Genomic DNA, 57,671 nt, shown 5'->3' on the forward strand with positions numbered 1-57,671 from the left:
TTACATAGCTATTTCAAATAAGTATTTTCCAAATTTTCTTTTCTGTATTCGATTATGCAATTTATCAATATCATATGCTAACGCCAATAGATAATATTAAGTTCTTACATTTATAGTCTTGTTTTGTAACACTGAAAGTTCTTTCTACTTGAATAGAGTGATTCATTCTAAGCAAAATTCCTACTTTATTTTTAATATTATCTTGACTACGCTTCCTAAGTTTAGTTAAAACTTTAGAACATTCAATCTTTTTATTATTCTTACCTTTAAAGCATTTTCCACGTAAAAAGCAATTATTATAGCTTTCACATTTATACACTTGTACTTCATATGTATCCATTTTTATTTGTTTTCTTTTTAGATATGTAACTTTAATAAATCTCTTATTAGCACAAGTATATACATCTGATTCAGAATCATATTTCATATTTATTTTCTATATTTTTCAAAATAGATGGAAAATAGAGTAGTTTCAAACTGCTCTACTTTTTTATCTAAAATAAAAAGTGTATATATAATTTATTATATAAGTTATTTTATTTATTCAATAAATGGAAAATTTTTTCAATATAAGATATGTTATAATAAATATTCAGTGTATGATATTTAAGAAAATAATGATTTTATATTAGGGTTTTATATTAACTAAGTGATATGTAAATAAATTATTAGCATATGCTTGTTGTAAAGCCTATCCAAGTTTTATATTAACTAAGTGGTATGTAAATTCACCAGGTAAGATAAATTCATTAAATTTACCTGGAAGGTTTTATGTTAACTAAGTAGTATGTAAATGAAGGTCTTTCTATTGTTTTATTTAAAGAGTATTCTTTTTATATTAACTAAGTAGTATGTGAGTAGTTTCTTCCCTCCATTACTTTTTCTTCTTTGTACTCTAGTCTTATAGTGAATACGTACAAAACAAAATAGTTTCAAATTTCTCTGTTTCTTTATCTAAAACTAAATAAAAAATGTATATATAAATTTAAATAATTTTAGTTCTTTATATTTAGTTTATTTAATAAATCTAGATTTTTGCTAGATAAAATACGATATAATGAATATATAATATGCAGTGTGCAATATTTTGAAAACAAACGCTGTAAGAATTGGAAATACTGTTTTACAAGGTGTTTTTTTAAATATCAAAAACACTACTTATAATTCAGTGCTTTGTGTGATTGAAAGTATTGAAAATACTAGATTTGAATTAGTGTTTTATATTAACTAAGTGGAAAACAGGAGTTATCTCAAAATTGATTTTTTTCTAATCAAATTTTAAGTTTAACTCCTTTTTTGATTAGTATCTTAAATTTTAATACTGAGTAAATTTGAGAACAAGAAATAAAGCATATGTATAAAAAATTAACTACATAGCTATTTCAAATAAGTGTTTTCTGAATCTATATTTTTGTATTCGATTATGCAATTTATAAATATCAAAGGCTAACGCCAATAGATAATATTAATTTCTTACATTTATAGTCTTGTTTTGTAACACCGAAAGTTTCTTCTATTTGAATAGAGTAATACATTCTAAGCAAAATTCCTACTTTATTTTTAATATTATCTTGACTACGCTTCCTAAGTTTAGTTAAATTCAAGAATATTCAATCTTTTTATTATTCTTACCTTTAAAGCATTTGCTACATAAAAAGCAATCATTGCAGCTTTCACATTTATACACCTGTACTTCAGATGTATATCCACTTTTATTCGTTCTCTTTTTCAGATATATAGGTCTAAGAAGTCTCTTATTAGCACAAGTATATACATCTGATTCAGAATCATATTTCATATTCTCTTTTCTTCCTACTATAGGATTTAAAGCTATGCTTTTTAATTTGTTTGTAATTTGCAGGTTTAATATATGAATTAAGGTTTTGATCTTCTAAATACTTATAGTTTTCTTAACTTTCATATCCAGCATCACATACAATATTTTTAAATTGCTTTTCTCTCTTTTTTTACAAAAAAAGAGATGATTCAAATTTTTATTTTGACACATCCCCTTTATTATTGCTTTAATTCAAATAATTAATTTTAAATTTATGTTCTTAGTTATAATTTTTTAATCTAGACTTTGTTCTAAATAGAAAACTATTTTTTCTTAAATTATACTAGATATGTAAATGTACTTAGTTTTTAAATGAATGTATAGGAGCTGGAATTCTTCCTCCTCTTTGAGTAAATAGTTCAGATGAATTTTTATTTATAGGCATTACTGGTGCTCGTCCTAAAAGACCTCCAAACTCGACCATGTCACCTACATCGCATCCTGGTGCTGGTATAATTCTAACTGCTGTAGTCTTATTATTAATCATACCTATTGCTGCTTCATCAGCTATCATAGCTCCAAGTGTACCTGCTGTAGTGTCTCCTGGCACAGCTATCATATCAAGACCTACAGAACAAATTGCAGTCATAGCTTCAAGTTTATCTATACTTAAAGCACCCTTAATAACAGCATCAATCATACCTGCATCTTCAGATACTGGTATAAATGCTCCACTAAGTCCTCCAACATGTGAACATGCCATAACTCCACCTTTTTTAACAGCATCATTTAAAAGGGCTAATGCTGCTGTAGTACCATGAGTACCAACAACTTCAAGACCCATTTCCTCTAATATATTTGCTACAGAATCGCCAATTGCAGGTGTAGGAGCTAATGATAAGTCTATTATTCCAAATGGGACATCTAGTCTATTAGAAGCTTCTTTTGCTACAAGTTGTCCAACTCTTGTAATTTTAAATGCTGTCTTTTTAACAGTTTCTGCGACAACATCAAATGGCTCTCCTTTTACCTTTTCTAAAGCTCTCTTAACAACTCCAGGACCACTTACACCAACATTGATAATTCTATCTGCTTCACCAACACCATGGAATGCTCCTGCCATAAATGGATTATCTTCTACTGCATTACAAAATACTACTAGTTTTGCACAACCAAAACCTTTTGCATCTTTTGTCATTTCTGCAGTTTCTTTTATAATTTCTCCCATTTCTTTTACTGCATCCATATTTATACCACATCTTGTAGAACCTACATTTACTGAAGCACATACCTTATTAGTACTTGCTAAAGCTTTTGGGATTGATTTAATTAATATCTTATCACCTTTTGTATATCCTTTTTGAACCAATGCTGAAAATCCACCAATAAAGTCTATCCCTAAATCCTCTGCTGCTCTATCTAATGTCTGTGCAAATTTCACATAATCTTCTTCATCTGTTGCACCTGCAATAATAGAGATTGGAGTTACTGATACTCTTTTATTTACAATTGGAATACCAAATTCACGTTCTATATCCTTACCAACTTTTACTAAGTTTTTAGCAGAATTCATAATTTTATTATATATTTTTTCTCTCGCTTTATCTCCATCAGGGTCTATACAATCTAGTAATGAAATCCCCATAGTTATAGTTCTTATATCTAACTGTTCTTCATCTATCATCTTGATTGTTTCAAGTATATTTCCTACATTCACTGTTATCACCTCCCCTTACTGTTTGCTACAGATTATGCATTGAATTAAATATTTCTTCTCTTTGAATTTTTACATCTACTGATAATTTCTTTCCTCTTTCAATTAAATCTTCAACTGTTTGCTCAAAAGAATTTAATGCTTTTTCTAAATCAACTACCATAATCATTGTAAAATATTCTTGAAGTATTTTTTGTGAAATATCTACTATGTTAATATTTTGTTTGTATAGCTCATCACTAATACCTGCTACTATACCTGGTTTATCCTTCCCAATTACTGTTAAAATTGCTCTCATAAATAATATCCTCCCTTAATTTTTTTATAAATCTTACATTTTTACAAATTGAACTAGTTGTTAACATATATTTCATTTATTTGTTGGTAAATCACTTTTTATGTATATATTTAATATATTTTAATACCTATACATTCATTTGTCAATTTTTTTTCAATATTCTATTATTTTTATACTATTTAACGAAACTGTATATTATATATCATTTTATTGATAGTAATATATAGTTTTCATAATACTGAAAGGTATTATTTATCAACTTTATAATTCACTAAATAATACCTTTTTAAAAATTATTTTTTTATTTGTATGAATTCTATTACATTTTTTCTTACACTTGGATTTACAGCTAATATAGAACCAATCATAGTTGGAGTTAATATACAGAGTAAAAAGAAAATCTCTCTGTTTAAATTATATTTTTTAGGTATAGACTTAAGATTTTCATTGTAATTTGCTATTTCGTCATAATTATTTACTCCTAACTTTCCATTATCTATTTCTTGATTTTTGTTTACAAAAACATTCCTATAGGAGAAATATTGATTATTATTGCTAAATACTGATTTTTGCTTTAAATTATAATTGCTATCATCTTCTGGCATTAAATTTTTACTATTAAATTTATTTTTATCCTCATAATCATTTTCTTTATCACTATTTATATTGGCATCTTCTTTATTATTTTGATGATTTTTATCATCAACACCACCAGCACTTGGTCCTATGTTATCTTCTGGAGCATTTGGTTTTCCTCCATTAGAATCATTATTTTCATTACTAGCACTGTCATTATTTTCTTTATTTTCGCCATTATTATTTTCTTTATTTTCATTGTTATTACCCTCATTTTTACTGCTACTGTCATCTCTATCTGGGTCATCTCTACCACCACCTCCACGGTCACCTCCATCGATAATAACGTCTCGGTCATCTTCTGGTGTCATCTGGTCACTACCTCCACCTATCACAAATCCTGGTTTTAAAAATATATTTGAATATCCGTCTCTCAATCCACCCTCTACATTTACTCTGAAGCATCTCAACTTAAAATCTTCAAAATTAAGTGTAGCTTGGTTGCTAATATAATCTAATTCTTTGCTTACCCAATTTATACCATCATCAGAATATTCTACAAATACCTTCTTGGCATTATATGGCATACTATAATCGAAAAGAGCTGAATAACCCTTTCTTGAGTTTATAAAAAATACTTCTAAATCATTTATAGGTCCTTTATTTGTAATATGAACATATAAAATAGGAGCAACATTATCATTTAGCACTATATTCTTTTCATTTAGATGTTCTTCTTTAAATTTTCCTTTTATTATGAATTCTGTATCTTTATTTAAATCAGTATAGTAATTTGATAAATCCCAATCTACATCTAACGTTACAAACTTTCCACTAGAAGTTTTTAAAGTTACAGTTTGAGGGAATTTTAAACCTTCTATTTTATCTTCTTTTGTTATCATTATTTCCTCTTCAAAGACTCCAATACCTCTACGATTACACCTTATAATATTATAATCATCATCTCGAGGTATACCTGGCATTATCATATTTTGGTCTCCTATAATATAGACATTCTTAGTCTCTGATACAATTGATTTTCCTTTTTTAGAGTTACTTCCTACTCCTATACTTTGTTGTTTATTATCATCATTAACAATTACTGAAGTATCCTCTATTTCGACTTCTCCCTTAGAATAAATTCCTATAGCATTTTCTCCATCAACTTCAATTGTTTTACAGTCTACTCTAACATCATTTTCCGAATAAATTCCTATAGCGTTTTCTCCACTTGCTTTTATGTTTCCAACCTCACCATAATATGTATCTATAAATAAATCAGCTTCTTTTTCTGCATATAAAGCAGTCCCATTTAAAGCAGTTATATTGTCTATTCCTATCCTTAGCTTTCCTCCTCGTTCTACATGAATTACACCTTCAGTTTCACCTTCTCCAACTATATTTAGTTCATTCCCATTGATAAAAAAATTCCCTTTATCTTTTATGAGTATCTTATACTTATTAGTATCTATCGTAATCTTAGTTCCATATGGAATATTAAGTTCAAAATAATCATCTATTACCATATCACAAGGAAGAGTGTAAACTATTTTTTCACTGTTATCTTCATTTTTCAAAATCCAACTTTTAAAATCATTCAGACAATTACTTTCTTGGGAAAAACTCTTATTTGGGAAAAGCACAAAAATCACAATTAACAAATGTATAAGAATAAAAGCTTTGTTTGTTTTGCTCATATTTTTCTCCTACTAATTCTCTTATCAAATAAAATTAACTTATTTTAAACAATTTTACTTATTTTACTATTTAAATTTTATAAATTTATTTATATACTTTATGATACCAGGATTTACTGCTGTTATTGAACATAGCATTGTTGAAACTACAATTCCAATTCCAATGATAATTCCACTATTAAAATTTTGAGTTTTATTCTGTGATTGAGAAGGAGAGTCTAATTTATCATTAAACTTACCTACTTCAGAAGTATCTTGTCGATTTAAGGTATTCTTGTCATTAAATGTACTTTTGGAAGATTCATCATTTTCATTGTGATTTTCTGTTAATATTTCCTTTAAACTATTTTCAATTTTATTTTTCATGATTAAATCATTACTCTTAAAATTTTTGTCTTGATTATTAATGTTTTTGTCTGTTTCATTCTCTGTATTAATATTTTTTTCATCTGAGTTATCATTATTTTCATCTTTCTGAGGTTTATTATCTTTTTCTTCATCATTAGATTCTGTAACTTTATTGGAATCTTCAGGTATTTGCTCATCAGTAGCTTCACTCTCATTATTGTCATTTGTATCTCCAATAATCTCAGAATCTTCTCTATCTGGGTCATCTCTACCACCACCGCCACGGTCACCATCAATATCATCATTTTCCCGTTCATCATCTGGTGTCTCTTGGTTGTCGCCACCTCCCACTATAAATCCTGGTTTAAAAACTATATTTGAATACCCTTCTTTTAATCCTCCTTCCACTCTTACTCTAAAACAACGCAGCTTAAAATCTTCAAAGAAAAGTATAGCTTGCTCTCTAATATCCTCCTGTTCTTCAGATATCCAATTGATTCCGTCGCTTGAATATTCAACAAAAACTTTACTTGCACTATATGGCATGTCATAATACAAAGCAGCTACATATCCATTTCTTGTATTTTGAAATTCCAATTCCAAATTGTCTATTGGCTTTTTCTCTACAACAGATATATTCAAAATAGGAACAACATCATCATTTATTATAATTTTTTCTTTATTTAATGTTTCTGTTTTAAACTTTCCTGTTATACTAAAATTTTCTTCTTTTTTTAGCTTTTCATAATAATCAGTAAAATCCCATTCTACATCTATATCAATTTGATTACTGCTAGATGTTTCTAATACCATATCTTTGGAAAATTTTATATTTTCTATTTTATCATCTTTACTTACTTTTATTTCTTCACTAAATACACCAATTCCCCTATGGCAACATTTTACAATATTATAGCCAGAATCTTCAGATATGGCTGGTATAAGCTCATTATAACTACCAATTATATAAATTTTCTTGCTTTCTGATACAATTGATTGTACCAACTCATTATTATCTCTTAATAATCCATTTTCTTTGTTACTACTATAAACTTTTATTGAAGATTCTTCTATCTCAACATCACCTTTAGAATAAACACCTATAGCACTCTCTCCATTCACTTCTATATCCTTATTTGGTATTCTGATATCATTTTCAGTATAAATTCCTATTGCATTTTTTCCATTTGCCTTTATTTTTTCAACATATTCATAGGATGATGCAAGATATAAATCTCCTCCTTCTTCGACGTATAAAGCTGTCCCATCAGTAGCAATTATGTTATTTATACCGATACTTATACTTCCACCATTTTCTACATGTATTACTCCTTCTTTTCCTCCTTCACCTATTATATTTAGTTCATTATCATCAATAATAAATTTTCCATGATTTTTTATCAGTATTTTATATTTGTTAGTATCTATTGTAAAATTACTGTCATAAGGAATATAAAATCTAAACTCTTCATCTATTACCATATCACAAGAAAGAGTATAAACTATTTCTTCTTTATTATTTTTATTTTCTTGAACCCACCTTTTAAAATCTTCAAGACAAGTTTCCTCTTGTCCAAAGACCTTATTTGGAAAAATTACAAAACAGAGTATTATTATGCTTACAAAAATAAATATTTCAGATTTTTTCATCTTTTACTCCTAATATTTTTAATATAATAATGTTAAAAAATGTATCTCATATAATATAATTTTTCCATAATTAGAACTTATTGTCAATTTTTATAAATAAAAAGCTACTTACTAAAGTAAACAAGTGTTTAACTTTAATAAATAGCTTATATTCTTATAATAAAATAGTTATAATATTAGAGCTTCCTTCATTTACAATTTTTTGTAGAGTCTTTTGCATCTTAACCCTTATCTCTTCTGGCATAGTATATAATTTACTTTGAAGCTGCTCTTTTACTAAATCATGAAGTGACTTACCAAACATATTTGACTCCCACAAATCTGCTGGTTGTTCTTCAAATACCTCCATGAGATATTTTATCATCTCTTCACCTTGATTTTGATTTCCAACTATAGGAGAAACTTCTGTAGATATATCTGCTTTTATAATGTGAAGTGATGGTGCATTAGCTTTTAACTTAATACCATACTGTTTTCCTTGTTTCATTATTTCTGGCTCTTCCAAGCTAAGTTCCTCTAAAGAAGGTGCTACTACTCCATATCCTTTTATCTTAGCATCCATTAAAGCACTTTCTATCTTATCATACTCATTTTTAACTTTAGATAATCTAGTTATCAGGCTAAGCAATTGATAATCTCCTTCAATTTTAAATCCACTTTTTTCTTCAAGGACATTATAGAATAAATCTTGCTTTGTTTGTAAGTCAATATTTATGACACCTTCTCCTAACTCCACATGGTCAACACCTGTATCATCTAAAAACTCTAACTCAGAGAAACCTTGCATAATTCCTTCTATATCTCTTATTTTACCTATGTCTATAATGCTCTGTTTTAATGTTGTTATTATACTGCTTTTTATCCAGTGATTTCTCTCAAGACCTTCCACCCATTTAGGTAAGTTTATTCTTATTTCTGTAAGTGGGAAATCATATAGTACAGTTTCCATAACTTCTTCTATATCCTCATCTTCCATTTCAACTATATTCATTGGAAGAACTGGAACTTCATATTTTTCCTCTAATTCATTTCTAAGCAGACTTGTTTCTTCACTTCTAGGACTTAACGTATTTAAAACCACAGCAAATGGTTTTTTAAGATTTTTTAATTCTTGTATAACTCTCTCTTCTGGCTCTACATAGCTTTTTCTGTCAATACCAGTAACTGAACCATCTGTTAAGACAACTATTCCTATTGTAGAATGGTCTTTTATAACTTTTTTAGTCCCTATCTCTGCTGCTTTCTCAAATGTCATAGCTTCTTGTGACCAAGGAGTGGATACTAATCTTTGCTTTCCACCTTCCTCATGACCTAAAGCTCCTTCAACTATGTATCCAACACAATCTACCATTCTCACTTTTAAAGATACTGTGTCTTTTATTTTAATTTCTACACCATCTGCTGGTACAAATTTTGGTTCTACTGTCATTATAGTTTTGCCTGAACCACTTTGAGGTATCTCATCTCTTGTTCTATCTTTTTTGAACTCATTGTCTATATTTGGGATAACCAACTTTTCCATAAACTTTCTTATAAAAGTTGATTTTCCTGTTCTTACAGGTCCCACTACTCCAATATATATATCCCCCTGAGTCCTTTTGGATATATCTTCGTATATATTATTATTCATATTATTCCTCCTATACATCTAATCTTATTAAATTATATTTAGATTTCGAGGTTAATATTCTTAAAATAGAAAAATAAAGACCAGCAATATTAATTTAGTTTACATATAGAAATTTGCAAATTTCAATGTAAATTAAATTATAATGCTAGCCCAAATAGTAGTGTATTATATTAACTAACTTTAGTAGTATTTTCATTTGACTTACTATTCATTTCAATAAGCTCTTTACGTCTTTCTTTAGTCATATTCATCCATATAAATGTAAACACCAATCCAATTATGGCTACTATAGTAAGAACTATGAAGTAGTACTTATATCCAGTTACACCTGGAAATGCATCTAATATCTTTCCTGCTGCTAGAGGACAAAGTACTTCTGGAAGATATCCTAATGTAGCAACTATACCTATAGCAGTTCCTGATATCGATAGTGAATAATTGCCTTCTTCAAGTAACGAATAGTGTAAACCTTGAATGGCATACATAGATACATATATTGCAACACATCCAATCAATAGTACATAAATCATAGAAGATTTTGTTGGTGTAAATATTACACCTAAAAGTCCTGCAATCATAAGTATAAATCCATAAGATATAATCTTTGATGAACCAACTTTATCTCCAAGTAATCCAGAGGCTGCTGATGCTACTGGTCTACAATACTGAGCTAATATTGATATTGCAGATGCAAATACTACAGTTGCTCCAAATGCTTCAGTTGAATATGGCGTAAAATAGTAAAATGACATATTAGCTGAATATGAACAAAACATTATTATTGTTATTATCCATGTATGAGGCATTTTTATTACTGTAAAGAAAGCTTCTTTATCAAATTTGGCTGATACCTCTTTTTCATTATCTTTTAACTTAAAAAATACTAATAATCCAACTATTACATTTATAGCTGAATACAACACTATAATAGCTGTAAGACCAGATTTATCACTTACTTTTGATGAAATGTATCCAAATAATATTAAGACTAGAGATAAATGAATTGCATTGGTAATTCCACGACCACTTTCCATAAATCCAAAAGCCTTTCCTTGTTCATTTTCAGAGGCTAACATCCTAACAGCTTTTACAAGCGCTGGCCAAAAAGTAAGTATTGTTGTTATTCCCCATAAAGCATGGATTAAAAATACAATAGTATATGGAGGATAAAGTGTTAATACAAGACCCAATACTCCTGTAATAATTAAAGAACCTGAAAGTAGCTTTCTGGCTGAAATACGATCTGCTAAGAAACCACCAAAAAGGTATGATACCATTGCAAGTAAACCATAAATACTTCCTAAACTACCCATTTGTGTATTTGTAAGATTAAATGCTTGTGCAAAAGTATCATAATAATAATTTTTTAAATATGGTAAAGCATATATAAAGGCTCCTGCTACAAAGAGTATTATTAAGACTTTGAAATTTTTCCAAATGCTTGGTTTATTTACTTCAACTGACATATTTCCTCCTTATGTAAATACTCATAAATTTTTACGATAGCTAATTATTGATTTTTCAACATCCCAACATATTATAGATTTATTAATATATTATGTTAATTTATCCATAATTTTTAGTGAACTAAAGACAAATGCTTTTAGCTCACTAAAATAATTATATTTTTATTTATAGGAATCCCCAGAATTATTAGATACCTTCCTTTCATAGTTCTTCCATATCATTAAACCTGTTAATATAACAAAAAGACCTCCACCTATCATCTCAATCTCATAAACTATATTATCTTTTAAAGTCTCCATAACTGGTGCTGTTGAAAAAAGTATCCCCACTACAGTCACTACAAGTACCATTCTAGCTATATTGATACAAACTGAATCACTTTTTGCAATTGAGTATGGTCTTTCTTCGTTTGGTCTTGTCTTTCTAAGTCTTATATAAGACGTAAAAAGTAATACATATGGAAACAATGCCGTTAATGCTGTCATAGTAACAAGAACATTATATATATTATCTACTGATGGCAGTAAATTTGTTCCTATAAGAAGTAGACTCACTATTATAGCTTGAATTACTACAGCATTTGATGGTATATTGTGTTTATTTGTAACAGTTAATTGCTTAGGAAATACACCTTCTTTTACATTTCCAAAAAGCATCTTTACTGGACCTGCTATATAAAGTATTAGTGCTCCAAGTACCGATAAAGTTATCCCAAATGCTACTACTCTTATAAACCAACTTCCTATTCCTAAATCTTGTGCAACTTTAGCTAGTGCATCTAGTATTCCTGTTGATGCTGCAATTTCATCTGGAGGAAGTATCATTGTTATTGCTACTGAACCTAGGATATAGATTCCTCCTATTAAAACAGCTACTGTCAATATAGCTTTAGGAAAGTTTTTCTTAGCATTATCCATTTCAGTTATAAAATTAGCAGTTGTTTCAGCTCCTGATAGTGCAAATATTATAGCAGATATAGAAACTAGTGAATTAGCATCTATCTTTGGTATTATATTTTGGATTGTATATACAGATGCTGATGGAGCTTTTTTGAGAATAACTACAGACATAAATGCCATCACTATAAGTAATATAGCCGGAATTGTAGAACCTAATGCTCCTGTATTTGTAAAGAATTTTCCAAATGCCATTCCACGAGTACTTACTAGGGATAACATCCAGAATATTATAAGTGAAAGCACTAAAATAAACATCTTATTGTTTGATAGAGCAGGATTTCCAAGCATATAAGCAATATTTATAGCTAAAAATGTCAAGAAGGAAGAATACCAAAATATCTTTGATGTCCAATTTAACCATGACACCATAAATCCCCACTTCTCTCCATAAGCCTGTTTAACCCATTCTCCAAGTCCACCATCTTTTGGATATGTTGCAGCCAACTCTGCACATATAAGTGATGCTGGAACAAAGAATATAAAAGCAAACAACAACCAAACTGGTATCGAACCAAGACCCAACCCAAAACTAGAGGCAGTAGATTTAGCTATCCATCTAATCCCAAATAGTGCTGATATATTCATAAATACTAAATCCCAAAATCCAATCTTCTTTTTCACTGTAATTCCTCCAATTTTAAATTTACTTAAATTCATACATATGTACTAATTTAAATATCAAGTATAAGCTCTTCAACACTTCTTGGATAATTAGTTATAATTGTAGCACTATTTTTACCTACTATTGCTGTATCTGAGTGTCTAAATCCTCCAACTCCAGGTATATATATTCCTGGTTCCATAGAAAATACCATTCCTTCTTCTAGTATTAATTCATTGTCAAATCTTAAATATGGCTCTTCATGTTCTGATAAACCTAAACCATGACCAATTCTGTGATTTGAATATAACTCTAGACCATGCTTTGCAACAACAGCTCTTGCTGCTTCATCCACCATTCTTGCTGGTATTCCAGCTTTTATTGTATCTAATCCAGCTTGTTGAGCTTCTACTGCAATCTTAAATACTTCCTTTTGTCTTTCTGTTGGCTTACCTATAATAAAAGTTCTTTCATTTTCTGCTCTATAGTTTTCATACCAAACCTGTCTACTATGTATTACTATATCTCCTCTTTGAAGTATTCTAGTATTTGAGTCTAAATGTGGTTGTGCTGTTCTATCGATGCCTGAACAAGTCCAGTTTGCAAATCCTATATATGTATCAGGATAATTTTCAGATACATATTTTAGTAAAGCATTATCCCCTGCAACGTCAAATTCCAATTCACTCATCCCAACTCTAACATTTTCCAAAGAACCTTTTATTCCTATATCAGATAAGTAACCAGCTATCTTTAAAAATTCTATCTCTCTTGCGTCTTTTACATATCTCATTTCAAATATTTTACTTCCAACATCTTTAATAGCAAATGATTTCTCAGTTATATATTCTGAAAAGCTTGCAGATACTATATCTTTTTCTATCCCAACAGTTATCCCTTTAGGATATCTATTTAAAATTATATCTAAGTAATGTTTATGTGATATTCCATGTTCTTTCATTTCTGGTATTTCATAATATACATATACATTATCAACTTTTGCAACTTCTTTAGCATGTAGCTCCTCTAATCCAGGCACTATTAATTCTATTTTATCTTGAGTTACTACTGTTACAATTGGTCTAGAATAAGTTATTGCTTTAAATCCACTAATATAAAATTGGTTGTCTGGTTCAAATATTAGGGAAATTTCAATATTTTTTTCATTCATATACTTTCTTAATCTTTCTAGTCTCATGTTATTTGACATAGTACACCTCTTTCTCAATATTCAAATAATTTATTCAATACAACAAGTATGAATATATCATTTCAAAATTCTTAATATTTTTAGTACTTGTTGTATTCGTATGTAAATTAAATTTATTTGTGATTATTTTATCATAATCATGATTATTTTGTCAATCACGATTTAATTTTTAAATATTTTTTATATTCTGCTGATATTAAATTATCTAAAATATAACAAATATATATTATATTTTGGAATATTATTCTTGATTTATGATAAATTTAATGATAAAATCACGATTATATAAACTATATTGATTATTTGTAGGTGAATAAAATGACAAATAAAGAATTACAAAAGAAAAGGATATTGATGTATTTCATAGAAGCTGCTCAAAACATTATGGAAAATGAAGGAATAGAAAATATTACACTTCGTAAGGTTGCAGATATGGCTGGCTATAACAGTTCAACCCTATACAACTACTTTAAAAATTTAGACCATCTAATATCATTTGCATCTATAAAATATTTTAAAGATTATAACTTAAATATTTCAAGGTGTATAGAGAATGTAAATGATGAATATAAGAAATATATAATTATGTGGAAATTATTTTGTAAACATTCTTTTGACAATGCCCAAGCTTTTTATCAAGTATTTTTTAACTTGTCCAGTGATGAACTTAGTTATATAATAAAACAATATTATGATATGTTTCCAGAAGACTTAGGTATTCATGACAGTGATATATCTCTAATGATTACAGGAAAAAGTATAAAAGAAAGAAATAAAATACTATTGAACAATCTTGTAGATACTGGATATATACCATCTAAAGATTTAGACATAATCAATGATATAATTATTTCTTTTTATCAAAATCTATTATTCTTAAAAAAGAACACAGGAAAAAATTCTAATGATGATGAGTTAACTATGAAAATGATTTCTTCTATTGAATACATAATAAAACATGCTAAGTAATATTAAAATAGCCCTCTTTATAAAAAGAGGGCTAAAACACATCTATTATTTTTTTATTTTATTGTGCAATAAGTTTATATATCATCACCTAAAACTACTTCTTCCATTTCGTGCTTTTTACTTCTCATCATTAGTTCTATTCCAACTTCTTTAGGATTTGCACCTTTAGTTATTACAGAGTATATAGCATTAGTTATTGGCATATCTATATTCAGCTTTTCAGCAACATCATGTGCTACTTCAGTAGCAGTTATTCCTTCTACAACCATCTTTACTTCTTTTAAGGTATCTTCTAAGCTCATCCCTTGACCTATAAGTATACCCGCTCTTCTATTTCTACTATGCATGCTTGTACAAGTAACTATTAAATCTCCAATGCCTGAAAGGCCTGCAAATGTAGACATATTAGCTCCCATAGCAGTACCAAGTCTACTCATTTCACTAATTCCTCTTGTCATAAGAGCTGCTTTTGCATTGTCACCATACCCTAATCCATCACATATACCAGCACCAAAAGCTATAATATTTTTCAATGCTCCTCCAAGTTCAACTCCAACTATATCTGGATTTGTATAAACTCTAAGTTTAGGGCTCATAAATAAATCTTGTATACTCTGTGCTATTTTTAATTCTTTAGATGCTACTACTACTGTAGTAGGTATATTTCTTGCTACTTCTTCAGCATGAGATGGGCCAGATAGTATTACATATGGATTTTGTGGCAATTCTTCTTCACATACCTGAGACAATCTAAGTCCAGTGCCTTTTTCAAGACCTTTTGCTACATTAACAATAATTTGTCCAGCTTTTACAAAGGGTTTTATTTTTTCACAAGTACTTCTTACGGCTTGAGATGGAACTGCTAAAACTATTACTTTGCAATTTTCTATAGTTTTTTCTATATCAGTACTTATCGTTATATTATGTGGAAATAATACTCCTGGTAAATAGTCTGTATTTTCTTTAGTCCTGTTTATTTTTTTAGCTTGTTCTTCTTTTCGGGTCCACATGCTCACATCATTACCTTTATTTGCAAGACCTAAAGCTAATGCACTTCCCCAACTTCCAGTACCTAATACACATACTTTCTCCATATTTAACACCACCTGAGTATAATATATTTACTATTCTTTCTTTTGACCAATTTTTCTTTCTGTCCCATTTAATAATCGCTTTATATTTGCTCTGTGATTATATATTACTGATATGCTTAAAAACAAAGCTACAACTAGCCCAGCTTTATTTTTTGCTATAATCATAAATATTGGTGAACAACCTATCCCAACAACAGAACCTAATGAAACATATTTTGTTATAATTACCACCAATATAAATACGGCCAAACACATTAATGTTATTACTGGATTTACAGCAAGCATTGCACCTAATGAAGTTGCAACACCTTTACCCCCTCTAAATCCTAAAACTGCTGGCCAATTATGACCTGCTACAACACATATAACTGCTAGATATCCAGCTAAAAGAGTATCTATACCAACCAACTTTGCTGCAATTTCCGATATCAAAACAGCAATTACACCTTTAAAAACATCACCTAAAAAAGTCATTGCTCCTGCTTTTTTCCCAAGTGTTCTAAGTACATTTGTCGAGCCTGCATTACCCGAACCTTGAGTCCTTATATCAACCCCCGCAATTCGCTTTGCAACTATATACGAGGTTGATATATTGCCTAATAAATATGCAATTACAGCAATAATTATATAACTAAATATCTCCACTGAACTTACCTCCTTTAGTTATATTTTAGATATTTACTTTTTATTTTTTTGTCTATACTCAAACTTTATGGAAGTTCCTTCAAATCCAAAGTTTTCTCTTATCTTATTTTCAAGATATCTTTGATATGAGAAGTGAGTTAAGTTCTTGTCATTTATAAATAAAGTAATTTTAGGAGGTCTAATGTCTGTTTGAGTTCCATAGTAAATTTTTAATCTTCTACCTTTATCAGATGGTGGCTGATTTAACATTACAGCTTCTCCAATTACTTCATTTAATGCTGAAGTTGATATTCTCTTAGAATGTTCATTTGATACATATTCAACTGTGTCTAATATTTTATTCATTCTTTGATTAGTCTTTGCAGAAACAAATACTATTGGAGCATACATCATAAATGGGAATTTTTCTTTTATATCTTTTGTGTAATTACTCATTGTCTTATTATCTTTTTCTATTAAGTCCCATTTATTGACTACAAATATACATCCCTTACCTTCATCATGTGCTATACCTGCAACTTTTGTATCCTGCTCTGTAACGCCTTCCAAAGCGTCTATAACTATCAACACTACATCTGCTCTATCTACAGCACTCATAGCTCTTATTACACTGTATTTTTCTATTGTCTCATATATTTTGCTTTTTCTTCTAAGCCCTGCTGTATCTATAAGAAGAAATTTCTGCCCATTTTTTTCAAAATAAGTATCTATTGCATCTCTAGTAGTTCCTGCAATTGGACTTACAATTACTCTTTCTTCTCCTAATATCTTATTAAGTATAGAACTCTTTCCTGCATTTGGCTTACCTGTTATAGCTACTCTTATTATATCTTCTTCATACTCTGTATCTAATCCTGCTGGAAAATTTTGAACTATCTCATCTAATAAATCTCCAAATCCCATACTATTGGCTCCTGACACTCCAAAAGGAGTTCCAAAACCTAATTCATAAAAATCGTATATATTGTCAAACTGACTTTGACTATCAATTTTATTAACCACTAGAATTACTGGTTTTTTTGTTTTTCTAAGTATCTGAGCAATTTCTTTATCAGCAGCTGTTATTCCAGCCTTACCATCAACTATAAAAAGTATTACATGTGACATGTCCATTGCAAGCATAGCTTGACTTCTCATTTGAGATAATATTATATCTTCGCTATCAGGTTCAATACCTCCTGTATCTACTAATGTAAAATATTTATCTAACCATTCTACTTCTGCAAATATTCTATCTCTTGTAACTCCTGGTGTATCTTCAACTATTGATATCCTTTTTCCTGCAAATTTATTAAATATTGTAGACTTACCAACATTTGGTCTCCCAACTACAGCTACAACTGGCCTACTTATACTCATGTTGTTTCTCCTTCCATCTTTTGTTTTCTATTTTAAAATTTTATCCACAAAATCTTTTCCTTCATTTAAGCATGGGATAATTTTTATTTTCATAAGTTCTTCTAACTGATTTAGTTCAATATTATCTAAGAAAATTTCTTCATCTGCTTTTAACATACTTCTTGTTATATAAAGAGCTTCTCCCAATTCCTTATGCTCAAGTTGCTCTTTTAAATCTTTCGCTGTTAAAAGGCCTGATACTGTTATTGTTTCTCCAAAAAACTTATTTTTTATTTCATAAACATCTATTTGAAGATTCTTAAACTTGTCCATCATAGCATCTGCCATACTTTGTATAAATTCATATGCAGAATGTCCAGTAGCTATTGATACCTTTTTGTCTCTTTTAAGACTATTCTCAGACAATGTGTTTAGATACTCTTCAATCTCTGTTTTTAACTTACGTATCATACCTACACCATCTTCAAACTGTAAAAATCCTTCATATTCTTCATATCCAGGCAATTCTCTACTAGATAATATATAAAATTCATCCGATAAAAATGCAAATCGAGTCCCTATTTTCTCAAGATATTTCTGTTGTATTTCATGAATTTGCTCTATAGTTTTACTTGCACCATTATTATCAAATATATTTAATTCTGCTAAATTTTCTCTATGCTTTGTAATTCCAACTGGAACTATAGCAACACTATTTACATATGGATAAAGTTGAGCTAATTCTTTTATTGTTCTATCCAATTCCTTTCCATCATTTATACCTGGACATAAAACAATTTGACAGTTCATTTCTATATGAGCATCTGCCAATCTCTTCATTATACCATATAATTTTCCTGCAAATTTATTGCTTATCATTTTTTGTCTTAATTCTGGATTAGTTGTATGCACAGATATATTTATAGGACTTATTCTGTATTTAATTATATTATTTATATCTTCTTCGCTCATATTTGTAAGTGTAACAAAATTTCCTTGTAAAAAAGACAATCTTGAGTCATCATCTTTAAAATAAAGAGTTTCTCTCATTCCTTCTGGCAACTGGTCTATAAAACAAAACATACATTTATTTCTACAACTTTTAGCTTGGTCAATTATTGGATTTGTAAATTCAACGCCCAAATCTTCATCATAGTCTTTTTCTATCTCATATATGTAGACTTCACCATCTTTTTTTTGTATTTCTACCTCTAAATACTCATCACTTAGTAAGAATCTATACTCTATTATATCATGTATTGGTTGTTCATTTACAGATATAAGTAAATCTCCTACTTCTATACCTATTTCTTCTGCAATACTATCTTTGTAAACTTTACTTATAATATTATTTATTTTTTTTACATTTACTTCCATTTTTTCACCACTCTTTTATATTCATCAATATTTATTATAATATATTTTAATATACAGTTTATTACTTTATTGTATTTTACAATAGCATTTTTAAACATTTCATGTCATAATAACACATTTTAATTCTAATAGTCAATATAAGTAAATAGCTATAAAAAGATTAAAACAAATAATATTCAAATTTAAATATTTTATAAATTTGAACATTATTTGCCCTTAAAAGTACCTTATAGTTTTAATGCTTTACTATTATTAATGTTCCATTAGTCATATCGTGAACCATTCCGCCTACACACTTTGACATGAGCATCGCCTTATTTTGCAAATCTTTTTCATCATTTGCATAAAATATCGGACAACCTCCACCATTTCTCATATTTTTATCTAGTGTAACTATTGCTAGGGTATATTCATTTAGACCTATATCCATTCCCATTTTATGCACTTCCTTTCTTTCCTATTTTATAGTTTTTCAGTGATAAGTTTTTACCTTTAGAGCTTGAAAGTATTGGACATGATTTTACAGCTTCCATTACCTTATCAACATTCCTATCTATTGGTAAATAAGCAATCATTATACTTTCATCATCTTTATTTCGTCTAGGTAATGGTACAAATGCAGGTTCTCCATAATCTCCATATAAACCTAATCTCGAATATATATTGTATACTATCGCTTGTCTTTGACCCGAATCAAATAATATTCCTGCATTAGCATAATCTCTATCTTTAGGAATTATTTGTATTCCTACACCTCTATTAATATATACTTCTCTATCACTTTTTAGACCTATATTTGTTATCCCTTTTAAATCTCCCACCTTTAGTATAGATTCATTTACGAAGCTAATATCGGCAGGCATTACATCAGCTATATCTCCAATACTTTTTCTAGTAAGAAGTTTCTTAAGCATGAAAGCTAATAATAAACCACAAATTGAACTTATTATCAAACTCATGCCTTCACTTATTTTAGTTTCTTCAATAATTACATAATATAATCCTATTGTTAAAAAAGATGTAACTATGCACATATAATTTCTTACTTCATAAGTTCTAGCTATCTCTTCTATAAATGCAGCTCCTCTTTTTACAAGTTGAACTTCTTCTAAGTTTTGTAATGTATTCCTTCTATTTGCTCTTACTTGTCTAAACTGTTCTGCTGCCAAAGATAAAAATGTTATCGATGTATAAGAACGATTTATAAGAGCTGGAACTAGTAATGCTCCTAATGCCGAAGCAACAAAGGCTAATATAAGCTGAGATAGTAAAACATTTGGTTGTGTAGGGTACTGTTTTTGGTCTAAATTTAACATTATGACTCTTGATGTCATACCAATAATAACTGCAACAAAAAATACTCTATCCATTAAATCACTCCTAAAATATCTAATATAAAATGTTCACATATAAATCTACAAAGTCTTTCTAGAAAAATCACTCTGTTTTCCTTTTGATGTCTCTATGATAGGAGTGCTCTTTACTACATCTATCATTACATCTATATCCTTGAGTATTGGTACATATGGTACAACCACAGTGCTTTTTTCTAAGTTAGTTTTAGATATAGCTACAATATCAACCTCATCTACATCCTTATCTATACCCATATGAATAAATAGATTATGTATTATAGCTTGTCTTTGCCCTATATCATTTACTATCCCAAATGCACCCAAATCTCTTGGTATAATCTCTATAGCTAGACATTCATTTTTATATTTTTCTCTTGTATTCTCTAAACCTATATTAGTTATTATTACACCATTTACTTTTAAAATAGGCCCTTCAAAACTTACTTCAGCAGGAACTATATCTGCTATATCTGCTATACTATTTCGTCTTAGAAATCTTCTAAAAATTAAACCAACTAAAGCTCCTGCTATAACAGCTAGTATTGTACAATAAACAAAACTAAGGTCATATCGTTTTGAAACAGTAATATAAACTATAGAAGATACTAGTGCAGAAAAAAGACTGATATAACTTCTAGATTCATACGTAGATGCTATTTCTTCTACATAAGCATCTCCTTTTGGTACTAATTCTTCATTGTCGATATTTTTTAATGTTATTCTTTCTTGCTCTGCAAGACCTTGAAATTGTTGTATTGCTACTGCAAAAAATGTTAATGCTGCAAACTCCTTATCTATAAGTGCAGGTAATGCTATAGCACCCAATGAAGCTGAAAGTCCTGATATTATTATTTGTTCTAAATAATCTTGCGGTCTCGATGGGTATTGCTTGTCTGTAACTCTTAAAACTAATCCTCTACACAATATTCCTATAATTACTGCTACTATAAAAGAGTGTCTAAATAAATTTGCACCTAATAAGCTTTCTTCCATTTTCTCAGCTCCTTCTATTATATAGTTTGTGCAAAAAACAAAAAAAATTTCCTTCTATTTAAGGAAATTTTTTTGTAGTATTGTAACAATAAATTCGCTACCAATACCAAGTTCACTTTTTACTTTTATACATCCATTTAATGATTTGACTATATGCTTCGTTATAGCCAATCCTAAGCCCGTTCCTCCTACATCTCTACTTCTTGCTTTATCCACTCTATAGAAGCGTTCAAAGATACGTTCTACATCTTCTTTTGGTATTCCAACGCCATTATCTATAACTTTGATTATTATTTTTTCTTCATCTTTTAAAACTACAACTTGTACAATACCATTATCTTGAGTGTATTTTATAGCATTATCAACTAAATTTAAAAACACTTGTTTGATATAATCTCTATTAGAAAGTATGTTTATTGATTTATCATCACATTTATATAAAACTTCTATATTTTTTTCACTAGCTGAACGTTGAGTTATTTCATATACTTCTCTAAATACATCATATATTACAACATCTTCCATTAGAAGAGTATCTTTATTTTCTACAAATGATAATAATAATATGTCATCAATCAATCTTTTTAATCTGTCTGATTCACTTTCTATTATTTCCAAAAACCTATTTCTAGTATTTACATCTATATTTTCATTGGATTTTAACGTTTCAACAAATCCACTTATAGATGTAAGTGGTGTTTTAAGTTCATGACTTACATTAGCAACAAAATCACTTCTCATATTTTCAAGCTTCACCTTTTTAGTAATATCTTCTATGTTTACTATTGAGCCAATTATTACATTATTAGTATTTTGAAGATAAACTGGGTCCACTTTTATTTTGTATACTATATCATCTTTAGTAGTAATCTTTGCAGTTTCATTTTCTTTAGAACCTATAAATTGAAGTATCTGCTTTAATATTTCTTCTTCTTTTATTACAGCATTGATATTATGACCTTCAACTAGTTTGTTTGGTTCGCTCTTTATCATTTCTTTAGCTTCATCATTTATCAATAATATGTTTCCATTTACATCTATAGCTAAAATTCCATGAGATATACTTTTTAATATAGACCTTAATTGTAAATGTTTATATCGCACTTCTTCTAATGTATCATCCATGTTTTTTATCATATGATTAAAATTTCTGGCTAATTCTCCTAGTTCTCCTTTAGCTGATATATTCAGCCTAGCATGAAACTCTTTGTTACTTACTTTTTTTGAAACGTATATAAACTCTTTTAAATATTTTCTTAGTGTTATTGTGTATCTTACAGACAATATCACAATGGCTATAGACAACATAACAATAAAAAAATATATGTTCTTTAATTCTTCCACAAGATAACACTCCTAAAATATAACTTTTTCTAATCTATTTTGTATCCTACACCTCTTATAGTTTCTATATATTTTTCTGATTTATCTTCATCTTCTATTTTTTTTCTTAAATATCTTATATGGACGTCTACTGTTCTAGTTTCTCCATAGTATTCATAGCCCCATATTTTATCTAAAAGATAGTTTCTTGAAAGTACCTTACCTTTATTCTGAATTAATAATTTTAACAGTTCAAACTCTTTAAGTGTTAACTCTATCTTTTCAGAACCTTTAGTAACTTCATGTTTTGATAAATCTAGTTTTAAATTACCTGTGGTAAGTATATTATTTTCTTCACCTGTACTAGTTAAGTTATATCTTCTTAAAACAGAGCTAACTCTAGCTAACAATTCTTTTATACTAAATGGCTTGGTTATATAATCATCAGCACCTACTTCAAGACCTTCAACCTTGTCATTTTCCATATTTTTAGCAGTAAGCATTATAACAGGAATATTTTTCAAGTCTTTATCACTTCTTATTTTTCTAAGTACTTCTATTCCACTTATATTTGGTAGCATCCAATCTAAAAGTATTAAATCTGGTTTAACTTCCTTAGCTTTTATAAATCCATCAAATCCATCATATGAATAACTAACTTCGTAGTTTGACACCTCCAAATTGAATTTTAATAGCTCAACTATATGCATTTCATCGTCTATAACAAGCACTTTAGTATTCATTAAAAAGCTCCTCTCTATTTTATCTGTAGTACCGTTCCTATTCGTTCTGATGCCTTATTATGTTTTCTATAAGAGTGGAATTCATCTGCTCTACAACTAGTGCATAGATTTAAATTTATTATATTTTCTTCTTTGACTCCACTACATCTCAGCATATACTCATTAATTTTCCATAAATCTAAATAGTAACTTCCCTCTTTTATTATATAGAACTTTTCATCATTATTTGTAAGAATTGTGTTAAATTTTTCTACTAAATCCTCAGACACTTCATAACAACAAGGTCCAATTGATGGTCCAATTATACATATCAAATCTTCAGGAACTGTTTTATAGGTCTCAGACATCAATTTTATTGTTTTGTGACCTATATTACTAAAAGTACCTTTCCAGCCCGCATGTGCTAGTCCTATGGCTTTATTTTTAGCATCTATAATTGATATGGGTACGCAATCTGCTGTAAACAATAAAAGTGGTACTTTCTCTAAGTTTGTTATAAGTGCATCGCCTTCTATTTTTTGTCCTATATTCTCTCTGTTAACTATGTTAACTATGTCTGAATGTATTTGAGAATTACTAGTTAAATTTTCAAACATTAAATTGCATTCCTTACAAACCCTTAACATGTCTTCTTTACTTTTTGCATCTATATTTTTGCAAGTTATAATTAGATTTATAGAATTTAATTTTTCATCAATTTCTTTACAGTTGCTACTTAAGTTAACATACTCTTTAATATCTTCTACACTTTTTAGATTTATATAATCTTTCATCATTTATCTCCTTTTTCTATTAGTATACTTTTAAGTTCGTTTACAAAAGTATTTATATCTTTAAATTGTCTATACACAGAAGCAAATCTTACATAGGCGACTTCATCTAAATCTTTCAATTTATCCATTACCATTTCACCAATTTTTTTGGTTTCGATTTCTTCTATAAAACATTTATTTATTTCATTTTCAATATGTACAACTATATTCTCAATATCTTCAACAGATACAGGTCTTTTCTCACATGCCTTTAATAGTCCGTATTTTATTTTTTCTCTATCAAAATATTCTCTACTATTATCTTTTTTAATAACCATTAAAGGAGTAGTTTCTATTTTCTCATAAGTAGTAAATCTCTTTTTACATAATTCACATTCACGTCTTCTTCTAATAGATTTTAAATCTGTATGTCTAGAATCTATTACCTTTGATTCTTTATAATTACAATAAGGACATTGCATCTGTATTCCTCCTTCGTTTAGCTATATATCAAATTCATCTAAGCTTAATTCTGAACCTATATTTACTATTATTGTATCACAACCTATTTTAAGTATATCATTCCAAAATATAACTTCTTCATCCCCTCCTCTTGAAAAAAAACTTCTACTTCCATCTCCAAAAATGGTAAATGAGACTACCTTACCCTCATGGATATCCATATCTATGTCGATTATGAAACCCATCCTTTTTCCATTTTTTACATTTATAATTTCTTTTTCCATTATATCAGAAACTCTAATCATATTATACTCACCCTTTCTTTAAAAATAAATATGTATTTGGATAAAAAAAAATGACCTATATAGGTCATTTAAATTTAAAATTATGTTTACATTCCATGGATTACTTATACATACTTTCTCATATTTTTTAAAGCATTTTTTTCAATTCTTGATACTTGTGCTTGAGATATACCGATTTCATCAGCAACTTCTATCTGAGTTCTTCCTTTGTAAAATCTTAAATCTAATACCAACTTTTCTCTACTATTTAATTTTTTAATAGCTTCCTTAAGTGATATTTCTTGCAACCAGTTTTCATCAGTATCTTTTTTGTCTTGAACCTGATCCATTACAAATATCGCATCTCCATTATCTTGATATACTGGGTCAAATAAAGATATTGGGTCTTGTATAGCATCAAGTGCCATTACAACTGACTCTACTTCTAATTCTAATTCTTTTGCTATTTCTGATACTGTTGGTTCTTTTGAATTTGTTCTAATTAATCTTTCTCTGACTTGTAGTGCCTTATATGCTATATCTTTTAATGATCTACTTACTCTGATTGGATTATTATCTCTTAAGTATCTTCTAATTTCTCCTATAATCATAGGAACAGCATAAGTTGAAAATCTGACATTTTGACTTAAATCAAAATTATCTATAGCTTTTATAAGACCAATACAACCTATTTGAAATAAATCGTCTATATTTTCTCCTCTGTTGTTAAATTTTTTTATTACACTCAAGACTAACCTTAAATTTCCTCTTACAAATTGTTGTCTGGCTTCTTCATCACCACTTTTTATTTGTAATAAAAGTTCCTTCATTTGCTTATTTTTAAGAACTGGAAGTTCAGATGTATTAACACCACATATTTCAACCTTATTAACTTGCATACATTTCAGTCCTCTCTCAAAAAGTATTCATCTATTGAAATTATTTACATTTCCAATTTTTTTATACTTTTTAAGAAGAATTAATTTAGCATTATACAAATTTTTTCATTTCTTTTTGTAACCTTGAAATTATTTTCTTTTCAAGTCTAGATATGTAGGATTGAGATATTCCAAGCATTCCAGCAACTTCTTTTTGTGTTTTTTCAATACCTTTATCTATAAGTCCAAACCTTAATTCCATAATTTGCTTTTCTCTGTCACTTAATCTGTCAAGTGCCATAACTAATAAATCTCTATCTATCTCTTCTTCTATTATTTTATATATTTCATCATTTTCTGTACCTAAAACATCTGATAATAAAAGTTCGTTTCCATCTAAGTCTATATTTAAAGGTTCATCAAAAGATACCTCTGTTTTCTTTTTATTATTTTTTCTTAGATACATTAGTATTTCATTTTCTATACATCTTGAAGCATAAGTTGCTAATTTTATGTTTTTATTTAATTTAAAAGTATTGACTGCCTTTATCAAACCTATAGTTCCTATAGAAATTAAATCCTCTACATCTATACCTGTATTTTCAAATTTTCTTGATATGTAGACTACTAATCTCAAATTTCTTTCTATTAAAATTGATTTTACAGTTTCATCAGTTTCTAGTTTTTGCAAAAGTTCCATTTCTTCTTCTGGTTTTAGTGGAGGAGGAAGAATATTGGCCCCTCCCATATAGTATATTCCTTTTGGCTTTATTATTTTTAATTTAATACCTAACATCGTAATAAAGCTTATGATTCTTTCTTTTAATCGTAACATCCTTTGTCCCCCTTAAATTTTTAGCTAGAATCCAGGCAATATATTTGGATTCATTATTGCCCCGTATTCTCTATCATTAAAATTTGAAATACCAAGTATTATATTTCCTATCTTTTGCTCATCTACCTCTACATAATCAGCTTTTAGACCAATTATTATGCTTGTCTTATTACTTCCAGCATGTTTATAAGGTATTATTCTAACTCTCCCTGAAGTTCTGTCATCTAAACTACATATGATTTCCTGAGCTTTTTCCATATCTATATCTTCATAGTTAATATTTAATAGATTTTCTGGAATCAATCCTTCTAACACACTTGATTTGACTATTATTACATCACTTTGACTTATTGGGTCTTTTAATAAATTTCCACTATCCACTAAAGCCTTACAGCAAAAGCTTTTTTCTAATAAGTTTATATTTATAGTCTTTGTAAGCTCTTTGATGTATTTAAGCATCTTCAAGTCTTTGTAAATGTACTTTAATAGTTCACAACTTACATAAGTACATGCAATTAAAAAAGATATTTTTAAATGGCTTATTCCTGTAAAATAAATTACAAAATAAGTACTTCCAGAAATAAAAATATTTACTAAATAAAAAACTAATGCTACATGAGCATAATCTTTTTTACTCTTAGTCCTAAATGAAATTAAAGTTATAATACTCATGATTATTATTTTAAATGGCACTGTAAATAGTATATTCATTGACGGGTATAAATAAGCAACAGAGTAGGCTCCTCCTAAACTAGCCCCCAGCAACTTATTCTTTCTAGGATTATATTTTTTAGTAAGAATAGAAGTACAACTTATAATAATATAATTTATTACTAGGTTTTCTATAACATAGTACTCAATATACACCATGTATCCCCCCTTAAAACCTTTAAACATATTATAAGATAGTATGTACAAAATTTTATGTCACTTTTGACAGTCGAATCCAAAACAAATTCTATTTAAAAATAACAATGATATATGTCTTATACTTTATGTCGTCAAAAGATATTTTTTTAGTATCAAACAAATAGGCTTTTTTGTAGAATTCAATATATCTAGGTAGAAGTTATTCAACCCTACTTTTGGAATATTTCCATAAAAAAAGACTATGCGACTTAATAATATAGCAAGTAAATCTTTTACTTGTATAAAATTAAGTTGCATAGTCTATAAATTCAAATATAAACTTAAACTATTGTGCTAATAATTCATTTGCATATTTTGCAGATTCATTTAGTGCTTGTTCTGGAGTCTTATCTCCAGCTATCATCATTTGAAGTTGTTTCCATAAGTGTTCATATATTTCTACTCCATGAGGTCCAACTGTTAATGGTCTGTACATATTTTTATCTTTTGTTACCATTTCTTCAAATCTTGGGTCTCCTTGATATTTTTCACCTTTAGCAACTGGTGCTCTTGGTATCTCTTTATGGAAAGCTTCCATTGAGTCTTTACTTAACATATATTCAAGAAGTTTAAAGCCAAGTTCTTTGTTTTTACACGCTGACATTAAAGTTAAATCATCTACTGAAGCAAAACTACCAACTGTTTTATCTTCTAATGAAGTTACATATCCCCAGTTTAAGTCTGGGAATGATTTATCAAAAGTACTTGTAGCAGCAGAAGACAGCATTATAGTAAATGCAGCTTTTCCTGGTCCAAATACACTTTCAACCATTTCATTACTGTCTTTTGATAAAGCATTATCTGGTATATATTTTTTCATATCATTTATAAAGTTAGCAGCTTTTAATCCTTCTTCATTATTAAATTTAACTGATTTTAAATCATCATTATATATATCTCCACCAGCTTGCCATAGATATGGATACCAGTTCCAGTTTAAACTACCAAACACTTTAGAACCCCAACCTTGTGCAAGACCCCATTGGTCGATTTTTCCATCTCCATCAGTATCTTTTGTTGCTTTTTCACATATTCTTTTAAAATCTTCCCATGTTTTAGGAGGTTTTTCTCCCAATTTTTCTAGTATATCTTTATTATAGTATAATACACCTGGATTAGCAGCTTCTATAGGTAAACCGTAAATTCCACCCATCATTTTTGCATTATCTAAGTATAAATAATTGTCTGAAGTTCCTGATTTTTCTAAATAAGGAGTTAAATCTTCAACTGCTCCCATTTCTATAAATTGAGGAAACATTTCTGCATACATATATCCTATATCTGGCCCCTCACCTGCACTGATTGCAGTAGCATATTTTTCTGCATAATTATCCCATGGTACTATTTGAAATTCAATTTCACAGTTATTTTCCTTTTCAAATTTCTCAAGTATTGGTTTCCATGCATCTGCATCATGATCTGTTAATGGTGCAGACCATACAACTAATTTTTCTTTGCCATCTTTTCCTTTAGATTCTTCTTTTTTTGTACATCCAGCAAGAAGTGATGTTGACAAAACAGCAACCATGGCTAAAGAAAGAATTTTTTTTAGCTTAATCATACTTAATCCCCTTTCAGACTTTAATTTCTCTTTTTCCTCAAATTTTTACAATTCAATTCAGATTTAATATTACCAAATAAAAATATCATTGTCTAATTATAAAAAACTATAACCATTTGTATAATTATCATTTTTTTCTATACTTAATAAAAAAACTTTACTTTTTTATATTTTTTTGATACTAGAATATATTTTAAGAAATAATAGATTAAAATACAAAAAATAAAAAGAAGTCTATTGACTTCTTTATAAATTTACATATTATCTTCTTCTTCTTAAGAATGTAGGTATTTCCATGCTCTCATCATCGTCTTCTTCTATTATACTCGCCTTTTTAGGAGCTTCTATCTTTTCTTCAACGACAATTTCTTCTTCTTCTATTTCTTTTACAACTTGTTTTACGGTTGTATTCAAAGAAGATCTTATACTTGATTTAGGCTTAGTATCCAAATCTAAAATCCCACCTTGTAAGCCTTCAAATCCTGTTGCGATTACTGTAATCATTATTTCATCGCCTAAATCTTCTTTTATAGAAGCACCAAATATAACATTTGCTTCTGGGTCACATGATTCCATAACTAAAGTAGATGCTTCATTAACTTCAAATAATCCTAAGTTAGGACCACCTGTAACATTAAGAAGTACTCCTTTTGCTCCTTGTATTGATGTTTCTAAAAGTGGAGATTGGATAGCTTGTCTAGCAGCATCTATAGCTCTAGTTTCTCCACTAGCACTACCTATACCCATATGAGCAAGACCTTTATCTTTCATTATAGTAGTAACATCTGCAAAGTCTAAGTTTATTAATCCTTCAACTGCTATAAGGTCAGAAATTGATTGTATACCTTGTTTTAACACATCATCTGCAACTGCAAAAGCATCCAACATTGAAGTATTCTTTTGTACTATTTGTAAAAGTCTATCATTTGGTATTGTTATAAGAGTATCTACCTTTGACTTAAGCTCAGCTATTCCACCTTCAGCATTTTTCATTCTTATTTTACCTTCAAATGCAAAAGGTTTTGTAACTACACCTACTGTAAGGATACCCATTTCTTTAGCTAAGCCTGCAACTACTGGGGCAGCTCCTGTACCAGTACCACCACCCATTCCAGCTGTAACAAATACCATATCAGCTCCTTGAAGTAGTTTTACTATTTCATCTTTACTTTCTTCAGCAGCTCTTTTTCCTACTTCTGGATTAGCTCCTGCACCAAGTCCTCTAGTTAATTTTTCTCCTATTTGAACTTTATATTCAGCCTTTGATGTATATAAAGCTTGTTTATCTGTATTTACTGATATAAATTCAACGCCTTTAAGTTGAGCTTCTACCATTCTATTGACAGCATTGTTTCCACCGCCACCTACACCTATTACTTTAATTTGTGCACATTCTTCTAATTCTACGTCAAAGTTTAGCATCATAAACCCCCTTATCTCATGATTCAAAGTTATCGTATGTATTAATTATATCATTTTCTTCTTTTATTTTGTTAACCTTTAACTAACATATTCCACAAAAACGTAAATTTTCCTTTTTAATTTTCTTACTTATATTGTCAAATATTACTCTTTAAGTATAAAATATTTTATGTATATATCAAAAGCTCTTTAATTTTTATGTTTTTTATTCATAATATTGGCAATGATATAACGTCTAATTATGGATAAATTATTAAATAGTCTCATACCAAAAACTAATACTGCTACATAATAAAGTGAAATTCCTAACTTTTCTCCTATATAAGTCAATAATATAGCCAAGATAGCATTCCCTATGAAACCAGTAACAAAAATTACATTATCATAGTTCTCTTCAAAACTGGATTTTATCGCTCCAAATATAGAATCCATTATTGCAAGAATAGCTACTGACATATATATCGAATAATCCATAGAATATGTAAATGGAATGTAGTAACCTACTACCACACCAAATGCCAATCCTCCTAACACCCATATCATAAATCTTCACCTCTTTATTTTACTTTGAAACACAACTATATTACAATCCTTTTTATTAATTTTTTTTATTTTTTCTTTATTTTTTTGTATTTTTCGTTTTATTTTGCAAATAAATCCACCTTATTTCCATTATTTTCCTGTATTTTTATATTAATTCCATATATATCCTTTAGAGATTTAGCATATGATTCTGGAGAATTTATAGCTGCACTCAATAAATCTATATCTCCTATAGCTTTTATTATAAATGGTTGTCCATATGTAGTATCGTTCACTGTAATAGTTGCTCCTGAACATTTTATCTTACTTGTTGACAATACTCTTTCTCCATTTATAGATATTGCTTTTGCACCTGCTTTTTTCAAATCATTTAAAACTCTTAGAATGTCAATATCATGTATAATCAGGTCGTTTGGATTTTGTCCATCTTTTAATTCTCTTTCACTATCCTTCATAGTAATAGTTATTCCTGGACCTGTGACAGTTGAGTAGCCACTTAACTCTTTAACTTCTTCAAGTTCTTTTTTCATTAATGTTTGAATCGATTCATTTCCATTATTTTCTGCTTGCTTATATTCATCTAAAGTATTTTTATTACTTTTAAGAGCTTCTTTTAGATTTTTTATTTCCTTATTTGTATTTTCTATTTCACTTTCAATACTTTTAGTCTGACTCAATGTTATATACACTTTATTTGGGTTCAGAGATTTTATATAAGTTGATATGAAAATGCCTAATATGAATGCTCCTAATATAATCATTTTCTTTTTCATACTATTATTTCCTCTCTACTTTTTCTGTATCACCGTGTCCATTTATTTTTACATTATCTTCTTTAGTCACTTTTACCTTTGCATTATAATACGTTTCTATTTCCCAGACAATACCGTACTTTATATTGAGCGCAGAAGCTAATGTATCAGAATCACCAATTGCCTTTATTGTAATTGGCTCCTTTATAACAGTATCATTCATATAAAGTTTATCTTCTTTCAAATACATATATGTATTTGAAACTAATCTTTGATTATTTATAGATATAGCACTTGCTTGTGCTGAATTTAATTTATTTATCATTGACAGTAATAAATCATAATTATATAGTATACTGTCATTTTTATCAAAGCTTCCTAAGGTTTTTGTAGAATTTATTTCAACTTCAATACCTTTTCCTTCTACATCTGTATATCCAGCTAAGGTTTCATATTTTTCTATTTCTGATTTAAGTATATCTTGCTCTCCTTTTTCACTTTTACCTCTATAAGTATCTATATCTTTTTTTACACTATTAATTTCTGATTGAAGATTTTCTTTTTCTTTTTTTAGAGATTTAAGTTCTTCTGTAAGTTGCTCTCCTCTCTTAAAAGTCGTCATTCCTCTATTTTCTATATTAATAATTTTTAATTGTAAACTAACGAGAACTCCCAATACAATACTTCCTATGATTATACTCTTATTTATAAATCTTTTTTTCAAAATATCACTTCCTTACAATTGTCTATCCTTCTGGACTATATACAGCTAGCTTTCCATAATTTAGATTTATAGTCCCACCATTGGTATTTTTATTTTGCAGGTCAATCAAAATTTTATTTACCCTAGATATATTATAATCTAAGTTATCATCATTAGAAAGTAAGATTTTTATATTGCTTCTCGTAAGCATATTTACATTCCCTTCTTTTTTAAAGTTTACATAATTTATTTTTCTATAAATACCTTCTTCTTTTAAATAATTTAAAGTCTTAAATACATTCTCTTTAGTTTTATAATTTTTAAATTTTATTGATTTCGTATCATCAATATTATAATCTACTTCCACTATCAAATCATTTTTGCTTTCATTAGTGCCTTTTAGTTCCTCTAATAAGTTCCCTTTTTTATCTATATAACAATAGTTATCTTCATCCTTTAATGCTGCAAAAATTTCTTTTTCCTTTAAGCTTATAATTATCTTATTTGGAAGTTTCCTTTTTATTTCTACATCTTCTATATATGGATTTTTCATAAGCTTACTTTTCATGTCTTTAAAATTGTATGCAAATATATTTTCATGTGAACTTACATTTAACTCTTTCATTATATTTGACTTGGTGACTCTTTTATTTCCAATCACATCTATCCTCTTTACATCAAATAAATCACTCCCTACAATAATACATATCCCAAAAGATAGCATAAGTATAAAAACCAAAACTATCATAACATTATTCGTATTTAGCTTCTTTCTCCTCTTCAAATACAATCAACCCCTTTGGTTAATAAATACACCTTTCGAGTTTATATTTCCTACAAAAAAAATATAATATTTAAAGTCAAATTTTCTCATTTTTTTACAAAACAATCTAATAAAACATTAAAAAAGAGGATTAAATTGATATTTCATCAAAATAAATATAAAATACCATATATTTTTTATAACTTAAAACTTGTATACACACAAATAAACCCCTAATTTAGAATAATTTAGAAAATCTAATATATTATAAATTAGGGGTAAATATCTATTTATCTTTTCTTTATTCCTATTACTTTAGCCTGACCTTCTATACTTGGAGCTGCTTCTTTTTTTACTTCCTCAACAACTTTTTCTTTTTTTGGTTTTTTAGCTGTTGATTTTTGTGTTGAGTTGTATACCTTTATTATCTCATCATATATAAGGTCTATCGCCTCAGGTCTACCTATAGTTTTACTTGCATTTGCCATGTCAACTAGAAGCTCTCTATCGCCTAAAAGTTTAAATACGGCTGTATTTAGGCTTTCTGGAGTTAAGTTTTTTTCTAGAATTGCAACCCCTGCACCTTGCTTCTCTATACTCTTAGCATTGTACTCTTGATGATTTTCAGCAGTATATGCTTTAGGTATTATTATAGAAGGTTTGCCAAGAGCTGTTATTTCAGCTAGTGAAATTGCTCCTGCACTACCTATAACTAAATCACTTGCTGCAAGTGCATTTGCCATATCTTCTAAATAAGGTACTACTTTTTGGTATGGTTTAAGATTTATATTACTGATACTTTCCATAAATTCTTCATAATAGCTTTTTCCTGTTGCAAATATAAAAGCTATATCTTCATTGACCATATTCTTTATGACAAGTCTCATTGCATCATTTATTTTTCTTGAACCTCCACTACCACCATAGCAAAGTACCATTTTTTTCTCTTCACTTATCCCTAAATTTTTTCTTGCGATATTTTTTCTTGATAACAAAATTTCTTTTCTAACTGGATTTCCTGTAAAAACTAATTTTTCTTCAGCTGTCTCAGGAAATCTTTTATGTGAATCTTCAAAACTTGTAAGTACCTTTGTAACTGTTTTGGATAAAATCTTATTAGTTACTCCAGGAAAAGAATTTTGCTCATGTATTATAGCTGGTATTTTTCCCATAGACGCATTAAATAAAACAGGTCCACTGACATATCCACCAGTTCCTATGACTACATCTGGCTTAAATTTTTTAACAATTTTTCTTGATTGTTCCAATCCTTTAAAAAGCTTAAAAACTCTTTTTACATTATCGAAGTCTATTTTTCTCTTAAATCCTTGTACTGTTACAGTTTTCAATTCAAATCCATACTTAGGAACTATTTCTGATTCTATTCCCTTTTCCGTCCCAACAAACATTATCTCGGCGTCTGGATGTTCATCTCTTATTTTGTTAGCAATAGCTATAGCTGGATATACGTGTCCTCCAGTTCCACCGCCCGATAATAAAACTTTCATCAAATCATCATCTCCTGTTAATTAATTTTGACATGCTTTGAGATGTTCAACACTATACCTACGGCCCCCATAAAGATGGTGAGTGAGGTACCTCCATAACTTATAAATGGTAGTGCTACACCTGTAGCTGGCATTGATGATGTTGCAACTGCTATATTTAAAGCTGCTTGTATTCCAATTTGTGCCCCTATACCTATGACAACCATACAAGCAAATACATTAGAAGTCTTCAGCGCTATTCTTACACATCTGTAGACTAAGGCTACAAATAGCATTATAACTATTATACAACCAATTAATCCTAACTCTTCTCCTATTATAGCAAATATAAAGTCATTTTGTGGCTCTGGTATATAAAAATACTTTTGCTTACTCTTTCCTAAGCCTAAACCAAACAGTCCTCCTGAGCCTAATGCATATAAACCTTGTATTACCTGATACCCCTTACCAAGTGGGTCTTGAAATGGGTCTAAAAAAGATGTAACACGACTAAGTCTATACGGTTCAGCAATTACTAATGCAGCAAATAAAGCAGCCCCACTTCCTATCATAGCAAATACAATTTTCATATCCATCCCAGCAACAAATATCATTACAAATGTAACTAGAATTACAGTACCTGCTGTTGACAAATTTGGTTGAAGTATTATCAACGCAAAAAATATTCCTGGAACTACGAGAAGTGGTACAACACCTTTTGTCAAAGATTTTATTTTATCATAATTTTTCTCAATCAATTTTGCAGTTAATATTATTGTAGCAAACTTTGCAATTTCTGCAGGCTGAAATGTTAAAGCACCTATCCCTAACCATCTTTTTGCTCCGTTTGCTTCTATTCCCAAAGGAGTTAAAACCAACAATAATAATACTACTGCTATAGCTCCAATTGCTGTAGCATTTTTCTTCCAAAAATTATAGTCTATTCTAGATGTAATAATCATAACTATAAATCCCAGTATAGCATATATTACATTTTTCTTTAGAAAATAGTATGCATCATTATGTTTAAATGAAGATTGTATAAAACTTGCACTAAACACCATAACTATTCCTACAAATACTAAAAGCATAGTAGTATAAAATACTACTCCATCAAATTCAGTCTTCATCCTTATGTCAATTTGTTTTTTCAAATTTTCTTTAGGCATCCAACTAATCTACCTCCATTCTTCCATCTAAGTAAGTTTAGAGGTAAGAGATTATTTTAAATTGTTTACATTATCTTTGAAGTCTTTTCCTCTTACTTCAAAACTTTCATACATATCCCAACTTGCACAAGCTGGTGAAAGAAGCACTATATCTCCATTTTTTGAAATCTCATGAGAAGTCTTAACTGCTTCCTCCATATCTTTTACTATATGTATGTCATTAAATCCTTTATTTTTAGCACAACTTTCTATCTTTGGTGCAGTTTCTCCTAATAAGATTAATGATTTAACATATGACTTTGCAATTTCAAGAAGTTCATCAAAGTTGCTTCCCTTATCCATTCCTCCTGCTATAAGCACTATAGGTCTATTATAAGACTGTACAGCTTTTATAGTAGAGTCTGGATTAGTTCCCTTTGAATCATTTACATACATTACATTATCTAAGTTTCTTACAAACTCTTGTCTGTGTTCAACTCCTTTAAATGTCATCAATACATCTTTTATTACTTCTAAATCTACTTTACAAACATATGCGATTGCTATTGCTGCCATACAATTTTCTAAATTATGGCCTCCAGGCAAACTTACATCATCTTTATTTAGAAACTTAATCTTATCCTCTATATCTATTATTATGTCATTATTTTCTAAATATACTCCTCCATTTACTCTATGAGTTCTTGAAAAGTAAATTATTTTGGCATTACATTTATCAGATAGACCTCTCACTATTTCATCATCATAATTTAATACACAAAAATCTTCAGCATTTTGATTCATAAATATTTTTGATTTAGCTTCTATGTACTTTTCCATAGTATGATGTCTATTTAAATGATCTTCTGTAATGTTTAATATTGCACTTACTTTAGGTCTAAATTCATCCACACTTTCAAGTTGGAAACTACTCAGTTCAGTTACAAGTATAGATTCTTCATTTGAAGTTTCTATAGTATCTATTACAGGATTCCCTATATTACCAACTACATATGTATCTTTTTTGGCACTTGAAAAAATTTCTCCTACTAAGCTAGTTGTAGTTGTCTTACCATTTGTACCTGTAATCCCTATAAAAGTTGGATTATTTGACAATTTAAAAGCTAATTCTACCTCACCAATTATACACTTGCCTGAATTCTTTAGTTCCAAAATAAATGGCAGGTCTAATGGTACCCCTGGAGATACTACAACCATATCTACATCGTCTACATCCTCTGGATGGCATCCTAATATGTATTCTATGTCATTTATAGATTTTAATTCATCAAGTATGTTTTTTAATTTATTTTCATCTTTAATATCATTTACAATTATACTTGCTCCTAATTTATCTAAATGTTTAATTGTAGATATACCAGTTTTTGCAAGCCCTACTAATAAAACTTTTTTTCCACTTAAGTCCATTTTTTATTCCCCCTAGGCCTAAAATACTGCTATTATACTTATCCAAGCTAAAACAACTGTAATAATCCAAAAAACAAATACAACTCTTGTTTCTGGCCAGCCACATTGTTCAAAATGATGGTGTATTGGAGCCATCTTAAAGAATCTCTTTCTAGTTGCTTTAAAATATCCAACTTGAATTAAAACTGATAGAGCTTCTGCAAAATAAATACCTCCAATTATAGGTATTATAAGCACAGAATTAGTTAAAACTGAAAATGCTACAACCGCACCTCCTAGTGCCATTGAACCTGTATCTCCCATAAACACTCTAGCTGGATATGAATTAAATCCTAAAAAGCCTAGACATGCTCCAACAGTTGCTGCTGCCAAAACTGCAACTTCTGTATTACCTGCAACTGAACTTGCAAACAACATAAAAAATACAGAAACAACTAAAGTCACTCCTGATGCTAGACCATCTAGACCATCAGTTAAATTTACAGCATTTACTATTGCTACTATTATAAACATCATTATTGGTATATATAGTATCCCAACATTTATTACAAAATCTGTAAATGGTATCATAAGTTGCGAAGCACTTGATGATGACGTATACTGATAAAAAGCAACATAAAAAGATAATGCAACTTGAAGGATTATTTTTTGATATGCTTTTAGTCCAAGTGACCTTTTTAGCTTTATTTTTATAAAGTCATCTAAAAAACCAATAAAACCAAAACCAGCAATACATATAAGACCTACTGCCATGTCATGACTAACTTTTACTCTTGTAAGTCCAGTTATTAGAATTGCAACAATCATTATAATTCCACCCATAGTAGGTGTTCCATTCTTAGCTAGATGTGTTTGAGGTCCATCATCTCTAACTGTCTGACCAAATTTAAATTTCCTAAGCATTGGTATAAATATTGGTCCTATTATAATTACTATCAAAAACGCAATCAATGCGGTGTACGTAAGCTCTGTTATTCCTAACATCATAAAACTCCTCTCCCTTGTCAATCAACTCATTAGTTTAAGCTTATTTATTTAGATATTCAACTATTTTTTCTAATTTCATGCCTCTTGAGCCTTTCACTAAAATAGTGTCTCCTGTTTTTATTAATTCATCTAATTGATTAAATACATCATCTCTATTTTTAAAGTGATATATATTGGATGAATCGAATCCTAATCGTTTTGCTTCGTCTCCAATAAACACTGAATTTTCACCTATAGTTATTATAATATCAGTATTATTCATAGATGATTTTCCAACTAATCTATGACCATACTCTGAAATTTCACCCATCTCAAGCATATCTCCAAGTATTGCTACTTTTCTACCTTTATATCTTCCAAGTATTTTTAAGGCTGCTTCCATAGAATCTGGACTGGCATTATATGAGTCATTAATTATTGTTAATCTTTCATTTTTTATTATGTCTAATCTCATTTTTGTCCCTTTGAAGTTTTTTAAACCTGTTTTTATATACTCCAAAGAAATATTTAAACTCATGCCAACTAATATAGCTGACATAGCATTATATATATTATGCTCTCCTATTGTTGGTATAAATATTTCCTCTTTTTTTCCATTTATGACACACGTAAATGTCAAACTACCTTCTTCCATAGTATAATCTTCACAATAAATGTCATTATCTTTATTAAATCCAAATGTTTTTAACTTATATATGTGCTCTTTTTCTTTTAGTGTAGATAAAAATTTATCATCACCATTCACAATCAAGGTATTTGTATCATCAAAGTTTGAAGCAATCTCCAGCTTTGCCTTTAAAATCCCTTCTTGTGAACCTAGGTTTTCTATGTGCGATAATCCTATATTTGATATGACTGCAATTTTAGGATTTACTATGTCCACCAAATACTTTATTTCATTAAATCCAGACATTCCCATTTCTATTACAGCACACTCATGTTCTTTATTTAAATTAAACAAAGTCAAAGGAACCCCAAAATGATTATTTAGGTTCTTTTCATTTTTCAAGATGTTTAATTTTGCAGAAATAGCTGCATATATCATATCTCTAGTAGTTGTTTTCCCTACACTACCTGTAACACCTATAAATGGAATGTCAAATTTTTCTTTATAGTATCTGGAAATATTTCCTAGAGCCAAAGTTGTATCTTTTACCTCTATTAAATTTATATCCGAACTTTCTAATTTTATTCCATTACTTTCATTTTTTATAAAAGTTTTACATCCACTATCATAGGCAGACTTTATAAATGTATGCCCATCTAAATTTTCTCCAACTATGGCTACAAATGCATTTTGTGCCTTTGCTTCCCTGCTATCTATAACTATATCACTTACACAGTCATTATAATCTCCATATATTAACTTTCCATTAGTTGCAAGTACTAACTCCTTTATTGTTAAGCACTCCATTCTCAAACTCCTCCTTATAAAACATTAGCTATATTATCTTAGCAACAAAAGGCAATGTATACCGTTACATATACATTGCCTACGATAACTCTTAACTTTATAATTATATACTATATTTCTGTTTTTTTGAAGATGTTTATGGATATATGTTAATTATCTGTTACTTTTTAGTTTTCAAAATATAGTGTTATACTTGAATCTTCATTAACTTTTATTCCAGGTTTTGGAAAAACATCCTTTACTTTTGTATCCTTTGGAATTTCTATATCTGTATCTAAATTTGGTTTTAACTTCGCATCTTCTAGTGCTTTCACTGCATCTCCAATTTTTAAATTTCTTACATCTGGTACTTTGACTTGTTTCTTTTCATATTCAGCTTTTTCTTCTTCTTTATATACTGGTTTAACCCCTAAATATTTTAGAGAATCATTCATTATTTCTTTTACTATAGGTCCTGCTGTAGTACTACCAAATGCACTTACTCCTGTTGGCTCATCAACAATAGCAAGAACTACAATTTGTGGGTCATCACAAGGTGCTATTCCCACGAATGAACATATATATTTTCCTTGAGCATATTTACCATCTATAACCTTTTGAGCTGTACCTGTTTTCCCACCTAGTCTATATCCTGGTATATATGCAATTTTTCCTCCACCATCAGTTACAACTGACTCTGCAATTTCTAACATTTTTTTGGATGTTTCTTTAGATATAACATTTCTTACTTTTTTTGGTTTTACTGTCTCAGTTATATTACCTTTATTGTCAGTATAAGATTTTACTACTCTTGGTTGCATTAAATCTCCACCATTTGCTATTGATGATATAGCTGTTATAAGTTGTATTGGAGTTACTGATATGGATTGACCAAATGATATTGTAGCTAACTCGACTGGACCTACATTTTTTTCATTATATAATATCCCCTTAGCTTCTCCTGGTAAATCTATACCTGTCTTATTCATAAGACCAAAAGATTCTATATAATCATACATTTTACCAACACCTAATCTACTTCCTAATTCAACAAACACAGGGTTACAAGAATTTTGTACTGCTTGTTTAAACTCTTGTGTTCCATGAGGTCTATAGTGTCTCCAACATTTAATCTTTCTTCCTCCTACAGTTACACTACCTGTACATGTGAATTTCTCACCATCTTTTATTACTCCTTCTTCAAGAGCACTAGAAGATGTAATAAGTTTAAATGTAGAACCTGGTTCATATGTATCACTTACTGCTGGATTTCTCCACATTTGATAATAGCCCTTTATTTTGTCTTTATCGCTATATTTTTCAAGTTCTTCTTGATAATATGGATATATTGGTGTTCTTGAGTCGTTAGGGTCATAATCTGGTTTTGATGCTAAAGCAAGTATATCACCAGTTTTAGGATTCATTGCTATTGCAGTGACTTTCTTTGCATTGTTTATTTCATAAGCCTTTTGTACTGCTTTTTCAGTATAATGTTGGATTACTTCATCTATAGACAATACAAGACCATTCCCTTGAACAGGTTCATAATATTTTTCCATACCTTGTGGAATTTCTCTACCTGAAGCATCAGTACTTACTATTAGTTTTCCAGCTTTCCCTTTTAATTTTTTATCATATTGCATCTCTATACCAGATATCCCTGTTGCATCTGAAGAAGTATGACCTATTACATATGGTGCAAAATTTCCATAAGGATAATATCTTTGATTGTCTTCTGCTACCCATATTCCACCTAATTTAGCATCCCTTATTTGACTTGCCTTATCATCATCTATCCATCTTTTGACCTTTACAAGAGCCATATTTTTTTTACTTATTAGAGAATAAATATCTTTATAGTCTTCGTCCAAAATTTCAGCAACTTTTTCAGCCGCTTCTTTTTTATCTTCAACTTCTACAGGTTTGCACCAAACTGTATATTTAGTTACACTTACTGCCAATTCTTTCATATTTCTATCATATATAGTTCCTCTTTTAGGCTCTATAGGTATATCTCTTGTTTGTTGTTCTAATGCTTTTGTGCTCAACCAATTACCTTTCATAAGTTGTAAGTATCCAGTCCTAATAACAAGGCAAAAAAACAGTGCACATGCTAAAACAAGAACAAGTACCAGTCTTTTTTTGCTTATCCTTTTTACTTTTCTCAAACCTATTCCCCCTAGTTATCCACATTTATATACTTTATTTGTCCATCTTTTGGATAGTCCATATTGAGCAATTCCTTTGCTTTTAACTCAATTTCTTTTATTGATGTTTTTTCAGTTTCTTTTGCCTTTAGTTCCTCTAATACTATCTCTTTTTTTCTTAAATCTTTTTGTAAATAATAAATATCATATTTCATTTCTGAAATTTTTGAATAACCACATAGATTCAATATTATTACTACGAAAGTTGTAATCAATAAAATACATTTAGCCCCTATTTTTTTATTAATTCTCTTTTTATAATTATTCTTTTTTTTATTTTTATATTCATTTAGATTATGTATTTTATAATTTTTTTTCAAATTATCACCCCGATAATATAGATTTTTAGATTTTCCTCTATACTATATTTGTTATTAATCATATCTCTTCCTTTAAAATTTCATCGCTAAATTAATACACTATTACACAATCTATTTGTAATTTTTTCTATACACAACAAAAAATCTATAGATTCACTAATTCTTGAATATCGAACCTATAGATTATACACTAATTTTTATTTATTTTTATCACTATATATTTTCTTTAACATATAAATCAATACACTTAAAGCAAATAATATTAAGAGTCCTGTCATCATGACTTTAGCTCCACCAGTCAACATCCCACCAACATAAGAATATACAATGGTTGCTGGTAATTGTCCTACCCCAGTAGCTATAAAGAAAGATATAAAACTCATAGATGTTAGACCTGCTGCATAACTCACAAGGTCAAAAGATATAAAAGGAAGCAATCTTGCAATTAAAATTGTATGTTTTCCATATTTATCAAAAAAACCATCTATACTTTCTAGTGCAAATTTACTTGTAAGTTTTGCAACTACATCTCTACCTAAAAATCTCCCAATTACAAAACAGATTGCAGCACCTGCCATTGCACTAACCCATGACAGTATAGCACCATTTACCCATCCAAATAAGGCTGCATTTGCAAAAGTAATTAAAAATGCAGGAAGAGGTGCAGCTATTGATTGTAATATCATAAGTGCAAATGATATTATTGGTGCCCAAACTCCAAATGATAGTATGTACTCCTTAATTGCATCTAAATTTAACATACTCAGATAAAATATCATCTGATTTACCATTTTTTTAACAGGAGGTATAAAAAAGTAAATAGCAAGTACCCCCAATATAATACAAATTTTTATTAATAATTTTTTATGCTTATTCTCTATTTTTCTTCACTCCTAATATCTATTTTAGTTATATTATAACAGAAAATATTTTTCTATATTGTCGATTATATCATAGTTGTTTTCTATTCTAATAAAAACTATAATAGGTTTTAACTATCATTAAGAAGTTTATTATTTTATTACATAGCTAGCCCTTACTCTCAAACTATATAAATTATATTTTTTCAGCTACTCTCAATTTAGCACTTCTTGAACGTGGATTTACTTCTATTTCTTCAGCACTAGGTAATATTGGTTTTCTAGTTATTATTTTTACTTCAGATTCTTTGTCACATTGACATATTGGTAAATGTTGTGGACATATACAATCTGATGCAAGATATTTAAATGCATTTTTCACTATTCTATCTTCTAACGAATGAAATGTTATTATACAAATTCTACCCCCTTCATTCATTATAGAAGAAGCATCATTTATCATCTTTGTAATTACTCCAAGTTCATTATTTACTTCTATTCGTATAGCCTGAAAAGTCCTTTTAGCTGGATGAGGCCCATCTATTCTAGCTTTTTTAGGAATAGCTTTTTTAATTGTATCAACCAATTCACCTGTGGTTTCTATTGGTTTATTCACTCTTTCCTCAACTATAAATTTAGCTATACGTTTAGCCCAGTTATCTTCACCATAATCTTTAATTATCTTAGCTAGTTCATCTTCTGAATAAGTGTTTACAACATCATATGCTGAAAATTCACACCTAACATCCATCCTCATATCAAGTGGTGCATCTTGCATATAAGAAAATCCTCTCTCAGCTTCATCAAGTTGATGAGAGGAAACTCCTAAATCTGCTAATACACCATCTATCTTATAAACTCCTATTTTTTCCAATTCTTCTTTTATATTTTCAAAATTGCTATGAACAAATTTTACTCTGTTTTCATATTCACTTAGTCTTTCTCTCGCTGTATTTATAGCATTTTTATCTTGGTCAAACCCTATAAACAATCCTTTATCTGATAAATTTTTTACTATCTCTTTGGAATGTCCTGCACCCCCCATAGTACAGTCAACATATACTCCATCTGGTTTTATCTTTAAATTTTCTATACATTCATTTAAAAGAACTGATACATGATGAAATTCCATAACTACCTCCTTTAAACTCACTATTTAAATTATTTTTCAATACTGTTGTTTTTATTTCTCTTTGATAAATAAATATGTGCTATTATACCACCAACAACTCCAACTAAACTTATCACTTGAGCCATTCTAAGTGGCCCTAACATTAAACTATCTGTTCTTAATCCTTCTATAAAAAATCTTCCTATTGAATACAGGGTTATATAAGTTACTATAACCTGCCCTTCGTATTTTTTATTCTTTCTAAACAATAATAAAACTATAAATATTCCAAAATCCCATATAGACTCATATAGAAAAGTTGGATGAACCTTTACTCCATCAACCATTATTCCCCATGGTAAATTAGTTGTACCTCCATGAGCTTCTCCATTAATAAAGTTTCCCCATCTTCCTATAGCTTGTGCTAAAGGCATTCCAAGTATGACAGTATCAGCCATTTTTAAGAAATTAATATTTTTAACCTTAGTGTATATGTAACCAGCTAAGATTCCACCTATTAATCCTCCATGTATAGCAAGTCCACCACCTCTAAAATTAAGGATTTGAGATAGATTTTGAGCGTAATAACTCCAATTAAATATAACATAATATATTCTTGCACATATTAATCCAACAGGAATTGCTATGATAGCTATATTTAATACATCATCTTCTTTAAGTCCTACTCTTTTTGACTCTTTTATTGCTATTAAAGTTCCCAAAATCATACCACTAGCCATAAGTATTCCATACCACATTATGTCTATCCCAAACAGTGTAAATGCAACTCTATCCATAACTCCACCTCTTTATCTTAATTAAAATATTTCCAAAGCAATACACCATGTTTATAATTAATTGTAATTATACTAAATTATGATAACATATTAATGTTAATTCTACAAAACATATTGATGTTGATTCTACAAATACTAAAAATATATTATACACATCATCACAATAAAATCATTCATAAATTATTTGTAATCAAAGAAATTGGTGTATAATATACACCAATCTCTCTATAAATTTTTATCAATAATATTTAATTTTTACTAACTTAATTTATATAAGTATATTCAACAAGCTCACTTGCTATCTAAATAAAATAAGTATCAAAATTAACTATTTGGCATTTAGCTACTCATTGTAATGTTCAAATTTTCTACTTAGGTTCTACAATAGAAATAACACAATACTCTTCTTTAAAGTGTTCTTTTAATCTTTCTTCAATTTCCTCAAAAGTAACATCTTTAATAATATCTAAATAATCCAAAATATTTATCTCTTTAAATGTATAAGATATAAAACTATTTCCTATAAAGTTTATAGAATCAAAACACTTAATAAATGAACCAATTTTTTTCTTTTTAGTTCTTTCAAATTCCTCTTTAGATAATCCTTCTTTTTTAGCTTTTTCTATATATTCAAGAATTATCTCTTTTACTTTTTTAGGTTCCTTAGAATCTCCAGCAATTACACTAAAAGCATAGTCTACTTGAGATGAAAATCCAGCTCCAAAATTTTCATTTATCAGACCTTGCATATACAAATCTTCATAAAGTTTGCTACCCTTTTTAAATAACATACCTACAAGTATGTCAGTTACAATTTCTTTACGTAAAAGTTCTTTTCCTTTTATACCTACATTATTATCTTTAAAACCTATGTTAAACATAGGTATAGATATAGGAAACTTTTCTATAACTTCTTTTTCCTTTACATTTGCTGGTTCTTCAGGATAAAATCTTTCTATATTCTTAGAAAGCTTATCTACATCATAATTATTTGCTTTTTTAGTTACATCTATGACTTTTTCTACATCTAAATCACCAACAACAAACAAAGCCATATTTCCTGGATTGTAGAAAGTATTATAGCATTTATACAGTTCTTCCTTAGTTATCTTATATATACTATCTACTGTACCAGCTATATCAATTCTAGCAGGATAATTTACATACATAGCCTTTAGACAATTAAAATATACATTCCAGTCTGGGTCATCATTGTACATTTTTATCTCTTGTGCTATTATACCTTTTTCCTTTTCAACATTTTCATCTGTAAAATAAGGTGTTTGAACATAATCAATTAAGTGTTCTAAACTCTCATAAAAATTTTCAGTAGCTGAAAATAAGTATGCTGTCATTGTAAAATTAGTAAATGCATTTGCACTTACACCCAATTTAGAAAACTTTTCAAATGCATCTCCTCCATCAGGTTGTTCAAACATCTTATGCTCTAGAAAATGTGCAATTCCTTCATTTACTCTAATCTTTTTATCTTCTCCTATTGGAACAAATTCTAAGTCATTTGAACCATAATTAGTAGCTAAAATAGCATATTTTTTTGTGAAGCCTCTCTTTGGCATAAAGTATACATCTAAGCCATTTTGTAATTTTTCATAATAAACTTCTTCTCTTAATATATCATTAACTATTTTTTCCATAGACATCTCCTCCATTAATTTCTTAAAAAGTATACAGTATCAAGTTCTATATCTTTTACAGCTTCGACTATATCTTTTTTAGTAACTTTTTCTATACTATATATTATGTCTTCTACTTCAGAATTTGTCTTTGCCATAGACTGAGAAAAAGCAAAATCAGACATTCCACCTATATTATCTGTTATAGACTTCATAGAGTTAACTAAAGCAAGCTTACTATTTTCTAACTCTTCATCAGATATATCTCCTGCTTTTAGACTTTCTAATTGTTCTTTTATTAATTTTACAGCTTTATCATAATCTTTAGTTTCTATTCCAGATGATATAAGCATAATGCTTTTATACTTCTCTATTGAAGAGAAAATATAATAGCATAAGCTTTCCTTTTCTCTTACATTCACAAATAGTTTAGAGTGTGGCCCACCACCTAATACATTACTTCCGACCACAAGAGCATAGTATTTATCATTATCTACATAATCTACATTTGCTCTATACCCCATAACTAACTTACCTTGAGTTATTTCCATTTTTTCGTCTACTACTTTTACTTCATCTACATGTTTTATGAAATCTTCTTTTGGTATATCTATAATATCTTCTCTTTCGAATTTTAAATTCTTGCTTATTATGTCTACAACCTTATCTTCATCAAAATCACCTTCTACAACTATGTCTATTGGAGATGTTTTAAGTATATTTCTATAATGTTCATATAGGTCTTTTGATGTTATATTATCTATTTCATCTTCATAACCAAACTCACTTATACTGTATTTTTCATTTTCACACATAGCTTCTATACATTTATCTTGTGCATATTCTTTTTTATCATTTATTATTGATTGTATCTTATCTCTTAAATTTTCTTTTTCAATATTTAAATATTCTTCTTTAAATCCACCATCCACAACAAGTGTATTATTTATTACTTCATTAAAAAATTCTACTACTTCTTCAAATATGTTTTCATCTAAATACTTTTCACTTATATTAATTATTTTAAAACTTAGTACTTGACGCTCTCCACGCTTTACAGCATCAGCTCCCATAGATGAACCATATAAATCATCTAGTTTATTGGATATTGCTCTAGCACTAGGATATTTTTCACTTCCGCTTGCTATTATTGATGGTATCAAAGCATTTTTTGTAGTTTCTTTTTTATCCAACAATCTCTGAACATACAAACTTATAAGATTTGATTTAAACTTTTCTGTTTTTATCAAAGTTAGATTAATATTATTACCCAAATTTATTATTTTCTTAGTATTAACCATATGTACCTCCTATTTTTTATTTAAACATCAATTTTAAAATTGAAATTTATTCATTTTTGATTGTATATACTTATATATAAAAACCTTCTATTTAATTATATCCTTTTTATTATTTTCTAAAAGTAATATTTTTATTTAAAAATTATTTAGACCATTCTGCTTTAAAGTCTAGTTTACAAGCTTCATATATATGATGTATAATCAATATGTATGTCTATAATTAAAACAATTTTACAATCCTATAGATTGATTGTTTAAAGTTATATAAAGAATATAAAAAGAATAAGAGAGAGGACGATTAATATGAAATTAGGTATAGTTGGTTTACCAAATGTAGGTAAAAGCACACTATTTAACGCAATAACTCAAGCAGGTGCAGAATCTGCAAATTACCCTTTTTGTACAATAGACCCAAATGTTGGAGTTGTATCTGTTCCAGATGAAAGATTAGATAAACTAAAAGAATTGTACAACTCTGAAAAAATAGTTCCTACTGCCATAGAATTTTGTGACATAGCTGGTTTAGTTAGAGGGGCTTCTAAAGGAGAAGGCTTAGGAAATAAATTTTTATCACATATAAGAGAAGTTGATGCAATCGTACATGTTGTCAGATGTTTTGAAGATGAAAATGTTATACATGTAGATGGTTCTGTTGAACCACTTCGCGATATAGAAACTATAAATTTAGAATTAATTTTCTCTGACATAGAGATTCTTGAAAGAAGAATTCATAAAACTCAAAAAGCCGCTAAAGCTGATAAAACTTTAGGTTCTGAACTTGATTTATTAAATTCAGTCATGGCTACTCTAGAAAATAGTAAGTGTGTAAGAACTATGCAATTTACAGAAGATGAACAAAGCTTTGTAAATTCATTAGATTTACTTACATCTAAACCTGTAATATACGCTGCAAATGTATCAGAAGATGATTTAGCAGATGACGGAGAGAGTAATAAGTATGTTCAACAGGTTAAGGTATTTGCAGAATCAGAAGATGCTGAAGTTGTTGTTGTATGTGCACAAATAGAAGCAGAAATTTCTGAACTTGATTCTGCTGAAGAAAAGAAAGAATTTTTAGAAACACTAGGGCTTGAACAATCAGGGCTTGATAAACTTATAAAATCATCTTATGCCTTACTTGGTCTAATTTCATTCTTAACAGCTGGTCCAAAAGAGGTTAGAGCATGGACTATAAAGCTTGGAAGTAAAGCACCTCAAGCAGGAGGGAAAATACATTCTGACATAGAAAGAGGATTTATCAGAGCTGAAACAATTGCTTTTAATGATTTAGTTGAACATGGTACTATGGCAGCTGCTAAAGAAAAAGGATTAGTTAAATTAGAAGGTAAAGAATACATAGTTAAAGATGGAGATGTAATATTATTTAGATTTAATGTTTAAAATGTTTATTTATCTACAATCTTAACTATTGTATTGTAATAAAGAAATTAGAATAATAGAAATTTCTATTATATTATAATAGCTATTCAGATTTTATAAAAAAGAGAGTTTTTCTAAATGATTTTTGAAAATCATAATAGAAACTCTCTTTTTTATAAAAATAAAATATTCTATATTTTAAATAAAAAAATATAGAATATTAAAAAATAAAACTTATAAAACTTCTCTTTACTATTTCAAACTTTAAATTCATGTTTAACCAAAGGCTTGTGCCTTTTAAAAACTATATAGTATTCCCACAGAAATTATAATTGTCAACAATGAAAGTACTTTACTGTAATCCCAAATACGCTTTCCACCAAAACATCCAAATGGATAAAAAGGTATACTATGAAAAAGTAAAAAACTTATCCCAAAGGAAATAATATATTCATAAAATTCTGATTGTTTGTCAAATACTGCTACTACTAAAATAAAAAGTAGTACTCCTAACCACTCAAACAATCCTTCAATCCCCATACTACGTCTAAATGTAGTACTCCTCTTATACTCTGTTGGATAAAATCGACCTACCACTGGCCATATACCACCCAAAATTGTAATTAATAATGATATCAACAAACCACCTCTTGTAGCAATAAACTTCCATTTCTCAGATGAAATCATGGTTGCAATTAATCCACTAAGTAAAGAAACAATCAGTAATGAAAAAAACGCACCTACTCTGACAGCAAAATCATTAAAATTATTGCTAAAAAATAAAATAGGAAATGATATTAGTAAGTTTAATACAATATAGATTCCTAATTGTTGAATTGATGAGCTATTTTTTTGTGATAATGTGCTCCATAAATGAAATCCAGAAGCAATAGCAAGTGTACTATTAAACCACAATCGTATTGTACTAATTAGCCCATAGTTTTGTAACATTTGTGTAAAGCTTATAATATGATATCCATTATTTTCAAACAACTTCCATGATGCAACATTATCGTCCTTCACAGTAGCAGTCATAGTTTCACAACCTTGTTCTTTTAAAAATATGGTTACTTTTTTGTAAAGCTCACCTCCTATTCCCTTACCTTCATGTCCCTTCTTTACATATGCTGTTTCTACATATCCAATTTTTTTGCCATTTTTTGCTGGAAAAATTTTATAGGAAGCCATACCAACAATATGACCATCTATTATAGCAAGAAAAGCATTTTGAGGCTTTTTAAATGCCATCCCTTCAACCAATCCAAAACTAGATTTACCAATTTTCCAAACAAGCGTTCTTTCATCATTTACCATTTCCCGAATTGTTATATTACTCAAAAATTTTCCTCCCTTAAGTACTTTAATAATTGCTGATATCCTTAGATTCACAAACTGTTATACTCAAATTAAAAACTTCTACCCATAGAAAAATTATATCTCTTTTAGAAAATATCATATGCTCCATATAATGTAAAGTAATACTCTAAACCTAGTTCATATTTTTATACTAAGGTGTTCTTACATAAGGAAAGTGAACTTTGACTACACAAAGTTCACTTTCCTTACAAATCTTTATTTTATTTTGTACTAAGCTTTTTAATCTGTACTTATACCTTCAATATCATTCCTATTTAATATCAACTTTTCGTATTCTTCTATTGGCATTGGCTTTGCAAATAAAAATCCTTGAGCCATATCACATCCTATAAATCTTAAAAACTCTGCTTGCTCTAAGGTTTCAACTCCCTCTGAAACAACTTTTATATCAAGTTGCTTTGCCATCTGAACAATACTTGAAACCACAATTTGACTCTTTTTTGTTTCTTCTACTGTTATAAAAAATTGTCTGTCTAATTTCAAGACATCAATTGGCATATCTTTAAGCATATTTAAAGAAGAATAACCTGAACCAAAATCATCCATAGATATTTTAAATCCTACAGACTTTAGATTTTGCATTATTTTAAATAACATTTTTGTATTATCAAATATTGCACTCTCTGTTAGTTCAATTTCAATTAAATTTGGTTCAATATCATATTCTTTTGCAATGTTTTCAAACTTCTCTATAAAGTCAGGATTTTCAAGATGTACTCTTGATAAATTTACTGATATAGGAAATCTAGGTAAACCTTCATTTTCCCAACGTTTAAAGTTTTTACAAACTTGAATAAATACAAACATATCTAATTCTGTTATAAAACCATTCTTTTCAAAAATAGGAATAAACACACCTGGACTTATTAATCCCTTTTTTGGATGTTGCCAACGTACAAGAGCTTCAGAACCTACTATTTTACCTGTTGATAATTCAATTTTAGGTTGAAAGTATACCTTAAATTGTTCATTTTTTAAAGCATCATGCATCTCTTGCTCAATATCACGTTCTTCTATAAGAGTTTCCTTTAAATTCTCAGCATAAATTTCATACACTTTTAAGTATTTTCTTTTTACTGTAGTCTTTGCAATCATAGCTTTATCAAGACAAGTAGATATATTTGTTTCTCCATCTTCAATAAAATATACTCCTATAGATGGTATCAGATTAAGTTCAACCCCTAAGCTAGTTTTTATCATAGATAATTTTTTACGCATAATTTCACATATCTCTATAACTGATTCTTTATCCTTCTTTTTTTCAAATATTACAGCAAAATTATCATTTGAAATTCTTGAAAATACAGACTGTTCTTTAAACATATTTTCAATCATCTCTGCAATTTTTCTTAATACTCTATCTCCCTCTTCATATCCAAATCTATCATTTACTAACTTAAATTTATCTATATCAAAATAAATCAAAACTAGATTCTTTTTCTCATGAGTGGATAAAAATTTACCACCTTCCAGATTAAATTTATTTGAATTTCCAATTCCTGTAATGCTATCTTTAAATGCAAATTCTTCTAATCTTTCCTTGCTCTTTTTTTGCATAATCAAGATATAAATTATTAATGATGTAAATATCACAATTAAAACTATACATGCTGATAGTGTAAGTTTTATAATAGCATATGATTTTTCAGATACAGCAGTTCTAGGAACTTCAGAAAAAAGATACCAATCATTAATTCCTATTGGAGCATAACTTAAATAATATCCTTTTCCAGACATATTATAACTTAATGAACCTGATTTAGAATTTTTTATATTTAACTTCATATTATTAAGAGTAGATTTTGATAAGGCATTACTTTTATTTATATATGAAAATAAATTTTCCATATTAGAATTTGCGTTTTTACTACTTGGATTTAAAACAATATCACCACTACTATTAGCTATATAAGAATATCCTTTTCCATTAAACGTTGGTACAGAGAGTATCTTTTCATATAACTTTGTACTATGTGTAGCAAATATAACACCAATAATCTTGTTCCCCTTATAAATTGGTACAGAGTACACATTAATGTCTTTATAGTCTTTTATTACATCTTTTAACTTACCTGTTATGACTACTTCTCCTTGCATTGACTTGGAAAAATAATCTCTCTTAGAAAAATCTTCTACATAACCATCTGTAGTATATGCCATACCATCTGGTAGAATAACGCCCATTCTTTTAAAGGAACTATTTACAGATTCTCTTTTAAGTATTGAAAGAATATTGTCCAATTCAAAAGATTCTTCTCCTTCAATACATATTGAAATTGATTGTAACAATTTTATATCGCCATTAATTTGTTTTTTTAACACATTGACACTTTGATTTGCTATTTCTGAAAGATATTGATTCGTTTCCTCACCCAGTGTCTTATTCAACTTCGAACCATAAATCAAACAGGAAATTGTAACTACTAAGATACTTATGATAGCAATTATGGATAAACCCTGCCTATTATTTTTTGCATCACCCAACATCATGCTTCCTGCCTTTCCGGAATCTATATGTATATAATTATTATTTTATATTAATTATTCTAACAAATTTACGATAATACTTATTTTTCCATATTTACTGTAATTATACAAAATTATCAACTTTATTACAATAAAAAATTAATTAATATAAGTAATACAATTTTAATAAATTATATTATTTATATTAAGGATTACTAACATAATTTGTATTAATGTCCACTAACATAAAAAGAATATAATATCAAAATAATTTTGATATTATATTCTTAAAATATATATTTTATTAAATTTTTACCTTACATTTTACTTAAACATTCATTGGCAACCTCTTTATCATCAAAATGATGCTTAACTTTACCTATTATTTGGTAATTTTCATGCCCTTTACCTGTTATAATTACAACATCATCTTTTTTTGCCATACTTATAGCTTCTTCTATAGCTTGCTTTCTATCAGCAACAACATGATAATTTTCTTTTTCCTTATCTATTCCTTCAAGTATATCCTTTATTATTGCTTCTGGTTCTTCAGTTCTTGGATTATCAGAAGTTACAATACATATGTCAGAATATTTTTGTCCAATAGCACCCATTAAAGGTCTCTTTTCAGTATCTCTATCTCCACCACATCCAAATACAGAAATTATTTTTCCTTCTGCAAATTGTTGAGTTGTTTTTAATACATTTTCAAGTGCATCAGGAGTATGAGCATAATCAACAATTACACTTATACCTTTATCGTTTGGTACTGTTTCAAACCTTCCTGATACTCCACTAGAAAGTCTAAGACCTTCTTTATATACTGGTTTAGGTATGCCAAGTATATAACAAGCAGCTATAACAGCTAAGGTATTATATACTGTAAACATTCCTGGAACTGGTATAAATATAACTTCTTCATAAGAAGGAGTTATTAATCTATAAGATACACCATCTGAATCTGATTTTATATCTCTAGCCATAAAATCAGCATTATTTTCAACTCCATATGTGTAACAAGGAACATCTATACCTTTTATATTTTCGTATATCTTTTTACCACCCTCATCATCTATATTTATTATATTTGCCATAGTAGTCTTAAAAAATAATTTTTCTTTAGCTTTTCTATAATCTTCTAAATCTTTGTGAAAGTCTAAATGGTCTGGTGTTAAGTTTGTGAATATTCCCAGTTTAAAGTCGGTTTCATCAACTCTATTTAATGCTAATGAGTGTGATGAAACTTCCATAGCACAGTAATCACATCCATTATTTAACATATTATTAAAATGATATTGTAAATCTATACTTTCTGGAGTTGTTGAATTAGAAATAATGTCTTTTTCACCATCAAATATTTTTATAGTACCAATAAGACCAACTTTATTTTTATTCAAAGTTAATATTTCGTTTAGTATAGTAGTTATACTAGTTTTTCCATTAGTACCTGTAACTCCTATAACATTAAATTTTTGTGATGGATGATTATAAAAATTGTCAGCTATCTTTGCCATATCTTCTCTTGTATTTTTTACTTTTATAAACGTATATCCTTTTATGTCTACTTCTTCTTCAATAATAAAAGCTTTTGCTCCTTTGTTTATAGCATCTTTTATATACTTATGACCATCTGACACAAATCCTTTTATACATACAAATAATGTACCTTCTGTAACCTTTCTTGAATCATATTGTACATTATTAATATCTATATTTAATTCACCTTTGACACTGATTATATCCAACCCCTGTATAATATCATTTAATTTCATAAATGCTTTCCTCCCTTTAAACTCTTTTTGCTAAAATTACACTTCATGTAATATTATATTAAGAATTTTTTACTATGTGAATGGTTAAAAATGCTTGAAATATTGCAAAAAATGCTCTATAATTCTCTATAATATAATCTAAGAGAGGTCTTTTATGAAAACTACAGACAATAAAATTGGATACTTAAATGATAATTTTAAAATATTTAGTATCAGAGATAAAAAAGACATAGAATTTGAATACCATAATCACGATTTTAATAAGATAATTATATTTATAGATGGAAATGTCACTTATTTTGTTGAAGGAATTCCATATAAACTAAAACCTTGGGACATACTTTTTATTAGCAATAATGAAATTCACAAGCCAGTTATTGATTCAAATGTATTTTATGAAAGAATCGCAATATGGGTTAGCCCAGAATTTATGAAAAAAAACAGTGATAATACTAGTGATTTAGAAAAATGTTTTAAGATAGCCACAGAAAATAAATGTAATCTACTACGTTTAAATATGCATGACATTGAATCACTCAAACTTTTTATTGAGCAAATAAATATTTCTGAATCTAGTAATGAATTTGGAAATGAAATACTAAGAAATACCTTGTTCATACAGCTTATGATATTTTTAAATAGAATTTTCTTAAAAAAAGAGAACATAGAATCTATAGAAGGTGTATTTTACGATGAAACTATAAAAAAAATATTAAACTATATAAACTTAAATATAGAGAATAAACTTTCTATAGACAGCATTGCATCTGAATTTTTTATAAGCAAATATTATCTTATGAGAAGATTTAAATCTCATACTGGAACATCTATACACAATTATATAATTCAAAAAAGATTGATTTTAGCTAAGTCACTAATAATCAATGGTCATCTTATGAGTGAAGTTTGTAATAAATGTGGATTTAATGATTATTCTAGCTTCGTAAGGGCATTTAAAAAGTATTATGGCGTATCTCCTAAAAACTATACAAACAATAAAAGCCCTTTAGATAGTACTTTGTTAGATGAATAAATAATTATTATAAATGTTATTTCAAAAAAATTAGAGGCATTAGTATATCTATTTTACTAATACCTCTAATTTATTGAAATATAAATCATATATTTTTATTAATTAAACTAAAATATATAACTTTAAATCATGCTTATATAATTACTCAACTTCATAGTCTTTTAATTATACACATTAATATATCTATTCAGTTAATATGTCTATCCAATTTTTTCAATACTACCTTTTAATATACTTACACGATTACTTTCTTTTGCTATAACTTTTCCCTTTTTAATATTTAACTTCTGATTTTGCTCTAAATTCGTAAACACTACTGGGCTCATTGTTGATAAACCATTTTTTTCAATATATTCTAAATCCATCTTAACCAGTTTATCCCCTGACTTCACTTCATCTCCTACATTTACAAATACTTCAAACCCATTTCCCTCTAAGTTTACAGTCTCTATACCTAAATGTATAAGTATTTCTACTCCAGTTTTTTTAGATTTGATTATTATTGCATGTTTAGTTGGAAATACAACTCCAATAGTTCCATCTACTGGTGAATAAATTAATCCATCATCAGATTTAATTGCAAATCCATCTCCCATTAATTTACTTGAAAATACAGAGTCTGGAACTTCTTCTATATCTAAGATTTCTCCATTTGTCAATGAATAAATTTCTTCTTCCACCAAAGTATCGCCTATATTAGTGTTTTCTATGTTATTATTTTTTTCCATTTTCTTTTTATCTATATTTTTAATATCAGTCTTTTCAACCTTTACTTTTCCCTCTATTATATCTTTTATATTAGATTTTATTGCATCTGATTTTGGACCAAATATAGCTTGAACATTGTTTCCAATAACCATTACGCCTGCTGCTCCAAGTGATTTCAACTTTTCTTTATCCACTTTATCTATATCATTTACAACTAATCTAAGTCTTGTTATACAAGCATCTAAACTTTTTAAATTTTCTTTATTTCCTAAAGCTATTAGTATTTCTGATGCCAACTCATCTTTTGACATTTCACTAGTCTCCACACTAGACTCTGATTCATCTTCTCTTCCTGGTGTCTTTAGGTTAAACTTTCTTATCATAAATCTAAATACACTATAATATAATACTGCAAATCCAATACCTACTAAAATAGCTAGATACCATTGAGTTCTATTAGGAAGTACACCAAATAGTAAGAAGTCTATTAATCCGCCTGAAAATGTGAATCCGATTTTAACTCCTAATAGTTGCATTACTGCATATGATAAACCTGAAAATAAACAATGTACTACAAATAATGCTGGTGCAACAAATAAAAATGCAAACTCTATTGGTTCAGTTATTCCTGTTA

Annotated in this window: 50 protein-coding genes (1 of these 50 running past the window's edge); 3 read left to right on the plus strand and 47 right to left on the minus strand. The window is 28.5% G+C overall.

All coding sequences use genetic code 11. The annotated features are described in order from the left end of the window. Positions 1–70: 70 nt before the first annotated feature. The 10 genes from KGF48_RS11970 to KGF48_RS12015 all read right to left on the minus strand — a co-directional run bounded on the left by KGF48_RS11970 (position 71) and on the right by KGF48_RS12015 (position 13,927). Positions 71–427 (minus strand): transposase, encoded by a 357-nt coding sequence (locus KGF48_RS11970; RefSeq protein ID WP_227839452.1) that lies wholly within the window; start codon positions 425–427, stop codon positions 71–73. Between the two features lie 1,173 nt (positions 428–1,600). After that, complete coding sequence (locus KGF48_RS11975; protein ID WP_227839453.1) at positions 1,601–1,798, minus strand: transposase; 198 nt, start codon at positions 1,796–1,798, stop codon at positions 1,601–1,603. Between the two features lie 340 nt (positions 1,799–2,138). After that, entirely contained in the window at positions 2,139–3,494 is a 1,356-nt protein-coding gene (locus tag KGF48_RS11980) for a PFL family protein (RefSeq protein WP_227829154.1), read from the minus strand. Positions 3,495–3,519: 25 nt separating this feature from the next. Then, positions 3,520–3,789, minus strand: coding sequence for an ACT domain-containing protein (locus tag KGF48_RS11985; RefSeq protein ID WP_227432440.1), 270 nt, complete (start codon positions 3,787–3,789; stop codon positions 3,520–3,522). A 293-nt stretch (positions 3,790–4,082) separates the two neighbouring features. Next, positions 4,083–6,062 carry a hypothetical protein gene (locus KGF48_RS11990; RefSeq protein WP_227868077.1) on the minus strand — a complete coding sequence of 660 codons (1,980 nt, stop codon included), beginning with the start codon at positions 6,060–6,062 and terminating at the stop codon, positions 4,083–4,085. Positions 6,063–6,128: 66 nt separating this feature from the next. Then, entirely contained in the window at positions 6,129–8,060 is a 1,932-nt protein-coding gene (locus KGF48_RS11995; RefSeq protein WP_227839455.1) for a hypothetical protein, read from the minus strand. Positions 8,061–8,214: 154 nt separating this feature from the next. Then, on the minus strand, positions 8,215–9,690 hold the full coding sequence (gene spoIVA / locus KGF48_RS12000; RefSeq protein WP_227829157.1) for a stage IV sporulation protein A: 1,476 nt from the start codon (positions 9,688–9,690) through the stop codon (positions 8,215–8,217). 170 nt (positions 9,691–9,860) lie between these two features. Continuing rightward, a complete protein-coding gene (locus tag KGF48_RS12005) occupies positions 9,861–11,156 on the minus strand; it encodes an MFS transporter (protein WP_227839456.1) in 1,296 nt (431 codons plus the stop codon). 162 nt (positions 11,157–11,318) lie between these two features. After that, positions 11,319–12,773, minus strand: coding sequence for an amino acid permease (locus tag KGF48_RS12010; RefSeq protein ID WP_255626172.1), 1,455 nt, complete (start codon positions 12,771–12,773; stop codon positions 11,319–11,321). Between the two features lie 14 nt (positions 12,774–12,787). Then, on the minus strand, positions 12,788–13,927 hold the full coding sequence (locus KGF48_RS12015) for a M24 family metallopeptidase (RefSeq protein ID WP_227839458.1): 1,140 nt from the start codon (positions 13,925–13,927) through the stop codon (positions 12,788–12,790). Between the two features lie 318 nt (positions 13,928–14,245). Here KGF48_RS12015 and KGF48_RS12020 point away from each other — a divergent pair, with 318 nt between their 5' ends. Further along, positions 14,246–14,896 carry a TetR/AcrR family transcriptional regulator gene (locus tag KGF48_RS12020; RefSeq protein WP_227839459.1) on the plus strand — a complete coding sequence of 217 codons (651 nt, stop codon included), beginning with the start codon at positions 14,246–14,248 and terminating at the stop codon, positions 14,894–14,896. Between the two features lie 74 nt (positions 14,897–14,970). Here the strand turns inward: KGF48_RS12020 and KGF48_RS12025 are convergent, their stop codons facing one another. The 33 genes from KGF48_RS12025 to yfmF form a co-directional block, all read right to left on the minus strand. Continuing rightward, a complete protein-coding gene (locus KGF48_RS12025) occupies positions 14,971–15,990 on the minus strand; it encodes an NAD(P)H-dependent glycerol-3-phosphate dehydrogenase (RefSeq protein ID WP_227432432.1) in 1,020 nt (339 codons plus the stop codon). A 30-nt stretch (positions 15,991–16,020) separates the two neighbouring features. Continuing rightward, entirely contained in the window at positions 16,021–16,635 is a 615-nt protein-coding gene (plsY, locus tag KGF48_RS12030) for a glycerol-3-phosphate 1-O-acyltransferase PlsY (protein WP_227829162.1), read from the minus strand. A 33-nt stretch (positions 16,636–16,668) separates the two neighbouring features. Continuing rightward, positions 16,669–17,994: a ribosome biogenesis GTPase Der gene (gene der / locus KGF48_RS12035; RefSeq protein WP_255287738.1), complete on the minus strand. Its 1,326-nt coding sequence runs from the start codon at positions 17,992–17,994 to the stop codon at positions 16,669–16,671. Positions 17,995–18,021: 27 nt separating this feature from the next. Next, positions 18,022–19,350, minus strand: a complete 1,329-nt coding sequence (locus KGF48_RS12040) for a DUF512 domain-containing protein (protein WP_227829163.1) — start codon at positions 19,348–19,350, stop codon at positions 18,022–18,024. Positions 19,351–19,585: 235 nt separating this feature from the next. Then, complete coding sequence (locus KGF48_RS12045; protein ID WP_227432429.1) at positions 19,586–19,786, minus strand: capping complex subunit for YIEGIA; 201 nt, start codon at positions 19,784–19,786, stop codon at positions 19,586–19,588. A gap of 1 nt (position 19,787) precedes the next feature. Continuing rightward, positions 19,788–20,720: a YIEGIA family protein gene (locus tag KGF48_RS12050; RefSeq protein WP_227839460.1), complete on the minus strand. Its 933-nt coding sequence runs from the start codon at positions 20,718–20,720 to the stop codon at positions 19,788–19,790. Between the two features lie 45 nt (positions 20,721–20,765). Next, the gene (locus tag KGF48_RS12055) at positions 20,766–21,698 is read right to left on the minus strand and encodes a YIEGIA family protein (RefSeq protein WP_227839461.1); all 933 of its coding nucleotides are present in this window, start codon (positions 21,696–21,698) and stop codon (positions 20,766–20,768) included. Between the two features lie 54 nt (positions 21,699–21,752). Next, complete coding sequence (locus KGF48_RS12060) at positions 21,753–23,006, minus strand: HAMP domain-containing sensor histidine kinase (RefSeq protein ID WP_255642516.1); 1,254 nt, start codon at positions 23,004–23,006, stop codon at positions 21,753–21,755. 65 nt (positions 23,007–23,071) lie between these two features. Further along, positions 23,072–23,764 (minus strand): winged helix-turn-helix domain-containing protein, encoded by a 693-nt coding sequence (locus tag KGF48_RS12065; RefSeq protein ID WP_227432425.1) that lies wholly within the window; start codon positions 23,762–23,764, stop codon positions 23,072–23,074. Positions 23,765–23,778: 14 nt separating this feature from the next. Next, complete coding sequence (gene pgeF, locus KGF48_RS12070; RefSeq protein ID WP_413894805.1) at positions 23,779–24,540, minus strand: peptidoglycan editing factor PgeF; 762 nt, start codon at positions 24,538–24,540, stop codon at positions 23,779–23,781. Then, positions 24,537–24,998, minus strand: coding sequence for a transcriptional regulator NrdR (gene nrdR / locus KGF48_RS12075; protein ID WP_227824212.1), 462 nt, complete (start codon positions 24,996–24,998; stop codon positions 24,537–24,539). The genes pgeF and nrdR overlap by 4 nt, the downstream gene beginning before the upstream one ends. 21 nt (positions 24,999–25,019) lie before the next feature. Continuing rightward, entirely contained in the window at positions 25,020–25,283 is a 264-nt protein-coding gene (locus KGF48_RS12080) for a YlmC/YmxH family sporulation protein (RefSeq protein ID WP_227432422.1), read from the minus strand. A gap of 104 nt (positions 25,284–25,387) precedes the next feature. Then, a complete protein-coding gene (sigG, locus tag KGF48_RS12085) occupies positions 25,388–26,161 on the minus strand; it encodes an RNA polymerase sporulation sigma factor SigG (RefSeq protein WP_169468424.1) in 774 nt (257 codons plus the stop codon). A 91-nt stretch (positions 26,162–26,252) separates the two neighbouring features. Next, positions 26,253–26,975, minus strand: a complete 723-nt coding sequence (gene sigE, locus KGF48_RS12090) for an RNA polymerase sporulation sigma factor SigE (protein ID WP_227829169.1) — start codon at positions 26,973–26,975, stop codon at positions 26,253–26,255. Between the two features lie 24 nt (positions 26,976–26,999). Next, entirely contained in the window at positions 27,000–27,845 is an 846-nt protein-coding gene (locus tag KGF48_RS12095) for a sigma-E processing peptidase SpoIIGA (protein WP_227829170.1), read from the minus strand. Between the two features lie 325 nt (positions 27,846–28,170). Beyond that, positions 28,171–29,445 carry an ABC transporter substrate-binding protein gene (locus KGF48_RS12100; RefSeq protein ID WP_227829171.1) on the minus strand — a complete coding sequence of 425 codons (1,275 nt, stop codon included), beginning with the start codon at positions 29,443–29,445 and terminating at the stop codon, positions 28,171–28,173. 261 nt (positions 29,446–29,706) lie between these two features. After that, positions 29,707–30,867 carry a cell division protein FtsZ gene (gene ftsZ, locus KGF48_RS12105; protein ID WP_227432418.1) on the minus strand — a complete coding sequence of 387 codons (1,161 nt, stop codon included), beginning with the start codon at positions 30,865–30,867 and terminating at the stop codon, positions 29,707–29,709. A gap of 189 nt (positions 30,868–31,056) precedes the next feature. Continuing rightward, positions 31,057–31,410, minus strand: coding sequence for a small basic family protein (locus tag KGF48_RS12110; protein WP_227839464.1), 354 nt, complete (start codon positions 31,408–31,410; stop codon positions 31,057–31,059). Positions 31,411–31,508: 98 nt separating this feature from the next. Then, a complete protein-coding gene (locus tag KGF48_RS12115) occupies positions 31,509–32,183 on the minus strand; it encodes a DUF881 domain-containing protein (RefSeq protein ID WP_227839465.1) in 675 nt (224 codons plus the stop codon). Between the two features lie 4 nt (positions 32,184–32,187). After that, positions 32,188–32,886, minus strand: a complete 699-nt coding sequence (locus KGF48_RS12120) for a DUF881 domain-containing protein (protein WP_227856302.1) — start codon at positions 32,884–32,886, stop codon at positions 32,188–32,190. Positions 32,887–32,908: 22 nt separating this feature from the next. Continuing rightward, positions 32,909–33,649 (minus strand): FtsQ-type POTRA domain-containing protein, encoded by a 741-nt coding sequence (locus KGF48_RS12125; RefSeq protein WP_227839467.1) that lies wholly within the window; start codon positions 33,647–33,649, stop codon positions 32,909–32,911. A 269-nt stretch (positions 33,650–33,918) separates the two neighbouring features. Next, positions 33,919–35,136: an undecaprenyldiphospho-muramoylpentapeptide beta-N-acetylglucosaminyltransferase gene (gene murG / locus KGF48_RS12130; RefSeq protein WP_227839468.1), complete on the minus strand. Its 1,218-nt coding sequence runs from the start codon at positions 35,134–35,136 to the stop codon at positions 33,919–33,921. Between the two features lie 17 nt (positions 35,137–35,153). Continuing rightward, positions 35,154–36,284: a stage V sporulation protein E gene (spoVE, locus tag KGF48_RS12135; protein WP_227432412.1), complete on the minus strand. Its 1,131-nt coding sequence runs from the start codon at positions 36,282–36,284 to the stop codon at positions 35,154–35,156. Positions 36,285–36,335: 51 nt separating this feature from the next. Beyond that, on the minus strand, positions 36,336–37,691 hold the full coding sequence (gene murD / locus KGF48_RS12140; RefSeq protein WP_227839469.1) for a UDP-N-acetylmuramoyl-L-alanine--D-glutamate ligase: 1,356 nt from the start codon (positions 37,689–37,691) through the stop codon (positions 36,336–36,338). A gap of 18 nt (positions 37,692–37,709) precedes the next feature. Continuing rightward, on the minus strand, positions 37,710–38,678 hold the full coding sequence (mraY, locus tag KGF48_RS12145; protein WP_227829178.1) for a phospho-N-acetylmuramoyl-pentapeptide-transferase: 969 nt from the start codon (positions 38,676–38,678) through the stop codon (positions 37,710–37,712). Between the two features lie 40 nt (positions 38,679–38,718). Further along, positions 38,719–40,092 carry a UDP-N-acetylmuramoyl-tripeptide--D-alanyl-D-alanine ligase gene (locus tag KGF48_RS12150; protein WP_227839470.1) on the minus strand — a complete coding sequence of 458 codons (1,374 nt, stop codon included), beginning with the start codon at positions 40,090–40,092 and terminating at the stop codon, positions 38,719–38,721. A gap of 167 nt (positions 40,093–40,259) precedes the next feature. Further along, positions 40,260–42,239 carry a stage V sporulation protein D gene (locus KGF48_RS12155; protein ID WP_227839471.1) on the minus strand — a complete coding sequence of 660 codons (1,980 nt, stop codon included), beginning with the start codon at positions 42,237–42,239 and terminating at the stop codon, positions 40,260–40,262. An 11-nt stretch (positions 42,240–42,250) separates the two neighbouring features. Beyond that, the gene (locus KGF48_RS12160) at positions 42,251–42,598 is read right to left on the minus strand and encodes a hypothetical protein (protein ID WP_227829181.1); all 348 of its coding nucleotides are present in this window, start codon (positions 42,596–42,598) and stop codon (positions 42,251–42,253) included. 197 nt (positions 42,599–42,795) lie between these two features. Further along, on the minus strand, positions 42,796–43,377 hold the full coding sequence (locus tag KGF48_RS12165; protein WP_255640441.1) for a TVP38/TMEM64 family protein: 582 nt from the start codon (positions 43,375–43,377) through the stop codon (positions 42,796–42,798). Positions 43,378–43,654: 277 nt separating this feature from the next. Continuing rightward, positions 43,655–44,590, minus strand: a complete 936-nt coding sequence (gene rsmH, locus KGF48_RS12170) for a 16S rRNA (cytosine(1402)-N(4))-methyltransferase RsmH (protein ID WP_227839472.1) — start codon at positions 44,588–44,590, stop codon at positions 43,655–43,657. A gap of 29 nt (positions 44,591–44,619) precedes the next feature. After that, positions 44,620–45,366 (minus strand): prolipoprotein diacylglyceryl transferase, encoded by a 747-nt coding sequence (lgt, locus tag KGF48_RS12175; RefSeq protein WP_227839473.1) that lies wholly within the window; start codon positions 45,364–45,366, stop codon positions 44,620–44,622. Positions 45,367–45,734: 368 nt separating this feature from the next. Beyond that, positions 45,735–47,021: an EF-P 5-aminopentanol modification-associated protein YfmH gene (gene yfmH, locus KGF48_RS12180; protein WP_227829184.1), complete on the minus strand. Its 1,287-nt coding sequence runs from the start codon at positions 47,019–47,021 to the stop codon at positions 45,735–45,737. Between the two features lie 14 nt (positions 47,022–47,035). Beyond that, complete coding sequence (gene yfmF, locus KGF48_RS12185) at positions 47,036–48,301, minus strand: EF-P 5-aminopentanol modification-associated protein YfmF (protein WP_227829185.1); 1,266 nt, start codon at positions 48,299–48,301, stop codon at positions 47,036–47,038. A gap of 303 nt (positions 48,302–48,604) precedes the next feature. Here yfmF and ychF point away from each other — a divergent pair, with 303 nt between their 5' ends. Further along, positions 48,605–49,702, plus strand: coding sequence for a redox-regulated ATPase YchF (gene ychF, locus KGF48_RS12190; RefSeq protein ID WP_227868078.1), 1,098 nt, complete (start codon positions 48,605–48,607; stop codon positions 49,700–49,702). 276 nt (positions 49,703–49,978) lie between these two features. Here the strand turns inward: ychF and KGF48_RS12195 are convergent, their stop codons facing one another. The 3 genes from KGF48_RS12195 to KGF48_RS12205 form a co-directional block, all read right to left on the minus strand. After that, the gene (locus KGF48_RS12195) at positions 49,979–51,019 is read right to left on the minus strand and encodes a GNAT family N-acetyltransferase (protein WP_227839475.1); all 1,041 of its coding nucleotides are present in this window, start codon (positions 51,017–51,019) and stop codon (positions 49,979–49,981) included. 258 nt (positions 51,020–51,277) lie between these two features. Further along, complete coding sequence (locus KGF48_RS12200) at positions 51,278–53,545, minus strand: EAL domain-containing protein (protein ID WP_227868079.1); 2,268 nt, start codon at positions 53,543–53,545, stop codon at positions 51,278–51,280. A gap of 296 nt (positions 53,546–53,841) precedes the next feature. Beyond that, positions 53,842–55,296, minus strand: coding sequence for a UDP-N-acetylmuramoyl-L-alanyl-D-glutamate--2,6-diaminopimelate ligase (locus tag KGF48_RS12205; protein WP_227839477.1), 1,455 nt, complete (start codon positions 55,294–55,296; stop codon positions 53,842–53,844). A 154-nt stretch (positions 55,297–55,450) separates the two neighbouring features. On the opposite strand from KGF48_RS12205, the gene KGF48_RS12210 reads away from it, so the two are divergent. Further along, on the plus strand, positions 55,451–56,329 hold the full coding sequence (locus tag KGF48_RS12210; RefSeq protein WP_227839478.1) for an AraC family transcriptional regulator: 879 nt from the start codon (positions 55,451–55,453) through the stop codon (positions 56,327–56,329). A 200-nt stretch (positions 56,330–56,529) separates the two neighbouring features. On the opposite strand, the gene ptsG is transcribed toward KGF48_RS12210, so the two are convergent. Beyond that, positions 56,530–57,671, minus strand: the 3' portion of a protein-coding gene (gene ptsG, locus KGF48_RS12215) for a glucose-specific PTS transporter subunit IIBC (protein WP_227868080.1). It continues 940 nt past the right edge of the window; 1,142 of the gene's 2,082 nt are visible here — the last part of the coding sequence; its start codon lies beyond the right edge, outside the window; the stop codon is at positions 56,530–56,532.

Source organism: Clostridioides sp. ZZV15-6388 (genome assembly GCF_020657755.1).
Classification (GTDB): Bacteria; Bacillota; Clostridia; order Peptostreptococcales; family Peptostreptococcaceae; genus Clostridioides.

Coding starts and splice junctions, on each gene's coding strand:
- KGF48_RS11970 (WP_227839452.1), bottom strand. CDS start 427: ATGAAATATGATTCTGAATCAGATGTATATACTTGTGCTAATAAGAGA.
- KGF48_RS11975 (WP_227839453.1), bottom strand. CDS start 1,798: ATGAAATATGATTCTGAATCAGATGTATATACTTGTGCTAATAAGAGA.
- KGF48_RS11985 (WP_227432440.1), bottom strand. CDS start 3,789: ATGAGAGCAATTTTAACAGTAATTGGGAAGGATAAACCAGGTATAGTA.
- KGF48_RS11990 (WP_227868077.1), bottom strand. CDS start 6,062: ATGAGCAAAACAAACAAAGCTTTTATTCTTATACATTTGTTAATTGTG.
- KGF48_RS11995 (WP_227839455.1), bottom strand. CDS start 8,060: ATGAAAAAATCTGAAATATTTATTTTTGTAAGCATAATAATACTCTGT.
- spoIVA (WP_227829157.1), bottom strand. CDS start 9,690: ATGAATAATAATATATACGAAGATATATCCAAAAGGACTCAGGGGGAT.
- KGF48_RS12005 (WP_227839456.1), bottom strand. CDS start 11,156: ATGTCAGTTGAAGTAAATAAACCAAGCATTTGGAAAAATTTCAAAGTC.
- KGF48_RS12010 (WP_255626172.1), bottom strand. CDS start 12,773: ATGAATTTAAGTAAATTTAAAATTGGAGGAATTACAGTGAAAAAGAAG.
- KGF48_RS12015 (WP_227839458.1), bottom strand. CDS start 13,927: ATGTCAAATAACATGAGACTAGAAAGATTAAGAAAGTATATGAATGAA.
- KGF48_RS12020 (WP_227839459.1), top strand. CDS start 14,246: ATGACAAATAAAGAATTACAAAAGAAAAGGATATTGATGTATTTCATA.
- KGF48_RS12025 (WP_227432432.1), bottom strand. CDS start 15,990: ATGGAGAAAGTATGTGTATTAGGTACTGGAAGTTGGGGAAGTGCATTA.
- der (WP_255287738.1), bottom strand. CDS start 17,994: ATGAGTATAAGTAGGCCAGTTGTAGCTGTAGTTGGGAGACCAAATGTT.
- KGF48_RS12040 (WP_227829163.1), bottom strand. CDS start 19,350: ATGGAAGTAAATGTAAAAAAAATAAATAATATTATAAGTAAAGTTTAC.
- KGF48_RS12045 (WP_227432429.1), bottom strand. CDS start 19,786: ATGGGAATGGATATAGGTCTAAATGAATATACCCTAGCAATAGTTACA.
- KGF48_RS12050 (WP_227839460.1), bottom strand. CDS start 20,720: ATGGATAGAGTATTTTTTGTTGCAGTTATTATTGGTATGACATCAAGA.
- KGF48_RS12055 (WP_227839461.1), bottom strand. CDS start 21,698: ATGGAAGAAAGCTTATTAGGTGCAAATTTATTTAGACACTCTTTTATA.
- KGF48_RS12060 (WP_255642516.1), bottom strand. CDS start 23,006: ATGTTGTCTATAGCCATTGTGATATTGTCTGTAAGATACACAATAACA.
- KGF48_RS12065 (WP_227432425.1), bottom strand. CDS start 23,764: ATGAATACTAAAGTGCTTGTTATAGACGATGAAATGCATATAGTTGAG.
- pgeF (WP_413894805.1), bottom strand. CDS start 24,540: ATGATGAAAGATTATATAAATCTAAAAAGTGTAGAAGATATTAAAGAG.
- nrdR (WP_227824212.1), bottom strand. CDS start 24,998: ATGCAATGTCCTTATTGTAATTATAAAGAATCAAAGGTAATAGATTCT.
- KGF48_RS12080 (WP_227432422.1), bottom strand. CDS start 25,283: ATGATTAGAGTTTCTGATATAATGGAAAAAGAAATTATAAATGTAAAA.
- sigG (WP_169468424.1), bottom strand. CDS start 26,161: ATGCAAGTTAATAAGGTTGAAATATGTGGTGTTAATACATCTGAACTT.
- sigE (WP_227829169.1), bottom strand. CDS start 26,975: ATGTTACGATTAAAAGAAAGAATCATAAGCTTTATTACGATGTTAGGT.
- KGF48_RS12095 (WP_227829170.1), bottom strand. CDS start 27,845: ATGGTGTATATTGAGTACTATGTTATAGAAAACCTAGTAATAAATTAT.
- KGF48_RS12100 (WP_227829171.1), bottom strand. CDS start 29,445: ATGATTAAGCTAAAAAAAATTCTTTCTTTAGCCATGGTTGCTGTTTTG.
- ftsZ (WP_227432418.1), bottom strand. CDS start 30,867: ATGCTAAACTTTGACGTAGAATTAGAAGAATGTGCACAAATTAAAGTA.
- KGF48_RS12110 (WP_227839464.1), bottom strand. CDS start 31,410: ATGATATGGGTGTTAGGAGGATTGGCATTTGGTGTGGTAGTAGGTTAC.
- KGF48_RS12115 (WP_227839465.1), bottom strand. CDS start 32,183: ATGAAAAAGAAAATGATTATATTAGGAGCATTCATATTAGGCATTTTC.
- murG (WP_227839468.1), bottom strand. CDS start 35,136: ATGAAAGTTTTATTATCGGGCGGTGGAACTGGAGGACACGTATATCCA.
- spoVE (WP_227432412.1), bottom strand. CDS start 36,284: ATGCCTAAAGAAAATTTGAAAAAACAAATTGACATAAGGATGAAGACT.
- murD (WP_227839469.1), bottom strand. CDS start 37,691: ATGGACTTAAGTGGAAAAAAAGTTTTATTAGTAGGGCTTGCAAAAACT.
- mraY (WP_227829178.1), bottom strand. CDS start 38,678: ATGATGTTAGGAATAACAGAGCTTACGTACACCGCATTGATTGCGTTT.
- KGF48_RS12150 (WP_227839470.1), bottom strand. CDS start 40,092: ATGGAGTGCTTAACAATAAAGGAGTTAGTACTTGCAACTAATGGAAAG.
- KGF48_RS12165 (WP_255640441.1), bottom strand. CDS start 43,377: ATGATATTTTATCTGAGTATGTTAAATTTAGATGCAATTAAGGAGTAC.
- rsmH (WP_227839472.1), bottom strand. CDS start 44,590: ATGGAATTTCATCATGTATCAGTTCTTTTAAATGAATGTATAGAAAAT.
- lgt (WP_227839473.1), bottom strand. CDS start 45,366: ATGGATAGAGTTGCATTTACACTGTTTGGGATAGACATAATGTGGTAT.
- yfmH (WP_227829184.1), bottom strand. CDS start 47,021: ATGGAAAAAATAGTTAATGATATATTAAGAGAAGAAGTTTATTATGAA.
- yfmF (WP_227829185.1), bottom strand. CDS start 48,301: ATGGTTAATACTAAGAAAATAATAAATTTGGGTAATAATATTAATCTA.
- ychF (WP_227868078.1), top strand. CDS start 48,605: ATGAAATTAGGTATAGTTGGTTTACCAAATGTAGGTAAAAGCACACTA.
- KGF48_RS12200 (WP_227868079.1), bottom strand. CDS start 53,545: ATGTTGGGTGATGCAAAAAATAATAGGCAGGGTTTATCCATAATTGCT.
- KGF48_RS12205 (WP_227839477.1), bottom strand. CDS start 55,296: ATGAAATTAAATGATATTATACAGGGGTTGGATATAATCAGTGTCAAA.
- KGF48_RS12210 (WP_227839478.1), top strand. CDS start 55,451: ATGAAAACTACAGACAATAAAATTGGATACTTAAATGATAATTTTAAA.